This is a genomic window from Paenibacillus sp. NRS-1782 (assembly GCF_050467685.1).
GTDB classification, from domain to species: Bacteria; Bacillota; Bacilli; order Paenibacillales; family Paenibacillaceae; genus Paenibacillus; species Paenibacillus terrae_A.
In genome coordinates this window covers 173,015-225,228 of the sequence record NZ_JBITPH010000051.1, presented here as the reverse complement: position 1 = coordinate 225,228, position 52,214 = coordinate 173,015, and the positions used below count along the sequence as shown (strand labels likewise).

Here is a 52,214-nt window from a genome sequence, read left to right as displayed (position 1 = left end):
GGGTAGCCTCCTACTCGATTAAAAACTAATTATTAGATCCGGCAAATCTCACGCGGGCACAGCTCACAATGACATATACCTTGCAGCATTTCCAAATCCTTTACGACGATCATGCCATTATCATATTCAACTGCATTTTTTTTACGCAAATCACTCAGCATCCGGTTTACACTTTCGCGGGTGGCACCGATCATATTGGAGAGGTCAGTATGAGTGATTTTTTTATGAATAAGGATATGTTCCCCATGAGGCTCTCCATAAGTGTTACACAGACGGATTAGCGTGGAGCATAGAGCACCGGGCTTGCCGTACATCATCAGATCGCGGAATTTGGTCTGAGTTATACGGTGGTGGGACCCCATCCATTTCATAAAGTCAATGGCAAAATCACAGTGCTGGCAAATAAGCAGCTCCAAATCCGTATGATCGACAACACCGATATCACTGTCCTCCAGAACTTCGGCAGAAAAGGAGTGCTTGGTACCGAAAAATGGATCAGCTTGACCAATCAGATCGCCGCTTTGGTACATATATAGTATAAGTTCCTTACCCTCATCCGTTGTTTTCGTTACTTTCACGCGTCCGCGCTTGATATAAAACAGCTTATCCGCTGTATCTCCTTCCCAGAACAGATGTGAGCTTTCTGGCATGACCCGATCCTTCATCATCACTTGCAGTCGGTTGAAGCTGGCCTCCGAGAAGCAACAGGTGTTGCCGCGGGCTTCCATTACGTTTGTAGGGTTTCTCATCGTCCATTTCCCCTTTGTTTCCTTTGTTTTTTTATCTGCAACTTGATCAATTCAAATTCATTATATACCTGTGCTATGCGTTTTTGGGGCAAGAAGAGGGGGTAAAAGTGGCAGAATTCCAAACTTTGTGATTTAATTCACTTCATAAAATAAAATTTTAAATAGATTGTGAAAAAAATCACAATATCTCTTAAAAAGCTGTGTTACGATCAGTGTGTGAACAAGAGATAGTACACGAGATAACAGGAGGATGAGGGAAATGGCTGTAAAAAACGAGGTAATCCAAAAAGAGCAAAGCGCTGAGCAGTATATTCAAACACTGATTGACCGGGGGAACCGGGCACAACAGGCTTTCATGAGTATGAATCAGGAGCAGATTGACGAAATCGTACAAGCTATGGCACTCGCAGGGATGGATAAGCACATGCATCTGGCGAAGCTGGCTGTTGAAGAAACAGGACGCGGTGTGTACGAGGACAAAATCACCAAAAACATGTTTGCTACAGAATATGTCTATCATAGTATCAAAAATGAAAAAACCGTCGGTGTCATTGAAGATAATGACTTTGACAGTTTTCAAAAAATAGCAGAACCCGTCGGCATCATTATGGGGATCACTCCAGTGACTAATCCGACTTCAACTACAATGTTCAAAGCGTTGATTGCTATTAAAACACGTAATCCGATCATTTTCGGTTTCCATCCATCTGCTCAATCGTGTAGTGCGGAAGCAGCTCGCGTCTTGCTTGAAGCAGCCGTCAAACATGGTGCTCCAGCCGATTGTATTCAATGGATTGAAGCTCCATCGATGGATAAGACAAATTCACTCATGAATCACCCGGATGTGGCGCTGATTCTGGCAACTGGTGGATCAGGCATGGTTAAGGCGGCATATAGCTGCGGTAAACCTGCTCTGGGCGTAGGTCCTGGTAACGTGCCTTGCTTCATTGAAAAGACAGCGGACATTAAGCAAGCTGTGACCGATCTCATCCTCTCCAAATCTTTTGATAACGGTATGATCTGTGCTTCCGAGCAAGCGGTTATTATCGAAGAGCCAATCTTCGAACAAGTCAAAAAATTGATGATCGCTAACGGTTGCTACTTTGTAAATAAAGAAGAAGCAGCTAAGCTCACTCAAGGAGCTATGAATGTCGAGAAATGTGCAGTGAACCCAGCTATCGTCGGGCAGTCTGCTGTAAAAATTGCTGAAATGAGTGGTATCACAGTACCAGCAGGAACTAAAATTTTGGTCGCTGAGATTGAAGGGGTAGGAACAAAATTCCCATTGTCTGCGGAAAAATTGAGTCCTGTGTTGGCTTGCTATAAAGTGAAAAATGCGGAACAAGGTATTCAACGCGCGGCTGAAGTCGTGGAATTCGGGGGCATGGGCCACTCGTCCGCTATTCATTCGAACGATGAGGACGTTATCGCTCGGTTCGCAAATCGTTTGCAAACAGGCCGTATTATTGTAAATGCACCTTCCACACATGGTGCGATCGGTGACATCTACAACACCAACCTTCCATCGCTGACACTCGGTTGTGGTTCGTACGGACGTAACTCGACTTCGTCGAACGTATCGGCAGTCAACTTGATTAATGTGAAAAGGGTGGCGAAACGTACGGTGAATATGCAATGGTTCAAAGTACCTTCCAAAATTTATTTTGAAAAAAATTCGACTCAATATCTTGCTAAAATGCCTGATATCACACGTGTAGCCATTATCACAGACCCTATGATGGTGAAACTCGGATATGTGGATCGTGTCATCCATTATTTACACCAACGCCAAACACCAGTAGCTATCGAAGTGTTCTCGGAAGTAGAGCCAGATCCATCGACAGTTACGGTAGAACGTGGTACTGAAATGATGAGACGTTTCCAACCGGATTGTATTATTGCATTGGGCGGCGGTTCGCCGATGGATGCGGCTAAAGGCATGTGGATGTTCTATGAATACCCAGATACTGATTTCAACAACTTGAAACAAAAATTCATGGATATCCGCAAACGGATCTACAAGTACCCGCGTCTTGGTCAGAAAGCACAATTTGTAGCCATTCCTACAACCTCGGGTACAGGTTCGGAAGTTACGTCGTTCGCAGTTATTACAGACAAAAATCAGGGCAACACGAAGTATCCGCTGGCTGACTATGAGCTGACTCCTGATGTGGCCATTATTGACCCTGAGTTTGTATACTCGCTGCCTAAAACAGCTGTAGCGGATACAGGTATGGACGTACTGACACATGCCATCGAGGCCTACGTGTCTGTAATGGCTAGTGACTACACAGATGGTCTGGCAATTAAAGCCATTCAGCTGGTATTCCAATATCTGGAGCAATCGGCTCTGAGTGGCGACAAACTGGCTCGTGAAAAAATGCATAATGCTTCCACGCTGGCAGGAATGGCGTTTGCCAATGCATTCCTGGGTATTAACCACAGTCTTGCGCACAAATGGGGCGGACAATACCATACAGCGCATGGTCGCACGAATGCCATTTTGTTACCACACGTCATTCGTTATAATGCGAAAAAACCGACGAAGTTTGCTTCGTTCCCTAAATATTCGCACTTTGTTGCGGATGAGCGTTATGCAGAAATTGCACGCATACTGGGACTGCCTGCCCGTACAACGGAAGAAGGGGTTAACAGTCTGATCGAAGCGATCCGCAAACTGAACAAAACACTCGGTATCGAGGAATCGTTCCAGCAAATCGGCTTCGATGCGAAGGATTTTGAATCGCGTGTAGATTATCTGGCTGACCGTGCTTTTGAGGATCAATGTACAACTGCGAATCCGAAGCTGCCGCTGGTTACCGAATTGGCTGATGTATACCGCAATGCCTTCTACGGACGTTTTGACCAATAATATATAGGTACGAAGAGGCTTGTGACTAAGCATTTTCCCGTTAATACCAACGCAGGCTCTCTATAATAGAGGGCCTGTTGGTTTGGGAAGGGAGGTGAACGGCAAGGATAAAAGTACGGGCGTGAAGCTAAAGAAAATAAAGTGATAAATGTCACCTATATTGTGATTTTTGTCACATACTACACTCTATCATTATTCTACAATAAGGGTGTAAGAAAGGTCCCGACACTGAGCGTAAGGCATCGGTGAAAAGGCCGGGCTCGAGACACAATTTTAATGTGAAAAAAATCACAAGTCCGGAAGACCAAACAATTTGGAGGGATTTACATGTCGGTGATTGAGAGAGAATTACAAGAGCAACAATCTGGCTGGAGAGGTTTCAAAAAAGGTAAATGGACTAAAGAAGTCAACGTCAACGATTTTATTGAAACCAACATCTTACCTTATGTCGGTAACGAAGAATTTCTAGTTGGCCCTACCGCCAACACAACTGCACTGTGGGATATTGTATCCGATCTTACCAAAAAAGAGTTGGCAAACGGCGGCGTGCTTGATGTAGACGTGAATACGCCATCCACCATTATTTCACATAAGCCGGGCTATCTAGACCGGGATAAAGAACAAGTTGTCGGTGTACAAACAGACGCTCCATTCAAACGCTCTTTGCAGCCGTTTGGTGGAATTCGGATGATGATCGACGCTTGCAAAGCCTATGGCTTTGAAGTACCGCAAAGCATTGTTGATATCTTCACTCATATTCGCAAAACGCATAATCAGGGTGTATTCGACGCTTATACCGATGATATGAGAGCAGCTCGTAAAGCGGGTATTATCACTGGTTTGCCAGATGCATATGGTCGTGGTCGCATTATCGGTGATTACCGTCGTGTAGCACTGTACGGCGCAGACTTCCTGATTAAAGACAAAAAGGCTCAACTGAAAAGCCTTGAAGTGGACTCCATGGAAGAAGATGTAATTCGTCTGCGTGAAGAAATTTCCGAGCAAATTCGCGCTTTGAACGAGCTGAAACAAATGGCTGCTGAGCATGGTTTTGACATCTCAAAGCCTGCTAACAACGCGAAAGAAGCTTTCCAATGGGTGTATTTTGGCTATCTGGCAGCGATCAAAGAACAAAATGGTGCAGCAATGTCCTTGGGACGTGTATCTTCCTTCCTTGATATCTATACTCAACGGGATCTGGAAGAAGGGGCAATGACAGAAGAGCAAGCACAAGAATTGGTCGATCATTTCGTTATGAAACTGCGTATTGTTAAATTCCTGCGCACACCTGATTATAACGAACTGTTCAGCGGAGACCCAACATGGGTAACTGAATCCATTGGCGGAATGTCCATTACTGGAGAAACCCGGGTTACTAAAAACAGCTTCCGTTTCTTGCACACCCTGTACAATCTGGGTCCTGCACCGGAACCAAACCTGACTGTACTATGGTCAGAAAAATTGCCTGAAGGCTTCAAAAAATATTGTGCCAAAGTATCCATTGAAACCAGCTCCATTCAGTATGAAAATGATGATTTGATGCGTCCGATTTATGGCGATGATTATGGTATTGCTTGTTGTGTGTCGGCAATGAAAATTGGTAAACAAATGCAATTCTTTGGTGCCCGTGCCAACTTGGCTAAAGCTCTGCTATATGCAATTAACGGCGGTGTGGATGAAAAATCAGGTGCTCAAGTGGGTCCTGAATATCCTGCAATTACAGGTGAAGTGCTGGATTACGAGGAAGTGCTGAGCCGCTTCAAGCCCATGATGGAATGGTTGGCAAAACTGTACATGAACACTTTGAACGTTATTCACTTCATGCATGACAAGTACAGCTACGAACGGATTGAAATGGCGCTGCATGACCGTGATATTGTCCGTACGATGGCTTGTGGTATTGCTGGTCTGTCCGTTGCAGCCGATTCCCTGAGCGCTATTAAACATACGAAGGTGAAACCGATCCGTAACGAAAAAGGCATCGCCATTGACTTTGAAATTGAAGGGGAATACCCTTGTTACGGTAATAACGATGATCGTGTTGATAACATCGCAGTAGAACTGGTAGAGTCCTTCATGGGCATGATCCGCAAGCACAAAGCTTACCGGAATGCGATTCCTACTCAATCTGTATTGACCATTACTTCCAACGTGGTGTACGGTAAGAAGACAGGTACAACACCGGATGGACGTAAAGCTGGCGAACCGTTTGCACCGGGTGCGAACCCAATGCACGGTCGCGACAAAAAAGGTGCCTTGGCTTCCCTTAGCTCCGTAGCTAAATTGCCTTACGAGCACAGTCTGGATGGTATCTCGAATACCTTCTCCATCGTGCCTAAAGCACTGGGTAAAGAAGAAGAAACACGCAAAACGAATCTCGTTTCCATGATGGACGGCTACTTTGGAAGCCATGCGCATCATCTGAACGTCAACGTGTTTGCTCGTGAACAATTGCTGGATGCGATGGATCACCCAGAAAACTATCCACAGCTTACAATTCGTGTGTCGGGTTATGCCGTTAACTTTATCAAGCTGACTCGTGAACAACAGCTGGATGTTATTAACCGTACCTTCCACGGTACAATGTAACAAAGCTTTACGTATTATATATTACAATGACGCACGCATAGCGGATGCGGGAAGGAAGATGCAACATGCTGAAAGGTCACATACACTCATTGGAAACCTTCGGGACCGTCGATGGTCCCGGCATCCGCTTCGTGCTTTTTATGCAAGGATGCTTGTTAAAATGTCAATATTGCCATAACCCGGATACTTGGGCTTTAAATGAAGGCAATCCAATGACACTGAAGGAGGTATTGGCTGAAATTGAGCCATATTTAGCCTACTACCGTTCTTCGGGAGGCGGATTGACCGTATCCGGTGGAGAACCGACACTGCAAGCTCATTTTGTAGCAGAGCTGTTCAAAGAAGTGAAGCAACGCTGGAATTTGCACACGACGCTGGACAGTAACGGTTTTAATGACGCAGGCCGTATCCAAGAACTGCTGGACGTAACGGACTTGGTGTTGCTGGATATTAAGCATATTGACAACGACAAGCATATTAAGCTTACAGGCAAGTCCAATGACCGTATGTTAAGTACGGCACGCTGGTTGTCTGAACAAGGACGCAAGATGTGGATTAGACACGTGTTTGTACCGGGTATTCATGATGATGAGCAGGATCTGCTGAATTTGGGACGGTTTATCGGAACGTTGAACGGAGTCGAAAAGTTCGAAATTTTACCCTACCATCAAATGGGTGTATACAAGTGGGAAATGCTCGGCAAGGTGTATCCGCTGGAAGGGGTTCCGTCCCCTACAGATGAAGAGGTTCAACGGGCTTATCGTCTCATTGAAGAGGGCCGGTTGGAGACTGCAGGGATACATGTCGCCGTCCGTCTGCAATAATGTTGAATGACTGTTAAAATACTTTCTGTTTATGAAGCCGCCGCCCCATCAGGTCAGATGGGGCGGCGTTTTTTTTATTGTAGTATTTCTTGCAGCCACAGGAGAAAGATCCCTTTTTTTTATGTTCAGCAAAATTCCCAGCAACTTTTGGGCAACATCCGCGTCTAATAGTATGACTTTTTACGGGGATGATAATAATTTGGTAATAGAAGGAGACAGACAATGAATTTCAAGAAATGGACCATGCTCACCGCGCTTGCGGTAGCTCAGGTGGCTGCAGTAGCCCCTGTAGGAGCAGAAGCAGTATCCACTGTTCAATCCACCGATTCGGTTAGCGGACAGCAGGCTCAGGCCAATGTCACAAATTCCGGCGTTGATAATAGCATCGGGGGACAAGATAGCACTGGAACACAAAATGACATGGTGACACCTGTTAACACAGGCGTATCCAATGATCCATTGTCCGGTTTGCCGACGGATACAACCAACGGATCGAACGTATCCAATGATGTATACGGTGGGGACGGAACGCTCACCAACCCTGGTGGTTCTCCAACATCCATGAGTGCAAATCAACTGATTTTGTATTTGAACAGCGCAAAAATGGAACAAAACGGACAGGTGTACACGGCGACTCAGCCGATGACAGTCAAGGACGGTGTTTCTTATGTAGCAATCCGTTCGCTTGTCAGCCGCGTCGGATTACAGTTTAGTTATGACACTGCTACCAAGGAAACCGTTATCACCCAAGGTACAGACGTGCTACGCTTCAAGACTGACAGCAAAATTTATACGGTTAACGGTGAGGCTCGACAAATGAAGGGACCGGCATTCCAGCAAAAGAACGTATTTATGGTGCCGTTGACTTCTATTACACAGGCCTTGAATATTCCTTATACTGTAAATAATACAACAAAACAGGTTATTATGGATTTGAATCAAAAGCCAAAAGCTTCCTTCACGGTTCAGCAAAAAGAAATCTATGCGGGCGAAACCCAAGTTACGTATTTGACGAAGGAATCTTCTCCTACAGGTCTTCCTATTGTGAATCAACGTTGGGAAGGCAAGCAGGACGTATTTCAAGAGCCAGGTACATATGCAGTTACCTATTCTGTTCTTGACTCCGCAGGGAACTGGAGTGATCCATACTCCGTGACCATCACAGTAAGACCGCCCAACCAACCGCCGGTCGCTCTGTTTACGACTGATAAAAAAGAATACAAAATGGGTGAAAAAATTACCATTACCGACTTGAGTACGGACGATGAAAATGCCATCACCAAGCGTGACTGGGTGAATAAGAAGCTGGCGTTTTTCGAGCCGGGTGATGTGACCATAACGCTGACCGTGACTGACAAGCATGGTGCAACAGGTACTGTAAGTCAAACGATTAAGATTACGAATGAGCTGCTATACAACGAAGATGATTTCAACAAAATCTTTACACCTTTTGGTGATAAATACAGTGTAGACGGTAGTCAGGTGCCTACCATGGCTACCATTCCGGTAACCAGTACATCTGCACCACGCCTTCTGATCCGTGCTAACAGCCCAGAACGTGTATTCCAGGATGGAATTGTGTATCAGGAAATGGGATCAGGCAGCACACGTATACTCGTCCATCATGTGAATGAAACGGGCAGAGATGTAAAAATGTACGTTATCGCAACCAACAATAATATTACTGCTGCCAATCTGAACGTCGAAAATTCCGGTTTCGCCGGCCCATCTGAGTTTGCGACAGCTGCGGGTAAGATTTCGATTCAGCGGTACTTTCAATCCATGCAGGATGGAAGCAAACGTTCCAGCACAGTTCTGAATCCAGGCGAAAGCCGCATTATTTTACAGGATTTAAATGCACAAAAAATTAAGCAAAAACAGGTCATTTCTCTCTTATCTGACTTGTATACGGATCAACCTATTCAATACACAGTTGTTGTGTTAGATGCAAATGCAGATCCATTGATTGCAATGCCTACTCTGGCAAAACTGCCTAAGGACGGAATTCATAACCGTGGAACGTATGCGAATTCGGATATTACGCTTGAATATACGGAGGAGGTTGGTAAAACAACTCAGCGTATCGTTCTTGGCGACAATAAAGTAGACCCGAACCTGCTTGGTTCAGACGGTCTGGACGGTTCTTCTTCCTCCAATGCGGGTAATTTTGGTGTTGTGTATAAGGTTAAACTGGATCGCGTAGCGCCGTATTCCCTGATTACATTTAACCCGCGTGGTGGTGAATACTCTGGCTATGCTATGGTAAATAATCAGGTCGTGGGTATCCCGACGAACGGCTCCGTGTGGGCTCCGAATGAGATGAGTGTACTGTATCGTACAGGTCATATCGAGGAGAGTGTAGAGATGTATTTCACTGCGGCTGCGGGCAGTAACTTGCCAGTTTCCGTGGTAGTTATGCCATTACCAGCTATTAAAAATTAATATGAACATCCGGTTTTGTTTATCGGTTTAGACCGAAGGGTCTCATCATTCACCGTTTAAAGTCAGATCACTTACAGAATAAAGACGTTCTCCTGCTGTGGATTCGGTTTCAGCACAGGAGAACGTCTTTTTCTTTATCAAGAGTGCGAATATCTCTTATAACTTTGGCTTTAATCGTGGTATAATAAGTAGATGCAAGCCTAAGCCTGCATCAGATAACCTGAAACTACAGACAGGGGAGGGTGAAACGCATGCTGACAAAGGATGAGATTATCGCAACAATGTCCGCTCAGGGGCTGCGTATTACGGATCAGCGCAAGACGCTGGCCACGTTATTTTCCGAGAATGAAGGGTATCTGTCCCCAAAAGACGTTTATGAATATATGGGTAAAAAATACAGCGGACTCAGCTTTGACACCGTTTACCGTAATTTGCGTGTGATGCAGGAATTGGGTGTGCTGGAGCAGGTATCTTTTGAGGATGGGATGAAGTTCAAGGTGAGCTGCAATGAGCATCACCACCACCATCATATGATTTGCCTGAGCTGTCAGAAAACTTTACCGATCTCTTTCTGCCCGATGCAGATGACAGATACGACAGATCAGTTCCAAATCGTTGAACACAAGTTTGAGATTTTCGGTTATTGCAAGGAATGCCAGAAGAAGAACGGGCAAGCAGAGGCTAATTCTAATGGGGGATACAAACAGGCGAGCGGTCACACTCACAGCCACGGAGGCTACTGAAATGAAGATTACCACACGTAGAGTGGTTCAAGCTCCGATTAAGTTATACCGATCCTATATTTCACCATTAAAGCCACCGACCTGCCGCTTCTATCCGACGTGTTCCCAGTACGCGTTGGAGGCGGTGGAGGTGCATGGTGCGTTCAAGGGCTCCTGGCTGGCCGCCAAACGTATAGCAAAGTGCCATCCCTTTCATCCAGGCGGTGTAGATCTGGTGCCTCCTGCTAAAAAGAGGGCGAATAGATCCGATAAAGATCGTTTTGCTGACCGTACCGGGAAGGGATTGACTTGACATAGCTATGCGGGTTTGGTTATATTTTGGATTATAATGTTTTCCTGCGAAGGGATGAGTAGGGTCTGACGTCCAGTACAGAGAGCCGGGGTTAGCTGCAAACCGGTCTGGAACGAAGCCTGAATATGGTCCTGGAGGAACCTTTTTCGAGCGAGTTTGTCACCAGTTCAATGGTTTATAGGGGGCGACCGTAAGGGAAAGGCGTGATCCAGCGTTAATGGGCGGTCGAAGTGACTGGTGAAGCCTGTAGTCTGCGAGGATACGGGAAATTTGGGTGGTAACGCGTGAGGTGACTCTCGTCCCATAGGGGCGGGGGTCTTTTTTGTGCCCAATTGGTGTGAAAAACATGAATTGGAGTACCAAATTCAAGGGAGCATGCCTTATTTTGCTGCCGTGAACAAAACAGGAGGCAATACACATGTCCAATGAGAAAACATTTTACATTACGACACCGATTTATTATCCAAGCGACAAGCTACATATCGGTCATGCTTACACTACGGTAGCCGGAGATGCAATGGCTCGCTACAAGCGGTTACGTGGCTACGATGTGCGCTATTTGACAGGAACGGATGAGCATGGTCAGAAGATTGAGCAGAAGGCGAGTGCGGCTGGCAAAACACCACAACATTTCGTTGATGATATTGTGGCAGGGATTCAGGATTTATGGCGGAAGCTCGACATATCCAATGACGATTTTATTCGCACAACGGAAGAACGTCACAAGAACGTTGTGCAGGAAATTTTTGATCGTTTGCTTAAGCAAGGAGACATTTACAAGGGCGAATACGAAGGCTGGTACAGCATTCCTGACGAAACTTATTACACGGAAACTCAATTGGTTGACGTGGTGAAGGATGCAGGAGGCAATGTGGCTGGAGGTAAAAGCCCGGACAGTGGGCATCCTGTAGAATTGGTCAAGGAAGAGTGTTACTTTTTCCGTATGAGCAAGTATGCTGATCGTTTGCTGAAATTTTATGAGGAGAACCCGCAGTTTATCCAGCCGGAGTCCCGTAAAAAAGAGATGATTAACAATTTTATCAAGCCGGGTTTGGAGGATTTGGCAGTATCCCGTACAACCTTTGACTGGGGAGTTAAGGTGAAGGGAGATCCGAAGCATGTCGTATACGTGTGGATTGATGCGCTCTCCAACTATATTACATCCCTGGGCTATGGTTCCTCCAATACCGAGCTGTACGATAAATTTTGGCCTGCCAATGTGCATATCGTTGGAAAGGAAATTGTACGGTTCCATACGATATATTGGCCGATCATGCTGATGGCGCTGGATCTCCCGTTGCCTAAGAAAGTATTTGCACACGGCTGGCTGCTCATGAAGGACGGTAAAATGTCCAAGTCCAAAGGTAACGTCGTTGACCCTGTAACGCTGATTGACCGCTATGGTCTGGATCAACTTCGGTATTACTTGCTGCGCGAGGTGCCTTTCGGCGCGGATGGAACCTTTACCCCGGAAAGCTTCGTTGATCGGGTCAATTCTGATTTGGCGAATGATCTCGGCAATTTGTTGAACCGTACCGTAGCGATGGTAGACAAATATTTTGAAGGCAAGGTTCCGGCTTATGAAGCGAATGTAACAGCATTCGACGGGGCTTTGGAGGAAATGGCAACAGCGACTTACAGTAAAGTAGAAGAAGCGATGGAAAACATGGAGTTTTCCGTGGCTCTAACGGCGATCAGTCAATTTATTAGCCGCAGCAACAAGTATATTGACGAAACACAACCATGGAACCTGGCCAAGGATGAGGACAAACGTCGTGAGCTGGCATCTGTTATGGTGCATTTGGTAGAAAGCTTGCGCATCGCGTCCATTTTGCTCCAACCGTTCTTGACCCGCGCTCCGTATAAAATTTGGGAACAGCTGGGTATCAAGGAAGGCGAATTGACGACATGGGATAGCGGTAAGCAATTTGGTCGTATTCCAGAAGGAACGCAACTGATCAAAGGCAATCCTATCTTCCCACGTCTGGATTCAGAGCCGGAGGTTGCTTTCATCGTGGAAGCGATGACGGGGGGCAAGAAGCCAGAGGAAGCTACTGCGCAGCCTCAACCGCAGAATGCGACTGAGGCGGGCCAGGAAGCCCCAGAGGCGAAGGAAGAGATTGGTATTGAGGACTTTACCAAGGTAGAACTGCGCGTCGCTCAGGTTATCTCCTGTGAGCCTGTGAAGAAGGCCGATAAGCTGTTGAAGCTCCAACTTGATCTTGGTTATGAGCAGCGACAGGTCGTATCGGGCATTGCCAAGTTTTATACGCCCGAGGATATGGTTGGACGCAAGGTGATTTGTGTGACGAATCTTAAGCCTGTGAAACTGCGAGGGGAGCTATCACAAGGGATGATTTTGGCAGCATCACACGGAGATCAGCTTACGCTGGCTACAGTACCGGAAAGCATGCCTAACGGCGCGATTGTAAAATAAATAAAGGTTGTAATAAAACGTATGTCCTTCGGCTTTCATGCCAGGGCATACGCTTTTTGGGTTGCAACATATTTGGCTGCTTCCTCACGTATGTTTTAGTAATAGAGCTTGTTTTGCTCACGTTTACTTAAGACTGGCGGGAGGAAATGATGATGACGGATGTTAACGCCGGGTTGGCGATCATAGCAGGACTGGTTTCTTTTTTCTCACCTTGCTGTTTGCCACTGTACCCCTCTTATTTATCTTATATGACGGGTATGTCGGCACGTGAACTGGCCGAAGGAAGGCATAAGTCTGAGGTGCGTTACCGTACGATGGGACATACCCTTGCTTTTGTACTGGGCTTTTCCGTTGTGTTTTATTCCTTGGGTGCAAGCGTAGGGTTGCTGGGAGAATGGTTTGGCAATTATGGGGATACGCTAAGAGTGGTTGCGGGGATACTGATCTTGATGATGGGGCTGTTATCTCTTGGTGTGATACGGCCTTTGATTTTAATGCGGGAGCATAAGCTTCGCTGGACATGGAAGCCTGCCGGTTACGCCGGTTCCTTTGTGATCGGAATCGGATTTGCGGCAGGCTGGTCTCCCTGTATCGGTCCCATGCTGACAGCTATTATCGCTTTAGCGGCAGTAGAGCATCATACCTGGTTCAAGCTGGTCACAGGCTACGCGCTTGGCTTTGCGATTCCATTTTTTGCATTGGCTTTACTGACTGGCTCTGTTCGTCTATCCTCGCGTTATACGTCAATTATCGTCAAAACAGGCGGTATACTGCTTGTTATTACTGGTATTTTGCTGGTAACCGATCATATGACAGATGTAACATTGTTTTTACAACGGATTACCCCGGATTGGATGCTGGTTATGTGAAATACTCAATACGACTTAATGGAAAATGTTCAAAAATGCGCTCGGTGATAAATTCTCGCAGGGCGTTTTGCTGTTCATCAGGGTAAACGTATTTATTTTGTCCCCAGCGGCCCCATTTTTTCTTGCGTTTCTCCATGTCCATTTCCAGCTTGGTTTTGGGATAACGCTTCTCGATTACAGCCTTGGACGTTTTGGTAAAACGGTGCTGAATCAATTCGAACGTCAGATCTTTTGTGGCATCATGAGGCAAGGTTTCCCCCAGTTTGCGCAGCAGCTCGCCATATCCTTCTTCCCAGCCGTCATACCAGATGATCGGGGCGATAATAAAGCCTAGCGGATAACCGGCTCGGGCGATTTTACCTGCTGCTTCAATACGTTCCTCGAAGCGTGAAGTCGCAGGCTCGAACTGTTTAATCACATAATCGGAATTAATGCTAAAACGAATGCGTGTATGGCCATTATGCTGAATATCCAGCAGTGGATCGACATGATGATATTTGGTAACAAAACGCAGGCGACCAAATTCTTCATCTGCCATAAAACGAATCAATTCTCCGAGCGATTCGGTGATATGCTCCAAACCAACAGGGTCTGAGGTACAGGCTGCTTCAAAACGAGTAATTTCGGGCGCACGTTCCTCGATGTAGCCTTTAGCTGCCGATAAGATATCATCGGTATTGACATAGACGCGTATATACGGCTTTGCCCCTAATGTCGTTTGCAAATAACAATAGTGGCAGTGTCCCATACATCCGGTCGAAATGGGAATGGCATATTCAGCAGAGGGCTTGGACTGGTCGAAGGTTAGCGTTTTGCGAATACCGACGACCAGCGTTTTTTTCGCCATTCTATACTTTTCAACTTCGGTTTCGCCCGGTAAATTGGTAATTCGGTTATGAGATGTGGTCATACGATACGGAATGTCTTTGACTTTGACCCAATCCATAATACGCTGACCCTTGGGAAAATTCAGTGCGTCCGGCTCGAAAAATACCAGATCAGGCACGAATGGTTTGGTTCCTTTGGTTTTGACAAGAGTACGCTCAAGCGTGGACATGGGTAACGCTCCTTTCAGGAATAAATATCCAGTAGTAGCTCGGGTGTCCAACTCTAACTCATGCCATAGGAGAATGATACAGGGACGCTATTAGTGTGCCCTGCTTAAATTGAACAAATCGTGGCAATAGCTGTGAGCAGATGGATGAGACTTGCCAATAGGCAATGATAACATGTATCATTATATATGTAGGTTCAACGCAGGAAATGAAGGCGGTAAGCGCCCGTTCAATAATAGAAAAGAGGGAAACAAGTGCCAACGCCAAGCATGGAAGATTATTTGGAGCGCATTTACCAGCTGATTGATGAGAAGGGATACGCCCGTGTCTCGGATATCGCAGAGGGTCTGGAGGTCCATCCTTCGTCCGTTACCAAGATGATCCAGAAGCTGGATAAGGACGACTATCTCGTATATGAGAAATATCGGGGATTAATTTTAACACCCAAAGGGAAAAAGGTCGGCAAACGGCTGGTTGATCGCCACCAGTTACTAGAGCAATTTCTGGATATGATTGGGGTCGACAAGGACCTGATCTATAAAGATGTGGAAGGTATTGAGCACCATTTAAGCTGGGATTCCATCACCCGCATTGAGACATTGGTCGAATATTTCCGCCGGGATGAAGATCGTTTGCGCCAGCTTCACGATATACACAAGGAATTGAGTGGTGATTCCTGACAGACATCGTCCGTAAGGACAGATGCTTTTTTTATTTGTCCCTACCGCAACAAATACCCGGGTATTAGCGTCTATCCATTATATAGCAGGACAAGACAGGGGTTAAAAATTAACGGGTTAGCGGAGGATTGTAATCATATGAATTGGAAGAAAACATGGGCACTGGCTGCGGGTTTACTGTTGGCGGTGCAGACGGTAGTTGTGCAAGGAGCGCAAGCGGCTCCAAACGTAGAGATTGAAATTATATTGGATGGGCAACCACTGCAAAGTGATGCGTCGCCGTACATTGTACAGGGAGCCAACGTAACGATGGTACCCTTGCGGGTGATCAGTGAGGGATTAGGCGCTCAGGTCAACTGGTCAGCATCGTCCGGTACGGTAACCATTACAGCACAAGACAAGAACATTTCTATGGAAAACGGCGGACAGAGTGCTATGGTGAATGGCAAGTCAGTTCGATTGGACGCATCTGCGCGTATGACGAGCGGAAGAGTCATGGTGCCGCTGCGTTTTGTTGGGGAAGAGTTGGGATTAAAAGTGGACTGGCAGGCTTCAGAGCGAGTCATTACGTTAAGTAGTGGTAAAGAGAGTGCCGCCACTGGCGGAACAACATCCTCCGTTGGCGGCTCCAGCTCCAATACGACCACATCTGACAATCCGGGAACTGTAGATACGAAACAGGGAATCAATGATGATGAGCAAGCGAGTGTTACTTCTCCGTCAACATCAACCAATGAGGGAAGCTCCAATTCTTCGCAGGGAAATGTCGTGCAAGTGAAAGCTTCGACTTCTATGCGCGGGGCTTGGATTTCTACGATTAACGGGGATTGGCCTTCTTCTGCCGCCCGAAGCAGCACCGAGAAGCAAAAGCAGGAATTCACTAAAATGCTTGATGATTTGCAGGGTATGGGTATTAATGCGGTTTTTGTTCAGGTCCGGGCCAGCGGGGATGCGCTGTATCCGTCCAATCTCGTGCCATGGAGCAAATACCTGACGAACACCCAGGGGAAAAATCCAGGCTATGATCCTTTAAAATTTATGATTAGCGAATCGCACAAGCGGGGGATGGAGTTCCATGCCTGGTTTAACCCTTTCCGCGCCAATTCTACAGGAACGACCAGTAGTTTAGCTGCAAACCATGTCGCTAACCAACATCCGGATTGGATCGTTAAGAATGGCAGCCAGCTATACATTAATCCGGGTATTCCCGCCGCTCGCCAGCATGTCATTGCTGCGATTATGGAGGTTGTGGATGGATATGATATTGACGGTGTTCATTTAGACGACTATTTTTATCCATACAGCGGTACTTTTGATGATGATGCGACCTTTAAAGCGTATAACGCCAACAATATTTCTAACAAGGGCGACTGGCGGAGAGATAATGTGAACAGCTTTGTCCGTGATCTGGGCAAAAGCATCCATGCAAGCAAGTCCAAAGTGCAGTTTGGTATTAGTCCTTTTGGAGTGTGGCGCAACAAGTCTCAAGACTTAACCGGATCAGATACGAAGGCAGGCGTTACAGCGTATGATACGACATTTGCCGATGTACGTACCTGGATTAACAAAGGCTGGATTGATTATGTAGCTCCACAGATATATTGGAGTATCGGTTTCCCGGCCGCTGGCTATGACAAGCTTGTGGCATGGTGGTCCAATGAGGTCAAAAATTCAGATGTTAAGCTGTACATCGGACATTCTCCTTATAAAATCGGCACTCCTGAAAAGGGCTGGCAATCTGCCGAAGAGCTGATTAAGCAGCTCAAGCTGAACGAAAATTATAATCAGGTTAAAGGGGATATTTATTTTAGTGCCCAGCATTTACGGAAAAATCCGTACGGACTCATTCAGCTTCTTCAAAATTATTATCAATAATGATGTAAAATGGATCATATAGGTTCTAAATAAGCCTCCGTTCTCATACATAAGCAGTAGTACTGCTTACTCCCAAGAGAACGGAGGTTTTTTGATCTATGCTGATCAATGCTGTGTTCCAGGGTGGAGGGGTTAAGGGTATATCGCTGGCGGGTGCAGTCAAGGCTGCGGAGGAGCATGAAATTGTATTCAACCGCGTAGCGGGTACATCATCAGGTGCTATTGTAGCTGCTTTGTTGGCGGCAGGATATTCAGCAGATGAAATGAAAGCCGTGATCGAGAAAACCCCCTTGGTCAGCTTGTTACGGCGTTCTCCGGTGTTTAACATCAAATGGGTTGGACCGGCAGCTCGTATTTTTCTTAAAAAAGGGCTGTACTCCGGAGAAGCGTTGGAGCATTGGGTGCGGGAGTTGTTGCTTGCCAAGGGAGTGCGTACGTTCGCGGATCTGCCTCCAGGCAAGCTGCGCATTATTGCTTCAGACATAACGAACGGACGCATTCTGGTGCTTCCTGAGGATATCAAACGTTTTGGAATGAACGCCTCTTCACTGGAGGTGGCAAAAGCCATTCGGATGAGCACAAGCATCCCATATTTTTTCGATCCCGTTATGCTGAGACTTGATCCTTTGCACACGAAAGGGAAAAAATTTTCACAGCAATTTGTGTTTGTTGTCGATGGGGCATTGTTAAGTAATCTGCCTTTATGGCTTTTTGATGAGCCTGTAAATGAACGAAAGGCCAAAACCATTCCAACAGTAGGCTTTCAGATGGTGGGCAAAACGGGAACTGAAATGAAGGTTTCATATATAAGAGGTCCATTGACGATGCTGCAAGCCATTTTTGATACGATGCTATCAGCGCATGATGAGCGTTATATTGAGCAGGAGAACCGATATCGGACGATTAAAATCCCGACGCTGGGCATTCGCACAGCACAGTTCAACATTTCTCCTGAGCAAAGCAATTTGCTTTATGATTCTGGTGTGCAGGCAGGAGACGCTTTTTTCCACAAGTGGAGCATTGCTTCTTACCAACAGCAGTATAACAAGTATCAATTACTGAAGGATACGATGTATGCCATGAAATAATTACTTGTTAGTTGGAGCTGGAATCAAGAGGTTAAAAAGGAGCCATTTCCCGGTCATTTTTCATTACGCGGGTGATGGCTCCTTTGTGTATCATGTTAGAGTGTGATCGACTAATGATACTTAGGTTGTTCTTCATCGTTTTTGCCCTTAGAGCCTTCAATAACATGAAAAGGGTACGCTTTACGCTTGCCTGTAGTCTGCTGCTTGTGTGTATTGGCTGTTTTGGCCATCGTGCGTGCAGAGGGTTTAATCTTGGGGGTACGGGGGCGTCGTCCTGGCAGGTATTTGTACAGCAGAAATATAACTGCAAAAACAAGGACGGGAATCAATAAACTCATAAGAAAGCCCCAGCTTCCTCTCCATACCATATCCACAATCCCATATGCGCACAAGGCAAGGGTAAGCCAGAAAATAACCGCATGTCTGTTCATCTTTCACTCATCCTTTCACAGGATCAAGGACCGAGCTGTTGAAGGTCTCCTTTACAGGTACATTTTCCAACTCGGCATCCAATTCCAGCATACGCTTGAATGAAGCAATGGATACCTCTACTTGATCATCGGTCGGTTCTTTGGTGGTAAGTAGTTGCAGCCACAGGCCGGGGTATCCCAAATAACGGAGTACCGGAATCTCCCGCAGGGCATTGGTTAGCTTGAGAAATTCAAAAGAAAGCCCCAGCACGATTGGAAGCAGCAAAAGTCGCTGTCCCATACGCTCCCACAGATTATCATACGTAAACAGGGAATATACAAGTACCCCTATGATCACCGTGAGCATGATGAAGCTGCTACCGCAACGGTAATGCAGACGACTGTATTTTTGCACATTAGCAGGAGTTAGTTCTTCACCCGCTTCATATGCGGTAATCACCTTATGTTCCGCTCCGTGATACTGGAACAGTCGTTTAATCAACGGAGTTTGGGAAATGCCCCATAAATAACCTAATAGCAGAATGAGCTTAATGGCCCCTTCCGCAAGGTTATGCAGAATCTGGTTGTGAAATAAATTCCCGAACAGGAAGTTTTCCACGATAACCGGAACGAGGGTCAACACAATTTTGCCAAACAGGAAGGATAAAATGCCGACCGCAGCTACGCCGATCATCATACTTAGGCTCCAGCGGGATTCTTCTTTTTTCTTTTGTTCAGCGCGTTCTTCCGGGTCCACTTCATCATCAGCATACGCATCGGCTGAATAGTTCAAATGCTTTGTACCCTTGGCACTGGAGTCGATGATGCTTACAATTCCCCGCAACAATGGGATTCTGCGAAATTTGGACACCCAGGATTGCTCCTTGCGCGGTACTTCCAAATATGTGATTTCGCCAGTCTTGCGGCGAACTGCCGTGACATTGACACGCTTGCCGCCGAACATGACACCTTCAATGACTGCCTGACCACCGTAGCTTACAGGCTTGGATGCTTGTGACAACCGTCTCACCTCTCTTTACACGTGCTTTTTGTATATTGTATCGAATTTGGAAGGGAATATCTAGTTGAGTGTTAAACTCATCCCCATCGGAGCATACTACCTAGCAAAATGGATATGCACGAATCCATCGGAAATGCATTCTTCTTTATGCGCCAATAAAAGTCATCCTTTTCGCATGGAAAAAGTTTGGCATCTTGAAAGGGGATCAATCAACATGAGTGAAGCCTACTCCATACCCAAGGCAGGCCATGATCAGGAACAGACTCGCGAATCTCAGGATCAACGCGACCATAACAATAATAACAGCCGTAGAGGCAGGCAGCAGTCGGGCAAAATACATACGCCACTTATTCCTTTTGCACTCGAACTGGGCTTTTTTGCGGGCTTGCTCTGGGGCTTGCTGCGCTGGTTGTTTTATACATTGCATTTTACGGTAGTCGCACCGGGATTTTTGGCAGAGCCTTTTTTCAAGCATTCGTTCATGAAAACGACGGCGGGGCATCTGGTGGGTCTACTGTTTTTTATGGCATTATCAGTTGTAGTATCGCTGGTGTACACATTGATGTTTCGTAGATATAAGGGGCCTTTGCCTGGCATCGTGTACGGTCTGGTCTGGTGGGTTATTTTATTCGTGTTGACAGGTCCGAAGCTCGGGATGATGAATCCGCTTCATCGTTTGACCTGGGATTCCATATATACGGAAATTTGTGTGTTTATACTGTGGGGGCTATTTATCGGATACACCGTTGCTGTTGAGTATACGGACGAGAGAAAGCGCGAGCCTGAGAAAGCTGGGGACTGAGCACAACAAAAACTTCTCAAGCGGCTATCGCCTGTGTTAAAATAGCATTTGGTTATTTGACAGAGGGGAGCGGGATGAAAGATGAAGAATGACCGGGTGTTAAAGCTGCGGCAGGCGCTGGGCGAGCATGATCTGCGGGCTATATTGATTACAAGCCCTGTCAACCGCCGATATTTGACAGGATTCACAGGTTCGTCGGGTTATGTGCTGATTACGGAATCTCACAGCTACCTGCTGACCGACTTTCGTTATATGACACAGGCTGCCGAACAAGCGGCAGGTTTTACGGTGGTGCAGCACGCTGCACAAGTCATGGAAACGGTGAAAGAGCTGTTGTCCTCCCATCAGATCGGCGAAACAGGCTTCGAGCAGGATCATGTATCTGTTGCGACGCATAAAGCTTACAGTGAAGATTTGTCCCCTGTTACATTGATTCCAGTATCGGGAATTGTAGAAAAGCTACGGGTGTACAAGGATGCGGAAGAACTGGAAGTGATGCAGCGGGCGGCGGATTTGGCAGATGCTACATTTGCACACATTTTGCCTTACATCAAACCGGGTGTCAGCGAGCGTGAGCTGGATCTGGAAATGGAATTCTTCATGCGTAAGCAGGGAGCTACGTCTTCCTCCTTTGACACGATTGTGGCATCCGGGGTTCGTTCGGCACTGCCTCACGGTGTTGCCAGCTCCAAGTTGGTACAAGCGGGCGAACTGATTACGTTTGATTTCGGTGCTTTGCTGGATGGCTACTGCTCCGATGTGACACGTACAGTAGCTACACAAGGGGATTTGTCGCCGCAGCTACGTGAGATCTATGATATTGTGCTCAAGGCGCAGCTTCACGTATTGGAACATATTAAGCCGGGGATGACGGGCCGAGAAGCGGATGCGCTGACACGGGATATTATTGCAAGCCATGGCTATGGAGACAATTTCGGACACAGCACGGGTCATGGTTTGGGTCTGGAGGTTCATGAATCCACGCGTCTGTCGAAGGCAAGCGATGATATTTTGGAGCCTGGCATGGTTGTAACAGTTGAACCTGGTATTTATGTACCTGGATTGGGCGGCGTACGGATCGAGGATGATATCGTTATTACAGATAGCGGCATCAAGGTATTAACACATTCAAGCAAAGAATTTACAGTCGTTTAATAACGATAACAGTCCTGTAGGAGGGGTATTTTAGTGATTAACGTTAATGATTTCAAAACAGGCTTGACCGTCGAGGTAGACGGAGATATTTTTACAGTGCTGGACTTCCAGCACGTAAAACCAGGTAAAGGTGCGGCATTCGTGCGCTCCAAGCTGAAAAACCTGCGTAACGGCAACACGGTTGAACGTACATTCCGTGCGGGTGAAACGATTGGCCGCGCGCAAATTGAAAACCGTGGTGTGTCATACCTCTATGCGAGCGCAGACGAGCATACATTCATGGACAACGAAACATACGATCAATTCAACCTTTCCAGTGATCAACTGAAATGGGAACTTAACTTCCTGCAAGAAAACATGAATGTAAACATCATTAGCTATAATGGTGAAATTCTCGGGATTAACCTGCCTAACAGCGTAGAACTGAAGGTTATTGACACGGAGCCGGGTATTAAAGGCAACACGGCTACAGGTGCTACCAAAAATGCTAAAGTTGAAACAGGACTGAACGTTCAGGTTCCTTTGTTCATTAACCAGGATGATGTACTGCTGATTGATACACGCGATGGTAAATATATTTCACGCGCATAAAATGTTTTGGCTTCTTCATATCCTCTGTCCTTGTCAAGGACAGAGGATTATTTGTTATGAATAACTGTTATTAAAAAACATTGGCTCCGCATAGCACTTTCGTATTATACTGTACTAAAGTTATGCCGTAGGATGTCACGTTCAAAGTCGGTTGTGCCATCTCAAGGTTACATACTGTTGAGTCTGAGGGAGTGAATATCGTTGTCTTTGTATGTCATGAAATTCGGAGGCAGTTCCGTCGGTGATACGGAGCGCATGAAACGCGTGGCAAAACGCGTTGTTGAGAAACAGAGTGAAGGGCATCAATGTGTAGTTGTTGTTTCTGCGATGGGGGACACAACAGACGAACTGATCGACCAGGCCAAATTGCTGAATGAGCAGTTGCCTGCACGTGAGTTGGATATGCTGATGACGACTGGCGAGCAAATTTCGATTGCATTGTTGTCGATGGCTATTCAGCAGTTGGGACATGAGGCGGTATCGTTTACGGGATGGCAGGCTGGTTTCCGTACCGAATCCGAGCATGGTCGGGCGAGAATTACCGACATCCAGCCTCAGCGGGTACTGGATGCACTAAGCAGCAATAAAATTGTCGTGGTTGCGGGTTTCCAGGGGATGTCTGCTGAAGGAGATATTACGACGCTGGGACGTGGTGGTTCTGACACAACGGCAGTTGCGCTGGCGGCGGCGATCCAGGCAGATGCTTGCGAAATTTACACAGATGTGGATGGCATATATTCTACAGATCCACGGATCGTGAAGGTTGCCCGCAAGCTGAAAGAAATTTCCTATGATGAAATGCTGGAATTAGCCAATCTGGGTGCGGCAGTGTTGCATCCACGTGCGGTAGAATATGCGAAACATAACCGGGTACCGCTGATTGTGCGGTCCAGTTTTAACCATAATGAAGGAACGGTCGTAAAGGAGGATGCAGTAATGGAGCAGGGCGTAGTAGTCAGTGGGATTGCATATGATAAAAATGTAGCAAGAATCAGTATTTTGGGCGTAGTCGATACTCCTGGTGTACTGGCGAAAGTATTCGGAACGCTGGCGGGAGCCAAAATTGATGTAGACATTATTGTGCAAAGCGGTGTTGAGGCTGGCAAAGCAGACTTTTCCTTTACAGTGGCTCTAACGGATCGCGAAGCAGCCTTGAAGACGTTGGAAGGCATTCGCACAGAGCTTCCATACCGTGAAGTGACGTCTGAAGAAAACCTCGTCAAAGTATCCATCGTAGGTGCAGGCATGGTCAGCCATCCAGGCGTTGCAGCGCAAATGTTTGCTGTGTTGGCAAAACAAGGCGTGAGCATTAAAATGGTAAGCACATCTGAAATCAAGGTATCGTGTGTGATCGAGGCAGGCAAACTCCATGAGGTCATTCAGGCGCTGCATACAGCGTACAATCTGGATACTGAGGAGCAAGCATTTGTAGGAGGACCGCAGGACCGTCGGTAATTGAATGGATTATTGCGCCTCCTAAATTCATAGTTTTATAATCATAGAATATAGCGGTAGGTTAAGAGGTTGTTTTTCAGCGAGTGATGGGCTGAAGGGCAGCCTCTTTTATTGTGAATCTATTGTTTTTGTTTCAGGGTATCCCTTAGCCGTCAAGGCTTCGGGGTGCCTTTTTTAATTTTTGCAGATTCCATGAAGGAGCTTTAGGTGGTGTGAAATATGTTTGTTAAAGGCGGATAGGAGCTTTGAAATCAACGACTAGGTTTTCGATATATTTTCGGCATAAAAAGCGAGAGTCGGCCATAGACTTGTCTTAAAGAAAGAGGACAACTGTGAGGGGGCGGCATCGGTATGGAATGGCTGGAGTTATTTCCCGAACCGTTGCACGGTATACTCGGAAAGCTTCCGGAAACGGTATTCAAGCAACTGGAGGAAATTCGGGTCCGGGAAGGAAGGCCGCTGGAAATTAATACAAATGGTGAACATCATTTTGTAACGTCCGCCGGTCGGCTGACTGTGAACCATATGGAAGCCTATAAGCCGGACCGGGAGGATGCCCACCGTTTGCTGGATTTTATCAGCAATCATTCCCTGTACACCATGGAGGAGGAGCTTCGCAAAGGGTTTATTACCATTCCCGGGGGTCACCGGATCGGGTTGGCGGGGAGAACGGTGCTGAGCAGAGGGCGAGTGGAGCATTTGAGGGATATAAGCAGCTTTAATGTAAGAATTGCCCGAGCGATTCCCGGTATAGCTGATCGCATATTGCCTTATGTAGCGGATCGAAAATCCGGTAAAATCCTTCATACCCTCATCTTGTCCCCGCCTCAGCATGGTAAAACAACACTGCTTAGGGACTTGGCCCGGCAACTAAGCTACGGGGGGATGGAAAGCAAAGGGGGGCGTCGAAGCGGGCTCAAGGTAGGCATTATAGATGAACGTTCGGAGATTGCCGGCAGTCACAAGGGCATTCCCGGTTTTGATGTTGGACCTCGAACCGACGTATTGGATGGATGTCCGAAAGCAGAAGGCATGATGATGATGATTCGTTCCATGTCGCCAGATGTGCTGATCGTCGATGAAATCGGCCGACCTGAGGATGCCGAAGCGGTGCGTGAAGCGCTTCATGCGGGGATCGCAGTCATTGCTTCCGCGCATGGACGTGATGTGGCTGAAATGGCGACCCGGCCTGCTTTTGCCGGATTGACTACAGGACAGGAGCTGTTTCAGCTCTACGTCATGCTGGAGCGGACGAGCCGGGGCGTCTCCTTCCGGCTGGCAGATGCCAAACAGCGCAGGCTGACACTGTCTGCGGAAGGGCAGAACGGAGGCATATTCTATGCTTAAGCTGCTGGGTGCCACGTTGGTTATACTCGCCGCTACGCTGGCTGGCTGGCAGCGGGCAAGGCAGTTTGCGCTGAGGCCGAGGCAGATCAGAGAGCTGATTCTCGCGCTGCAAAGGCTGACCACCGAGGTTTCCTACGGGGTATCGCCGCTACCGGATGCTTTTGCCAAGACGGGAGAGCCGTTGCGGGAACCGCTGCGAACCTTGTTCAAGCAAGCCTCACACTGGATGCACCCCTCCTTTGCGCTGACCGCCAGAGAAAGCCTGCATAAAGCGATTGAAGCCTCGTGGAGCCGCTCCAGTATGCAGCAGGCCGAGAAAGAAGCGATGCGGCAGCTAGCTTACAGTCTCGGAACCAGCGACCGTGAAGACCAGATCAAGCACATTGCGCTAACCATCCAGCAGCTATCCCATGAGGAAGCGCAGGCGCAGGCGGATCAGGTGAGATACGAGCGCATGAGCAGAAGCCTGGGACTGCTGATCGGAGCATTGATCGTCATTTTGATCTATTAGCGGGGTGCTCGAATGAATTTAGAAGTGAACGCTATTTTTCAGATTGCCGGAATTGGCATTATTATCGCCATGATTCATACCGTACTCAAGCAAATGGGCAAAGAAGACATGGCCCACTGGGTAACGGTCATTGGCTTTGTTGTGGTGCTATTCATGGTGGTACGAATGCTGGATGACCTTCTGCAAGAGATCAAATCTATCTTTCTTTTTCAGTAGGTGGACACATGGAAATCATTCAGGTGGTCGGCTTCGCCCTGATTGCCACAGTTCTTATTTTGGTCATTAAGGAACAGAAGCCGATGTTTGCTTTTCTGATTGCGACAGCCGCGGGAATCGTCATTTTTTTACTGTTGATTGGCAAGATTGGGTCCGTGGTTGCTGTGCTGGAGCGTCTGGCAAGGTCTTCGGGCATGGATATGATTTATTTTAAAACCGTGCTGAAAATTATCGGTATCGCTTATATTGCCGAATTTGGAGCGCAGGTGGTTCGGGATGCTGGACAAGACGGGATTGCTTCCAAAATTGAGCTTACAGGAAAGGTGCTCATCATGGTGCTGGCCATCCCGATTATCAGCATAATTATTGACACGATTCTGAAGCTGATGCCCGCCTGAGGGGGTGATGCCATGAAAAGGCTGGAGGGCATGCCGAATCTCAAAGTGGTTGCCATTTTGCTGCTATGCCTCTGGTGTGCCTCGGCTGTGGTCATGTTTGCAGATACACCTGCGAATGAATGGATCAGACAACAGGCGGAGCAGATGCCCAAAGATGAGGTAGAGCATTATTGGGACGGGCTGATGCAGCAATATGGCGGATTTTTCCCTGATCAAAAAACGCCCTCCTTCATGGATATGCTGCTTCCGGGCGGTGAAGGGTTCAGCATTAAAGGTGTATGGAGCGCCATAGCCGACTTTTTCATCCACGAAATTCGGGTGAATGCCAAGCTGCTCGTCACCATTGTCATGCTCAGCATTATGAGTATGGTGCTGGAAACGCTGCAAAGTGCATTTGAAAGTAATCAGGTCAGCAAAGTCGCCTATGCCATTGTCTACATGGTCATTATCATCCTGGCGATTAACAGCTTTAGTGTAGCGATTGGTTATGCAAAGGAAGCCATTGACAGCATGATTCAGTTTATGATGGCGATGCTGCCCCTGCTGTTTACCATGCTGGCTTCGATGGGCAACGTCGTAACGGTTTCGGTCACCCACCCGCTCATTATATTTATGATCAACACGGTTGGGGCGGTCATTCATACGCTGGTGTTTCCGCTACTGTTCTTCTCGGCGGTGTTGTATCTGGTCAACTCACTAACAGGCAAATACAAGCTGACCCAGTTAGCCGATCTGCTGCGTAACGCCGGAGTGGGGGTGCTGGGAGTGCTGCTGACCATTTTTCTGGGTGTCATTTCCGTACAGGGCTTGACGTCGTCTGTAACGGACGGATTAACGATCCGCACGGCCAAGTATATTACAGGCAGTTTTGTTCCGGTGGTTGGCAAGGCGCTGGCAGATGCGACAGATACGGTCATTTCGGCTTCGTTGCTCGTGAAAAATGCCATTGGTCTGGTGGGAGTCATCATTATCCTGTTCCTCTGCGCCTTTCCTGCCCTCAAGATTCTAACGCTGGCCCTGATCTATAAAGTCACAGCAGCGATTATGCAGCCTTTGGGAGATACGCCTATTGTGGAATGCCTGGACGCAATCGGTAAAAGCATGATATATGTCTTCGCAGCGCTGGCGGCAGTGGGTTTAATGTCCTTCCTTGCGATTACGATCATGCTCGCGGCAGGCAATATGACAGTCATGATGAGGTGAGTGAAGGATCGGAAATCAAACGGGGGGAGGGGAGTGACGTGACCTGGCTGGGAGGCTGGCTTAAGGAACTGGTACTGATTGTGCTGCTGGCTTCTTTTATAGATATGATCTTGCCAAGCCGTTCCATGGAAAGGTATGTCAAGCTCGTACTCAGCCTGCTTATTCTGCTGACGCTGCTTTCTCCAGTCGTGCGTTTGCTGAGTACCAGTCCCTCTGAGCTTCTGGGGCGCGCGTTTGATCTTCAACGTCAGGCAGAGACGGGCAAGGGCGAACCGACATTGGAGGAAATATTGGCAAAAGGCAACAAGCTGAAGCAGCAGCAGGAGCAAAGCTCCATGCAATGGGCTGGTCAAGAGGTAGCCAAGGAAATCAAGGGACAGCTGGAGCAGAGTACCGGGTTAGCGATTCAATCGGTTCAGGTTACGCTTGCTCAGATGAAGCAGGGAGCGTCCGATCTGGAGGCTGGAACGGGGATTCAGTCGGTCGTGGTTAAGCTGGCGGAGCAGCAGTCTGGGCGTAAGGAGAAAAACGCGAATGTCCCGCCAGATTCGGACTCCAAGCCGATTATGGTAGAGCCTGTCGCTGAAAAAGCAGTAAATATCCGTATAGAGCCAACTCCAGTAAAAGCATCGGACCAAGAGAAGAGAACGTTAGAGGGTACCAACAACCGTGTAGAAGGCTCTGATGGTGAAAAGACAGCAGATACGCAAGCTTTCGGTTTAATTACAGGACTGTTGCACGAAAAATGGGGTGTCGACAGCAAAAATGTGCAGGTGCTTTCTTCGCAGGACAGTACACATGAATGGTAACAGGAGGTGAGCAGACATGGGCAAATGGATGAAAAAGCTGGAGCAATGGATGGGCAGGGGGGCAGACGGGCCCAAAAGGTTTAATTCATTTCGCTGGCTGCTTATTCTTGGTCTTATCGGGGTCGCGATCATGCTTTTTAACTCGTTTGTCAATGTGAAAAAGGTGGACCCGGAAAATGTGGGGCGGGAGCCGCCTGGCGTGATGAAAAATGAACCCGCACTTCAGACAACGGGGGGTGAGGAAAGTTCCTTTGCCGGAATTGAGAAGGTGTTCGAAGATAATATGAAGCAGATGCTGGAGCAGATCGTTGGTGTAGGAACCGTCGATGTCATGGTTACAGTTGACTCCACCGAGGAAGTCATCGTTCAACGTAATGTGAAGGATATGCAGGAAGAAAATAATGAGACGGATGCCAATGGCGGTCAGCGACATACCACTCAATATACACGCGATGGAGAGATTGTCACCTATGAATCGTCAGGAGGTCAGCACACCCCGATTGTTACAAAAAAAGTAAAGCCGCAGGTGAGGGGCGTGCTGGTGGTGGCAATGGGAGCAGAAAATCCCACCGTGAAGCAGTTGATTGTGGATGCCGTACAGAAGGGACTTAATGTGCCTTCCTATAAAATTTCAGTTGTCCCGCGCAAGCAGGGATAGATTGAAATCATAATCAAGGATAAATGAAATCCTAATTTAATGATATTGGAGGACGGAACATGAATAACAAAAGACAAACCGTTTGGCTGGTGTCCATGCTGAGTTTAATGGTCGTGCTGTCTGCGTACTATCTGTTTACGGAGGATTCCAGCCCGGCTAACCCGCCTGTGGCGGACAGTGAGCAAGTGAGTAAGGTTAAGCAGGATACCGCCCAGGAAGCGACAGGCAAGGCAGAAGAGCAACTGAACGAGCTGAAAGTGAATGAAGTGGTGACCAATGGAGAAGTAACCGGTGAAGGGACTGCCTCTACCGCGAAGACGGACACGGCTGCGGCAACGGATCCTGCTACTGAATCTACTACAGGCGAAAATAAAGATACGGCATCTGCCCAAGCTGCTGAGTCTGCTAAATCGGATCAAAATACTACTGCTAACGCGCCGGATCCTGCGGCAAAAAGTGACGACAAAGCAGCATCCACCGCGAAAACGGACCAGCAGGTACTCGATCAGGTGGCAACCGAACAAGCCGCGAAGCCAACGGCCGCTGCGGTTATCGACAACTACTTGCTGGAGCGGGATGTGGAGAATCAAAAGAAAAACGATGAGCTGACGACTGCAATGAACGATAGCACTGCTAAGAAAGCCGCAGAAGCACAAAAAGAATTGCATGTGCTGGAAGACAAACAGGCGAAAATCACCGGAATTGAGGAAGAGCTTCAGCAGCAGTTCGCCAATGCGGTGGTTCGTGAGGAAGATGCTGATAAATACAAGGTAGTGGTTCTGAGTGAAAAACTGGATGCCAAACAAGCGGTAACGATCGTCGATAGGGTCATGAAAGAACTGAACGTAACGCAGGACAAGATCAGCGTCCAGTATGTTACACAATAAGACAAAACTCGAGAAAAAGCCCGGATTTCTGCACATTTCCGGGCTCTTTCTATTTTTAATGATTGTGATATAATACATAAAGCTGTTTCAACAATGTTATCAGCAACCGGCAAAATGCTGAAGGAGTGATTAATTGAGATGTTCAAATTAAGCGAGATTAAGGAATTGATCAAGCTGGTGGATGAAACGTCTGTGCATGAGCTTGAAATTGAAAATGAAGGAACTCGCCTGTTGATCCGTAAACCGGGTAAAAGCGAGATCGTTACGGTACATGCACCTGTGGCAGCACCTACTTATACGATGGCACCACAAGCTGCTATTCCGAATCCACAAGCACAGTCCGATGCAGGACATGCATCTGTTGGGGAGACTAAGGAATATGCAAGCAATCTACATAAAATCGTATCTCCGATGGTGGGCACTTTCTATAGTTCTTCATCCCCGGATACGTCTCCGTATGTGAGTATCGGCAGTAAAGTAGGCGAGAAAACAACGGTGTGTATTATTGAGGCGATGAAGCTGATGAACGAGCTGGAAGCTGAAGTGAAGGGCGAAATTGTGGAAATTTTGGCCGAAAACGGACAGTTGGTCGAGTATGGACAGCCATTGTTCCTTGTGAAACCGGAGTAAGACGCTCGCTTGAACCCTCTGTTTTGAGGGTTCAGCCAGGCTGCTCCCAGGGAGGATAAAGTCATGACATTTCAAAAAGTATTGATTGCGAATCGTGGGGAAATTGCGGTTCGTATCATTCGCGCTTGCCGCGAAATGAATATTTCGACGGTTGCCGTATATTCGGAAGCCGACAAGGACTCGTTACATGTGCGTCTCGCAGATGAGGCTTACTGTATCGGACCGACGCTGTCGAAGGACAGCTACCTGAATTTCACGAATCTGATGAGCGTTGCGACATTGACTGAATGTGATGCGATTCATCCAGGTTACGGATTTTTGGCTGAAAACGCCGACTTCGCTGAAATTTGCGAATCTTGCAATATTACGTTTATTGGTCCTTCTCCAGAAGCGATTAACAAAATGGGGGATAAGGCTGTCGCCAAGCAGACGATGAAGGATGCCGGGGTTCCGGTCATTCCGGGTTCGGACGGGCTGGTGGAGGATTTGCAGGATGCCATTACCATTGCTCGTGATATTGGCTATCCGGTAATCATCAAAGCCACAGCAGGTGGCGGTGGTAAAGGTATCCGTATCGCCGAGGATGAGGATAATCTTATTCAACAAATTACTACCGCTCAGCAGGAAGCGCAAAAAGCGTTCGGTAACGCAGGTGTGTATCTGGAAAAATATTTGACTGGTATGAAGCACGTGGAGATTCAGATCATAGCGGACAAGCACGGCAATGTTGCGCATCTGGGCGAACGGGACTGCTCTGTGCAGCGCCGTCGTCAGAAGCTGCTGGAGGAAGCGCCGTGTCCTGTACTTTCACAGGATGTGCGTGAAGAAATGGGTCAGGCAGCCGTTCGTGCGGCTTTGGCTGTACAATATTCCGGTGCGGGAACGCTGGAATTTTTGCTTGGACCGGATAATCAATTTTATTTTATGGAAATGAACACACGTATTCAGGTAGAGCATCCCGTAACGGAGATGATTACCGGTGTGGATTTGATTAAGGAAATGATTTTGGTCGCTGAGGGGCATCCGCTTTCCTTTACACAGGAAGAAGTCACCATCAATGGATGGGCGATGGAGTGCCGTATTAACGCCGAGGACCCTGATCGCAATTTTATGCCTGCACCGGGTAAAATCGGATTTTATCTACCTCCAGGCGGCCCTGGGGTACGGGTAGACAGCGCAGCATATCCAGGCTACAGCATTCCTCCTTATTATGACTCCATGATCGCCAAATTGATTGTGTGGGCGCCTACACGTCAGGAAGCGATTGCCAAAATGAAGCGGGCTCTGTCCGAATTTGCTATTGAAGGCATACCGACAACCATTTCTTTTCATCAACGTTTGTTGGAGCATCCGACCTTCATCAAGGGCGATTTTGATATTAAATTTTTGGAGGATAACGAAGTTTAATCGGTATATTTCCTTAGTTTGTCATAATGAACGCCAAATGATATAGTATGGATAATAAGTGAGCATGTCTGCTTTGAAATCCAAAGCTGAAGTGAAACTTATTTTGACCGAAAGGTGTTGAAGGTATGAGCACAGTGCCAACCGAATTCGAGCGTACAGAAATTGGGGAGATTCAGATTGCCCCGGAGGTTATTGAAGTCATTGCCGGACTGGCAACCGTTGAGGTGCCGGGTGTAGCGGGAATGAGTGGCGGATTTGCAGGTGGGTTTGCCGAACTGCTGGGCCGTAAAAATTTGTCCAAAGGTGTAAAAGTGGAAGTCGGACAGCGTGAAGCAGCTGTAGACGTCTCCGTCATCATCGAGTATGGTAACCGTCTGCCTGAGGTGGCTGCTGCTATTCAGCAGAACGTTAAGCGTTCCATCGAAACCATGACAGGTCTTAACGTTGTTGAAGTGAATGTGCAAATTCATGATGTTCAATTCAAAAGTGCCGAAAAAGTAGAAGAGCCGGAAGTTCTGGGCGCCGGACGGGTTAAATAGAGCGATACTTTGTACAAACCCCCGACCCGTAAGGGTCGAGGGTTTACTCTAATTTAAGGAGGCTGTGCGTTTCGTGGCTAAAGTTATGGACAGACTTCTGCTGTTCTTGTACAGCTTAAGTATCGGAATTATTTCCATTCTCGCCATCCTCCTCCTGAGCGGGGCCATTCCGTATGCCTTAAGCATTCAGGATGAGCGGATTGTGTGGTTTACCAGCCTGATTATTGCAGGAGTGCTGCTGCTTTTGAGTCTCCGGATTTTCTATATCTCCATTCGCCGAAACCAAACGGTACAGCATTCTATAGATCAACGAACGGAGTACGGCGACATTCAGATTTCAGTGGATACCATCGAAAATCTGTGTCTCAAAGCGGCCTCCAGATTTCGTGGGATACAGGATTTGAAAGCACGTATTCGCGTGCTGGAATCGGGACTTGATATTACGATTCGGGCGGTTGTGGACGGGGAAAGTTCTATTCCGGTGTTAACCTCCGAGGTACAAAAGGGGGTACACGACCATGTGGAAGAAATTACGGGAATTCCTGTGTCCAATGTGTCTGTGTACATCGCCAATGTTTCTCAGTCACCAAGCTTTAAGAGTCGTGTGGAATAGAGGTGATTTTCCCTGATGCCCTGGAAAGAAATATGGGGAAGTTACAAGGGCCGGATCACAGGGATTACGGCTGGCATTTTTTTCGGGTTTATTTATTTGTGGGCGGGCTTTTGGAATATGTTGTTCTTTGCATTGATGGTGTTCATCGGATATACGCTAGGAAGACGTAGCGACGCAGCGCTTGGTTCCCTCCTCCCTTGGAAGGAATGGAGCGACTGGCTGTCGCAACGTTGGCGTCCTTTTAAATGAACCCTGTGATACGCTTTCTCCAAAATAGAGCTGTAGCTTCTTTGCGCCCAACGTTTTGGAGGATGCGTTCACAGGTTTTTTTGTGGAATTGGTTAAAATGAAAAAAGATACAGGCAAGCGTAGGAGGCAGGGCATGAAAAGACGTCTGGCGAGGGAAATAGCGGTACAAAGCATGTACCAAATGGAAATGAACGAAGTGGATGCAGCAGCAGCAATAGATATGTTGCTCCAGGAAGCAGCAGAGGATAACGAAGCGGAAGTAGTCATCAAAAATGCAGCAGTGTTAAGGGCTTACGTATTGGAGCATGTGAGGGGTACCTGGGAACACAAGGAAGCGATTGACAAACTTCTCGTGGATTATCTTAAAGGCTGGCAGATCAGCAGACTTTCACGCGTGGATCGCCAAATTTTGAGACTGGCAGCATATGAAATGATTTTCCGTGAGGATGTTCCAGCTAAAGTTGCAGTTAATGAAGCGATTGAATTGTCCAAGCATTTTGGCACCGAGGAGTCAGGTAAATTTGTCAACGGTGTTCTGGGACGGATTATACAAGAGTTGGAGCAACTAAAAGCACAGTTTTAAGTTGAGATTATTTTACTCAGGTTGGAGAGTGGTTAATATGTCAGCACCGATCATTGATGGCAAACAAATCTCTAAGGATATTCGCGCAAGCATTCAGCAGGAGGTCGTCCGTCTGAAGGAGCACAACTTTCAGCCTGGACTGGCTGTCGTACTGGTAGGTGAAGATCCTGCTTCTCAGGTGTATGTTAGAAACAAGGAAAAGGCATGTCATGATCTCGGTTATTATTCCGAGGTACATCGGCTGGCAGTGGATACTTCACAGGAAGCATTGCTGGAGCTGATGGACAAGCTGAATCTCCAAAGTAATATTCATGGGATTCTGGTACAGCTTCCGTTGCCAAAGCACATTCATGAAAAAGCAGTCATTGACGCCATTGCAGTCGAGAAGGATGTGGATGGATTCCATCCGGTGAACGTGGGGAATCTGGTCATCGGTGATGATAGTCTCCTGCCTTGTACTCCTGCTGGTGTCATTGAGCTGATCAAGCGTGCGGGGGTAGAAATTGCGGGTAAGCATGCGGTGGTTATTGGTCGCAGTAATATCGTGGGCAAGCCGGTATCGCTGCTGTTGCAGCGCGAAAATGCTACGGTGACCATGTGTCACTCTCGTACGGCGAATATCGCCGAGCTGAGTCGGCAAGCGGATATTTTGGTGGTTGCCATCGGAAAAGCCAACTTTATTGATGCTTCGTTCGTGAAGCCTGGAGCGGTAGTCATTGATGTAGGCATGAATCGTCTGGAGAGCGGAAAACTGGCGGGTGACGTTGATTTTGAGAGCGTGAAGCAAGTATGTGGTCCGATTACCCCTGTTCCCGGCGGTGTAGGTCCAATGACGATTACCATGCTGATGCAAAATACGCTCGTAGCGGCCAAGCGGTCGCACGGTCTGGCATAAGGGCGGTTGCCTGTGGCTGAACAGCGTATTTACTCCATTAAGGACCTGAATCGCTATATCCGGATGAAGCTGGAATCGGATCAGGTGCTGTCCGACGTATGGATACGCGGGGAAATTTCTAATTTTACGCATCATTCGAGTGGTCACATGTACTTTACACTCAAGGATGAGGGCAGCCGCATCCGTTCGATTATGTTTGCAACTCATAATCAGCGGCTTCCCTTCGTGCCAAAGGAAGGTACGTGTGTTATTGCCCGGGGAAACGTATCTGTGTACGAACGGGATGGACAATATCAATTTTATGCAATCCAGATGCAGCCTGATGGTGTCGGAAGTCTCTACCTTGCATATGAGCAGCTCAAGCAAAAGCTGGATGTTGAAGGGCTGTTCGACAGCGCTCGCAAGCGCAATCTGCCTGCTCACCCTACGACAATCGGTGTCATTACTTCGCCAACCGGAGCTGCCGTACGCGATATCATCACGACGCTTCAACGGAGATATCCGCAGGCAGGAATTGTGTTATATCCTGTGCTTGTGCAGGGAAAAGGCGCTGCTCCCTCTATTGTTAAGGCTATTGAAGCCATGAACCTTATGCAGGAGGTTCAGGTGATGATCGTCGGGCGGGGAGGTGGCTCTTTGGAGGAGCTATGGGCGTTTAACGAGGAATCGGTTGCGCGTGCCATTTTTGCATCGGGGATTCCGGTCATTTCGGCCGTCGGTCATGAAACGGATTTTACGATTGCCGATTTTGTGGCCGATTTGCGTGCGGCTACGCCGACCGCAGCCGCCGAGCTGGCTGTGCCTCATCAGCAGGAGTTGCGGGATCAGCTGCTCCAGAGGGAACAGCGATTACGTAACGCACTCCGACAGCGGCTGGAAACCAGCCGTGAACGGTTGACCCGGCTTCGGCGCTCCCCGGTGCTGTTGCACCCGCGCCGCTATATGCTACAGCATGCAGAGCGGATGGATATGCTGCATCAGCGGCTCATCCGTGCAGCAGGTAACCGTTCGCGTTTGAACGCTGAGAAAAACGCGCGTATGCGTCAGGTGCTGGAGCGGTTTAACCCGCGCGAACAAATCTGGTCGGCCCGCAAGCAGACAGATGCGGCACAGCGTCAGCTGGAGTCTGCAATGCGTGCTATTACCAAGACGGGACGGCAGCAGCTGCACGCGGGTATTCGTCAGCTGGATGCGCTTAGCCCGCTCAAGGTCATGTCGCGAGGCTACAGCCTTGTGTATGATGAGCAGGAGAAACGATTGATCAAGTCGCTAAAAGACGTACAGCCGGGAGATTCTATTAAAATTAAAGTGAGTGACGGGCAGTTGGACTGCCAAGTATGGGGATTGAAGGAGGACGCGAAGCATGGTGGCGAATGAAACGGAATTGAATTTTGAAGCGGCCATGGCCGCTCTTGAAGAAATTGTCGGACAACTGGAGCACGGGGACGTTCCTCTGGAGCAAGCCATTGATCTGTTCCAGCGTGGTATGAAGCTGTCTCAGCTTTGCAGTCAGAAGCTGGAGCAAGTTGAACGTAAAATTGAAATGATTGTGGAAGAGGATGGAGATTTGCGCAAGAAGCCTTTTGGCGGCGGGTTAGATGAAAACGGTGGTGAAGGCGTTGAATAGATCGTCGTTCAAGGAATATTTGACCGCGACGGTGGACGCGGTTTCGTCTGCATTGACCGAGCAATTCCCAGCTCATTGGAGTATCCCCACCGTTCTCCGTGAATCCATGAATTATTCACTCACCGCAGGTGGAAAACGCCTGCGGCCTCTGCTTGTGATCGCATCTGCCGAAGCATTCGGCGGAAGCCGGGAGGCCGCGTTACCCGTAGCATGTGCGGTAGAAATGGTACATACGTACTCCCTGATTCACGACGATTTACCAGCCATGGATGATGATGATTATCGCCGGGGCAAACTGACGAATCATAAGGTATATGGAGAAGCGGTTGCTATCCTAGCGGGAGATGCATTGCTGACCCATGCCTTTCATAGCGTCGTACAAGCAGGTCGGCGTCACGGGGTTTCCTCCGATGCGCTATTGTCCATCGTGGAGGAACTGTCCGAAATGAGCGGGGCACGGGGTATGGTAGGTGGTCAGATCGCGGATATGTCCGGCGAGCAGGGGATGACAGGTATCGAGGAACTGGAATACATCCATCTCCACAAAACCGCAGATTTGATCATTTTCTCCCTCTTGGCAGGTGGACGGATCGGCGGAGCGGACAAGAATCAATTAGAAGCGCTACGCCAATTTGGACGAGACCTGGGTCTGGCTTTTCAAATTCAGGACGATATACTGGATCTTATAGGCGATGAGAGCAAAATGGGTAAAAAAACGCAAAGTGATGTTGCACAGGAAAAGGTAACTTATCCGTTTTTTATCGGTATGGAGGCATCACAGCTACAAGTAGAGAAACTCACGGCATCTGCCAAAAAAGCGTTAAAAGAAGGCGGTATACCGGATTCGTCGCGTTTGCTGGAGATTGCGGACTACCTGATGAAGCGTGATCATTAGTACGGTTAATCATCATTGGCTTGTCTAGTGTTTAAGCAAGGTCACAAAGTGTGATATAATATTTGTTAACTTTACACACAAACTTGAAGGAAAGCGGGGAGATATGCGTGCTGCTTCCACACATAAAGCAACCAGGCGATCTGAAATCACTGTCGGTTGAGGAGTTGGCTTCTCTAGCCGAGGAAATCAGGAGCTTTTTGATTGAGAAGCTGTCCGTGACTGGGGGGCATCTGGCATCGAATCTGGGAGTGGTTGAGCTCACAATCGCCCTGCATTACTGCTATAACAGCCCGAAGGACAAGATGATTTATGACGTTGGGCATCAGGCCTACGTACACAAAATATTGACAGGGCGAATGGATCGGTTTGATACTCTTCGTCAGCGTGATGGACTTTGTGGATTTGTAAAAAGAAGTGAAAGCGAGCATGATGTCTGGGAAGCTGGTCATAGCAGCACATCTCTGTCAGCCGCGATGGGGATGGTTTTGGCACGAGATTTGAAGGGCGAGGACAATAAAGTTATTGCGTTGATCGGAGATGGAGCATTAACTGGTGGCATGGCTTTTGAAGCGTTGAACCATATTGGTCATGAACGTAAAAATTTGATGGTCATTCTGAATGACAACGAAATGTCGATAGCGCCGAATGTTGGGGCCATGCATAATTATTTGAGCAAAATCCGCTCGGACCGTCATTATTTGCGAGCAAAGGATGAGCTGGAAGTTTTGCTGAAAAAAATACCTGCTATCGGCGGTAAACTTGCCAAATCGGCTGGCCGTGTTAAGGACAGTCTTAAATATATGATGGTTCCGGGTGTGCTGTTTGAGGAACTGGGGCTTACGTATCTCGGTCCGGTCGACGGACATGATTTGCCGAAGCTGATCGAAACCTTCAAGCAGGCTGATAACGTCAACGGCCCTGTGTTGGTGCATGTCGTAACCACTAAGGGCAAGGGTTACAAGCCTGCGGAGGCAGATTCACACAAATGGCACGGAATCAGTCCGTACAAAATGGAATCCGGTCAGGTACTCAAGGCTGTGGGCAACCCCATGTATACGGAAATTTTCGGACGGACGCTGATTGAGCTGGCTGAACAGGACGAACGTATTATAGCGGTTACGCCTGCTATGCCTGGTGGTTCGGGACTGGTGCCGTTTAGCAAGGAATTCCCTACACGGATGATTGATGTGGGCATTGCAGAGCAGCATGCGGCTACTATGTGTGCTGCGTTGGCAATGGAGGGGATGAAGCCGGTATTTGCGGTATACTCCACTTTTATGCAGCGTGCTTATGATCAAATTGTACATGACATTTGCCGTCATAATGCGAATGTGATGTTTGCGATTGACCGTGCCGGTTTTGTCGGGGCTGACGGAGAAACACACCATGGCGTGTTCGACGTAGCATTTTTACGTCATATCCCCAATCTGGTGCTTATGATGCCTAAGGATGAAAACGAGCTGCGCCATATGATGAAAACAGCGCTTGATTACGACGATGGTCCGATTGCTTATCGTTATCCTCGTGTTAATGGGGTTGGTGTGCCGTTGGACACAGAACTGAAAGCTATACCCATCGGCAGTTGGGAGTTTCTCCGCAAGGGTGAGGGCTACGCTGTAATCGCTTCAGGCCCGATGCTCCAGGTGGCGACAGAGGCTGCGGAGGCAATGAAACGCGAAGGCTTGCAGGTGGGCGTCGTCAATGCGCGTTTCCTTAAGCCTGTGGATGAGGATATGCTTCGTGAGCTGGCCCGCCAGCATACGAAGCTGATCGTTTTGGAAGAAGCTTCTGAAGCGGGAAGCTTGGGTAGCGCTGTGCTGGAATTTTACGCCAAAGAAGAAATGCAAAATGCACAGGTGCGTTTGATGGGGATTCCCGACATGTTTGTGGAGCATGGCTCGATCAAGGAGCAACGCGCAGAAGCGGGCCTTACCGTTGAAGCTGTGTGCCTTAAGCTTCGCAAATGGGCTTCCGAGCCAGTGTATGGCATGGGACAATCGGTATAGGGGAGCTTGCGACAACGGTGAAATTTATAAAAAAGTATGACAAGAGCAGCGTAGCTGCCTTAAAGGGAGATTAACATGTCTGTTCCGAAGGAACGCATTGATGTATTACTTGTAGAACAAGGCTTTTTTGAAAGCCGTGAAAAAGCCAAAGCCGCAATTATGGCAGGTCTGGTACTGGCCGACAGTGAACGAATTGAGAAGGCGGGTATGAAGATACCACGCGACAGCGAGCTTAAAGTAAAGGGTGCAGTGCATCCATATGTAAGCCGTGGAGGGTTGAAGCTGGAAAAGGCTATCCGTCAATTCGAGCTGGATATGAAGGGGAGGACGATGCTGGATATCGGCTCATCCACCGGAGGCTTTACGGATTGTGCCCTCCAGCATGGAGCGGAGTATGTATATGCCATTGACGTGGGATATAACCAGCTGGACTGGTCCCTTCGTAATGACGAACGGGTATGCGTAATGGAGAAAACGAATTTCAGGTATATGACACCTGCAGATTTGAAGGGTCCAGTACCGAATTTTGCAAGCATTGATGTTTCATTTATTTCGCTGCGCATTATTTTGCCACCATTGCTTGCGTTGCTGCATCAACCTGCTGACATTGTGGCTTTGATTAAGCCACAATTTGAAGCCGGACGTGAAAAGGTGGGGAAACTCGGCGTCGTCCGCGATCCTGCAACGCACAAAGAAGTGTTGCAGACCATCCTGACGTTCTCGCACGAGCTTGGACTTTCGCTGCAAGGATTGGCTTATTCTCCTATTACTGGTGGAGAAGGTAATATTGAATTTTTGGCGCATTGGCGTTTGGATAAGCCTGCTGCTGACCCGCAACAGGAAAGCGTTGATTTCCGTCCGATAATTGACCTTACTGTTCAGGAAGCAGGGCAGACCTTCAATAATGGTTCGTCGCGCAAATAACATTCAGGGGTTCTCAAGAGTTCTGTGAACTTAAGGGAACCTCTTTTTGGTGTGAGGGATTGATTAACGAACTCATGTTCGCTTATAATTGAGATATACAAAAGAAAAGGGATTCCACCTCCTGTCCTAGAATATGTCCATGAGGTGATCGAATTCATGGACACGCGATATGATACGGTTATCATTGTCGTGATCGGTGTAATATTAGCGGTATGGGCTTTTTACAGTCTACGTACCTGGTTAAAGGAGCCGGGACCGCTTGTATTAAAGACTATACCGATTAACGAGGAGCTGGACGAAGGGCCTGCTGTGGACTTGCTGGAAGACGCGGGTTATGAGCTGGTGGGCGGAAAAATGAAAATACCGCTTGCTTTTAAAGTGAATGGACATACCGTGTATAGCCGTTTGTTTATAGACTATGTGGCTGTGCGAAATGGTTCAACATATATGGTCAAAACGTCACGCCGCAAGAGACCGATGGAGTGGAATGGTCCTGATTTGCGGGACAGGCTTATGCCTTATCTGCTGCTTTATCCGGGCTGTGCGGGCATATTGTACGTTGATACGGACGAACGGAGTATCCGCCTTATTACATTGGCGGAAGACATTGAAGAAGAGGAATATGAGGATTAATCCATAGGAGGATTTTATGAAGGGTCAACGACATATTAAAATCAGGGAAATTATTTCACAACGGGAAATTGAAACACAGGACGATCTGGTCGGAGCTTTACGCAAGGCTGGTTTTCAGGTTACTCAAGCCACTGTATCTAGGGACATCAAGGAACTGCTGCTTATTAAAGTTCCAATGGATGATGGAAGGTACAAATATTCGATGCCTTCAGATCAGCGATATAACCCGGCGCAGAAACTGAAACGTACATTGGTTGACAATTTTTTGCATATTGACTACACGACCAATCTGATCGTGATGAAGTGTCTTCCGGGAACGGCGAACTCGATTGCTGCCTTATTGGACAACATTGAATGGCCTGAAATTATGGGTACCATTAGCGGGGATGACACCATTTTGATTATTTGCCGATCAGAAGAGAACAGCGAGGCCATTGTGAATCGTCTTATGGGCTATATTTCCTGAACATGATTTGTAAGGCCTATTTGGACGTTTGAATTTGTACATCATAGAGGTGAAAGAACGATGCTGGTCACTTTATCTATACGAAATTTGGCAGTTGTAGAGGCTGTCGATGTTCATTTTTATAAAGGGTTCCACGTATTGACCGGGGAAACAGGCGCAGGTAAATCCATCATTATTGATGCCCTCGGTCTGATTGCTGGAGGCAGAGGTTCCGCCGATCTGGTCCGTTATGGGTGTGATAAAGCAGAGATGGAGGCGCTTTTTGAACTGCCGGTTAAGCATCCGGTCTGGGCAACGTTAGAAGAGCAAGGAATCAAGGCGAATGCGGAAGAACATCTATTGATTCGGCGGGAATTGACCGTTCAAGGCAAAAGTTCATCGCGGATTAACGGTCAAATGGTCAATTTAACGATGCTGCGTGAGGTGGGTGAGCAGCTCGTCAATATTCACGGTCAGCATGAGCATCAAAGTTTGTTACGTGCAGACCGCCATCTGACGCTGCTGGATACGTTCGGTGATTCGGTCATCGGTCCGGTCAAAACGCTTTACAGAGAGCGCTACAATGCTTTTGTTAAAGCGGAAAAAGAAGTACGGGAGCTGCAAAGTTCCAGTCAAAAGGCCTATCAGTTATTGGACATGTATCGGTTTCAGTTGGAGGAAATTTCCACTGCCGAGCTTAAATTGGGAGAGGATGAATTATTGGCAGAAGAACGGGTCAAGCTATCCCATAGTGAGAAAATGATGGATGGGATATCAGGAGCCTACGATCTGCTAAGCGGCAGAGGTGGACTGGATATGATCAATAACGTGTTGTCCAGACTGAATGATGTCCAAAGCTACGACAGCAAAAGCCTTCAGCCTATTGCGGAGCAGATTCAATCTGCTTTTTACCAGCTGGAGGATGCGGCGTTCCAATTACGTTCATACCGTGAGGATATTGAATTTAATCCGGGCAAGCTGCACGAAGTGGAGCAACGTCTGAATCAAATTACCGGGTTACAGCGAAAATATGGTGATAGTATAGAGCAGATTTTGGAATACTATAGCCGTATTGAGCAGGAAACCGATATGCTGGAGAATAAGGATGAACGGCTGGAGCAATTGATTGCAAAGCGGGATGAGTTGCTTTCGGATTTGCTTCAGATTGCAGAAGAGCTTACAGAAGCGCGTGAAATTTGTGCTGAAGAGCTGGCCGAGCAGGTAGAGCAGGAGCTAAAGGATCTGCAAATGGAAAGAACGTCACTCAAGGTACGTATTGAACCGATTGAAGATCCGCGCGGATATGAATATAAAGGTCGGCGGGTACGACCAACCAAGCAGGGCATTGATAATGCGGAATTTCTGATTTCCCCGAATCCGGGGGAGCCGCTTCGTCCGATGGGTAAAATTGCTTCTGGTGGTGAACTGTCCCGTATCATGTTGGCGATGAAAAGTATTTTTGCACGTCATGATCAAATTCCCGTACTCATTTTTGACGAGGTGGATACCGGGGTAAGTGGTCGCGCGGCTCAATCCATTGCCGAAAAACTATATCGTTTGTCCTCTGTCTGCCAGGTATTCTCGATTACTCATTTGCCGCAGGTGGCATGTATGGCGGATCACCAGTATCTTATCGAGAAAAATGTTCATGACGAACGTACAATGACGCAAATTGAGGCGTTAAATGAGGACGGACGTGTAAAGGAATTGGCACGTATGCTGGGCGGCGTGGAAATTACCGAAAAAACTTTGCATCACGCACAGGAAATGTTGAATTTGGCGGAAGGAAAGAAAGCCTGAAATGAGCGGCTGGCGTAATGATTAACAGTTATAAAAGCCTGGGGGCAAGGTTACCTTATAGGTACGCAATTGGCGACCACCTTTACTCGTCAAGCGAAAGAAGCAAAGGGAGCGTGACAGCCATTGAATTTTTACTCCAGGATCAAATTGCTCGGTCTTTTGCTTGTTTTTCTTATTTGTTGTATCGGTAACGCCAAGCATGTGCATGCAGCGCTGCCTTCACAAGCTTCTCTGGAATTATTCGGTTCCCATGCAGTGAAGAAGCCTCAAGAAAACATGATCCCCGACTTGAAGGTGTATCCAGGGGGTCAGACGATCGGGGTCAAAGTAAAATCTTCAGGAGTGCTTGTCGTTGGTCATCATGTCATTCAGGAAAGTATGGACCGCAAGGTGTCACCTGGGGAGACTGCTGGGATTCGTCTCGGTGACCGGATCACACATATGAATGGCAAACCGCTGGATAGTCTGACCAGGGTAGCGGAGGCTGTAGAGGAAGCAGGCAGGAACAAAAAGCCGCTCGACATCACGCTTTGCCGAGGGGAGCAGACGATTTCCACCAAGCTAACACCAGCTTATGATCGTGATGACAAAGCATGGCGGCTTGGACTGTATATTAGGGACTCGGCTGCGGGTGTCGGCACCTTGACCTTTTACGCACCGGATCAGGGGGTATACGGGGCCTTGGGGCACGTGATTACCGACATGAATACCCAGACCCCCATTGTTGTGGGGAGCGGGGAAATAGTGCAATCCAATGTGACGTCAATTGCGAAAAGTCAAAGTGGTGAACCTGGGGAAAAACGCGCACATTTTCTCAAGGATCATCGGGTATTAGGTAATATTGAACGAAACACGAACTTCGGGATTTTTGGGAAGATGTCAGATGAGCCGCAATATGGTTTGTATTCAAAGCCGATTCCTGTGGCACTTGCGAATGAAGTAAAGGAAGGACCCGCAGAAATTTTAACTGTATTGGAAGGTCAGCAGATTCAGCGGTTTCAGGCAGAGGTCGTACACATTTCTCAACAGGATAAACCGGCAACCAAAGGGCTTGTTATTCGTATCGTAGATCCAAAGCTGTTGGATAAGACCGGGGGAATTGTACAAGGGATGAGCGGAAGCCCAATTATTCAGAATGGCAAGCTCATCGGGGCTGTGACGCATGTATTTGTTAACGATCCGAAATCAGGCTATGGCTGCTTTATTGAATGGATGCTGCGCGATGCAGGAATCATGCAGAATAACGTAAGCTTGAAATCATCCTCTAATCTTAAGGCGAGCTAGTGGCCTTAAGATTTTTTTGTCGAAATGACAAGAATAAGCTCAGAATAGCAAGTTAAAGAATTAATTATAATGGAAACCATAAAAAAAATAAATAAAAATAATTTTCGACAGAAGGAATTCATAATTCGATGTCGAAATCATATACTCCGACAAGAAATATTTATTTGCTGTAAGCTGATGTCCCAACTGAATAACACTCAATAAGGAGGAAGTACATTGCAAAAAATTGAGGTATTGTTGGCCGATGACAACCGGGAATTTACGAATCTGCTTGCCGAATATATTTCCGATCAGGAGGATATGGAAGTTACAGGAATTGCCTATAATGGTGAAGAAGTGCTCCAACACATCGCAGAATCCCGCAACGTACCTGATGTACTTATTTTAGATATTATCATGCCTCATCTGGATGGTCTCGGCGTATTAGAGCGCTTGAGAGAAATGAACCTGTCTCCTCAGCCGAAAATCATTATGCTGACTGCATTCGGTCAAGAAAATATTACGCAAAGGGCCGTACAACTCGGGGCATCTTATTATATTTTGAAGCCGTTTGACATGGAAGTGCTTGCCAACCGTGTTCGTCAATTGGTGGGACCACAATTAGTCAGCAGCAGTCCGGTGACCGTTTCTTCCATGCGATCTAATGTGGTGCCAATGGGTAAAACGAAAAACCTGGATGCCAGTATTACGGCCATTATCCATGAAATCGGCGTGCCAGCTCACATTAAGGGCTATCAATATTTACGCGAAGCCATCACCATGGTGTACAATAATATCGAAATTTTGGGTGCCATCACCAAAACATTATATCCCGCAATCGCCGAAAAATTTAAAACGACGGCATCCCGCGTGGAACGCGCCATTCGTCATGCCATCGAGGTAGCATGGACACGTGGCAACATCGACAGTATCTCTCACCTGTTCGGCTACACTATCAATATCTCCAAATCCAAGCCGACCAACTCAGAGTTTATTGCGATGGTAGCTGACAAGCTTCGGATTGAGAATAAGGTGTCCTGAACGTTGGTGTAACGCGGAAAATCGGACGTGAGTAGAACGGTTGTTCACGATAATTTATCGGTCGTTCCACCGAAGATTCCGATAAACTTTCGCTCGTTATTCCGATAAACCTGTCCGCAATTGGATTAAACTTACGCGCATATTTACAGGAAATTTTGCTGAAACTAATACTAACTTAATGAAATACAAATGTTTGAACAACGCTCACTCTTTTGAGGTGGGCGTTTTTGTACTCGCAGTGTGAATAGATTAAGCTTCTACTGGAGATGGATGAAGCTCTACGCAGAGATGTACCAGCCGGATATCTCCGTGCAACATACAAAATATTCACCGGTAAATTCGATTCTTAACGATTAGTAGGAGGAATAACGCATGAAAAACCGCTACATATAGCTGGCCATATTCGCTTATGCCGATGAAGGCATCTCGGTCAGCTTCCCGGCTTGCCTGGCGCATTCACCTGAGGGGATACCGATGAAGAAGCGCTGTATATGGCGAAGGATTGCCTCGCATTGCACCTCTACGGAATGGAAGCGGATGGTGACGATATTCCGGAAGTATCACGACTGGTAAGCATCAAAACAGAGGCGAATCAATCCGTTGTGTTGATTGACGTATGGATGCCGTAGGAACGGAGAGGTAGATCGGACTCACTCGCGCGATAATGCGTAGGTGGGTCCGGTTTTCTTTTAAAACATAGGAAAAATATACTAGATTATGGGCTGGTTACATAGTAAAATATGTCTATATTAATCGAGAGGATGTATTTAATGGAGGAATTAAGTAGTTATGAAGTTGTAGAGACAAAGCAGACCGCGCCACTAAATAAGCTTGCATTAATAGCGACGATACTGGCAGGCGTAGCGGTTGTTGCAGCGATCATGCTGTTTGTTGTAAATAACAGTCTAAAGGCGCAGATAGCTTCGTTGAAAACGGAAAATACAGCACTAGCGAAATCGGTGGATGACGTTAAAGCAGCGCAGGAAGCAAACGCGCAGGAAATTGCAACGTATAAGTCTGTCGCTTACATGACAGAAGCGGCCCACGTTATCGAGGGTTCCGTAGTAACCGACGATTTCGTGGTAGATCGGATATACTTCAACCAAACAGGCCGCGACGAACTTGATAGTGTAACTATGGACGTTACTAATCAACCATCGATGGCGTTGGCGTATAAAGGAAAAGGTGCGTACACTGTTGGAGATCGAGAGTTAAGAGCAAAGGCTGACAGTCTTATTGCGGCGGCCAAAAAGTATTACGGTGACGCGCCAGGTTTGCCGAAATGGATGGATTCTACAGTCATTAACCTATCCGTTCAAAACTACGATATTGGCAACTTCGCTGACGGTGAGTTTAAGCTGGTAGGGGAGCAGTAATAACGATCAGGACGTATCTATGGGATAAGACTAGAAAAAGTGGAAAAAAAGAACCCATAACCGTAGTGACATGTCTACACACTTGGTCCACTTAACTAAGGCGGCAAATGGGTTGAACAAGGTTGAGGTTTTACTGAAGATACTAGGTGATAAGAAAATTAAGGGGAGCGTGCTTTCTAGATACACCTTTATATGGAGTCAGCCAATTTTCCTTTTGGAAACAGTTCTGAAAAATATCTTTAAGTTGATATAAACAATGTGTCGATTCATGTCGATATAATATTTACTATAAAGAGTTTGAGGAGCGAATGTATGAAATTTAACATCCGAGCAAAATTGTTATTGGGTTTTCTTGCAGTAATTGCTTTATTGATCATAATTAGTTTGGTATCCATCTCAAAAATGAAAAACTTGGGTGACACTTCGATGGAAATTGATAGCCACTGGATGCCCAGTGTGACTATCCTGGGAACGATAAACGGTGATATATCTGATGTAGAACGGCTTTCCCTGAATATTATTGTAGAACGCGATCCGGCAGAGGTGGAGAAGGTTCAGGAGGAATACGATAAGGTTTTGAAAAAAATCGAGAGCAGCCGGAAAACATATGAAAAATTAATTGCTACTCCTAAAGAACGTGAAATGTATGATGATTTCTCCAAAAAATATGCAGATTATCTGAATATGTTGCCAGAGGTTATTGAAGCAGGGAAAGCTAACGATTATGTTCAATCCAGCATTCTTCATAAAGATTCCTATGCACTATGGGATAGCGCGAACAATATGATCTTTCAGCTCATCAAGCTGAACTCAGATGGCTCAAAACAGATTACACAAGAAGGCGTTGACAATTTTATCTCAGGCAGACAAATAGTCATCGTTTTGAGTATTGCGGCCATTGTATTGGCATTCATCATGGCACTCATCATCGCCCAAATTATTTCTAAACCCATTTTGCGGATCAGCCGCGCTGCTGAAAGCATTGCATCGGGTGATCTTACAGGTGAAGCTATCGTCGTGAAGGGTAAGGATGAGATTAGCACGTTGGCACATTCCTTTAATACGATGGTTGAAAACCTTCGCCAATTAATCCAATCGGTTAGTAAGACGACTGAAATGGTAACCACATCCTCAGAGGAATTGACGGCCAGCGCAGAGCAAAATAGCCAAGCTTCTGCACAAATAACCGAAACGGTACAAGAAGTAGCTACAGGAACGGGCGAACAGGTGGATATGGTGACCAAGTCGTCCCAAGCTATTGAGGAAATGTCTATCGGAGTTGAACAAATTGCCATCCGTGCGCAAAATGTATTTGCATCTGCTCAGGATGCGGCACACAAATCAGCCGAAGGTAACCAATTGATTCAACAGGCTGTTACGCAGATGAACGCTGTAAATCACTCTATGGAGGGATTGGCTGGTCTGATGGCTGGTTTGGGAGAGCGTTCAGATGAAATTGGCAAGATCATTGATGTAATCACCAATATTTCAAGTCAGACCAACCTTCTTGCTCTGAACGCTGCGATTGAAGCGGCCCGCGCAGGAGAACACGGTCGCGGATTTGCTGTAGTTGCGGGTGAAGTGCGCAAGTTGGCAGAACAATCGGCTCATTCTGCTCAACAAATTACGGAACTTGTTGGTTTGATTCAAAAAGATACTGCCCATGCGATCGAGGCTGTAGCGTCCAATGGAAAAGATGTCATGACAGGTCGGGAAGTCGTGCAGAATGCAGGGGCTTCTTTTGAACTGATTCAGGAAACCGTTAATAAAGTAGCGAGTGAGATTGAAGAGGTATCCGCTGGATCAGAGCAAATGTCTGCAAGTACGGATGAAGTTGTTGGCTTTGTCAAACAGATTTCAGCCATTGCCGAGGAAGCCGCAGCAGGAACACAACATGTGTCTGCTGCAACACAAGAGCAACTGGCATCCATGGAGGAAATTGCTTCAGCTGCAAGAAACTTATCTACCATGGCAGAGGACCTGCAAGGACAAATCGGCAAATTCAAAGTGTAACTCAGATCAACATAGATCAAGCTGGGATTCAACTGAGACAGTGTGTGTAATAACACGCTGTTTCTTTTTATTTTGAGGCAATCCAATACGGAACCTTAAAAGTTTACATAACCTTGGAATCCAAAGAAATATTCTGTTTTAAGCGAAGTGCAGTATTTTAGCTTGCTCCATGATTGTTTATCTTGATGCTATCGTGGGAGATAACTGTAGTTGGCGAGATTGGTAGGATGGTACTAATTAACCCAAAAGCCAGAACGAGATGAACAATTAGAGAATTTTTCATCATTACCTTCCTCCTTAATAATACTTTCGTACTCGTTTTTTTGTTCTGCGGTAGCAAATTTTTTGTTTAATTCAAACATAGTAACACATTGCTTGAAGTCACTGTCATTATTCATGATAATGGCTAATCTTAGGGAATGCAAAGTGCAATTAAGTCCTTGATGCATTCTTTCATTTTTAAAATTATAGATGGCAAGCTCATGTAGGAATGAAAAATAATAAGTTCTGTGTGTCTTGTCACTAAGTTTATTGAATTTAGAAATTTGTTCTCTAAATTCCTCCAATAATTCGTCCACAAAAAAATCATAATTATTCGCTGATTCTAAAATCGTAAGTAGCCCCGCTAGTATTTCATCAGGATGTTCTTTTAAATATTGTATGTAACGGGGAATTACAGATCTTTTGTTCGTAAGTATATCAAGTGTATACATATTACCTTCTGCCCAAAGCTTAAACTGTTCAACTTGTTTCTGATTTTTTTTATCCATACCTTTCATCCAACTAAGATCGTTATACTTATAGATGTAAGCTTTAGCTTCTTTGTACTTTTTTTGCTTTTGTAAGGCAAGAGATTTCATCAGATAACTATATCCGTAATAAAAAACAAAAGGATGATCCGTTACAAGTGGTTCAGCCTTCTTCTTGATTTCTAGTCTACGTATTTTATCATTGTATGCAGCTTTTACAACGATTTGGAATTCATCAGCGTATACCTCGACTTCATCCCATTTATGCTGATTAAACGATGTACCTGTCAGTTTATAATAACCATCTAATTGATAGTTTACAGGTAAACGGTTACGAAAAGGCGCAAACCGTATCGCTGCTTCACGGTTCTTTTCCAAATTCTGACCAAGTGCAGCACGAAAAAGCCTATAGTGACTAATGGCTAAACGCTCTGAATGCTGATATTTCTCATTTTCCACTATGCATTCATAGAAAGGAACAGCTTCCTTCGGTTTATCTGCATTATGTAATTCCTCCGCGATTTCAAATACCAGCTCAAGCTGGTTTAAATCTTCCAGCATACGGGATAGAACGACGATTATGCAGTCCGTAAGGCCAATCTCTACGCAACGCAATAAAAAGGGTTTAATTCGACTACGATGTGGGCTTCCCGTAACAAAGCATTCTTCCACATACAACTCATATAGCCAGCCTTCTGGTTGTCCTAATGCGCTTGCAATGACATCTATATATCTTACCGATATGGGTTTAATTTTATCCACATTCAGTAACGTGCTGAGATAACTTACCGTTACTCCAGACAGATCAGCAAAGCTTCTCAGGGTGTATCCTTTTTGCTGCAAGCAGGTGCGTATTTCCGAACGAATCGCGATAGCTCCTTCCATGGATAGAGACTCCCTTCTTCCAACTTCAGAATGCAACTGAAACAATATCCTCCTGATTTTCATATGTGCAAAGTGATTATATATGCCGAATTGAACATCTGTAAATTATGTCCAAAAATTGAAGGGTGTTAACCAGTATCCTATCATTCCAAATTTTAGTATAAGCATGATAGTGTAAAGCTATGTTAAGCATTATAAGTATAAGTACAACAATACATAAACAGAAAAGGTGAGTCTTTTGAATAACAATAAACATCCTGTAACTGATTTTGGATGGGCGATTAAGCAGAAGTTGGTTGAAAGGCATATGGATCAACAAGCCTTTTGCGAGACTTACCAAATTCCCACGTCCCGTATATCGAATCTAATCCATGGAACCCGCAAAGCTAAGCGATATAGGCGATTAGTTTCTGAATTGCTCGGTATTGATGATACATTTACGAAATAGGCGTTCAAGTATGATTCATGTTATATATGAAGGAGGAATGCTGAATGACAGGGAAATTACACAAGCTTAAAGTACGTTCCCATTCTCATCATTGCATATTCTGTAATAGTAGAGAGTCAATCGTTCTGTATAGAGGAATTGTGATTTGTGCCGAATGCTATCTGAAAGTCACTAAAAAACCTCCTGTAGTGCAAACTCCAAAGAAAATTGGGAAGGATTAAAAGGTAGACCAATAACCGAATATATGCTAATATATTGATAATTATGGTAAATGATACTTTTTGAATAGGTCATCCTCTCGGGGGTGACTGTTTTTGTTTGTATTTTTCAAATTTTTGACAAGTATTGGGAGACAGTATGATGAATTGGAATGTTGGCTGCTGTATTAGCACTAGGTATGATCAATGTAAGTGATGATATAAAGTCATACTCAAAGGAGAACGATTTTCGTAGAGGGGGATATTATCGTTTTTCAGAAGGATGATGTACAATTTGTATAAAGGCGACTTACCTAGCTTGCTTAATTTCCCGTTAAGAGGTGAGTCGGATGTTGTACCGGAGGGTATGATTTTTGTGTTGGGAGACAATCGGATGAACAGCACAGACAGTCGTTTTCTGGGATTTATTTCAACAAATAAGGTGATAGGCAAGGTTATTGCACTGTACGGGATTCCGTTAGACGAAACAGAATAAAGCCTGTACTTGTACGAGGAAGTGGAAGCAAACCTAACGATTATAAAACAAAGGCGGGGATGAAGGCATGTGGAATAGTCTAACTTGGGTGATCGTCGGCGTGTTGTTGGTGGCGTTGGGTTGGATTGTTATGGCATGGCGTGGTCGCAGCAGCAAAAAACAAGTGAATGGACAGCGGAACAGCAATGTCGTTGAATTTCGTCCTCGTAAGCCTGCCCGACAATTCCGGACCGGAAGCGTGTCCAAATCTAAGGTATCTTCGGATTCCCGCGCGAATACAAATGCAGCTAGTATTCAAGTCCAATCTGGATATGGACTGTCTGACTCTATCCAGGGCACGGGCAAGCAAAAATGCTCCTTTTGTAAAAAAGAAGACAAATTAACCTTTTACGCAGATGACAATGGTTCGCTGTACGGGGTATGCAAGGATTGCAAGCACAAGGCGGAACGACAGGACATGCTGCCACTGTAGCCGATGCAGATGATACGGAAACGGCAGAGTATTTTGAACAGCATAATAAT

Annotated in this window: 51 protein-coding genes; 46 read left to right on the top strand and 5 right to left on the bottom strand. The window is 46.7% G+C overall.

Annotated elements, in window-relative coordinates; translation table 11 throughout:
- Positions 1–32: 32 nt before the first annotated feature.
- Positions 33–749 carry a Crp/Fnr family transcriptional regulator gene (locus ACIFQM_RS20695; RefSeq protein ID WP_430042566.1) on the bottom strand — a complete coding sequence of 239 codons (717 nt, stop codon included), beginning with the start codon at positions 747–749 and terminating at the stop codon, positions 33–35.
- Positions 750–1,008: 259 nt separating this feature from the next.
- Between ACIFQM_RS20695 and adhE the strand changes: the two genes are divergently transcribed.
- The 8 genes from adhE to ACIFQM_RS20655 all read left to right on the top strand — a co-directional run bounded on the left by adhE (position 1,009) and on the right by ACIFQM_RS20655 (position 13,817).
- A complete protein-coding gene (gene adhE / locus ACIFQM_RS20690; RefSeq protein WP_137063582.1) occupies positions 1,009–3,621 on the top strand; it encodes a bifunctional acetaldehyde-CoA/alcohol dehydrogenase in 2,613 nt (870 codons plus the stop codon).
- A gap of 327 nt (positions 3,622–3,948) precedes the next feature.
- Positions 3,949–6,210 (top strand): formate C-acetyltransferase, encoded by a 2,262-nt coding sequence (gene pflB / locus ACIFQM_RS20685; RefSeq protein WP_430042568.1) that lies wholly within the window; start codon positions 3,949–3,951, stop codon positions 6,208–6,210.
- A gap of 65 nt (positions 6,211–6,275) precedes the next feature.
- Positions 6,276–7,034: a pyruvate formate-lyase-activating protein gene (gene pflA / locus ACIFQM_RS20680; RefSeq protein WP_430042570.1), complete on the top strand. Its 759-nt coding sequence runs from the start codon at positions 6,276–6,278 to the stop codon at positions 7,032–7,034.
- A 222-nt stretch (positions 7,035–7,256) separates the two neighbouring features.
- Positions 7,257–9,476 carry a stalk domain-containing protein gene (locus tag ACIFQM_RS20675; protein ID WP_430042572.1) on the top strand — a complete coding sequence of 740 codons (2,220 nt, stop codon included), beginning with the start codon at positions 7,257–7,259 and terminating at the stop codon, positions 9,474–9,476.
- A 251-nt stretch (positions 9,477–9,727) separates the two neighbouring features.
- Positions 9,728–10,219, top strand: a complete 492-nt coding sequence (locus tag ACIFQM_RS20670) for a Fur family transcriptional regulator (RefSeq protein WP_430066027.1) — start codon at positions 9,728–9,730, stop codon at positions 10,217–10,219.
- 1 nt (position 10,220) lies between these two features.
- On the top strand, positions 10,221–10,511 hold the full coding sequence (gene yidD, locus ACIFQM_RS20665; RefSeq protein ID WP_430042577.1) for a membrane protein insertion efficiency factor YidD: 291 nt from the start codon (positions 10,221–10,223) through the stop codon (positions 10,509–10,511).
- A 418-nt stretch (positions 10,512–10,929) separates the two neighbouring features.
- Positions 10,930–12,948: a methionine--tRNA ligase gene (gene metG / locus ACIFQM_RS20660; protein ID WP_430042580.1), complete on the top strand. Its 2,019-nt coding sequence runs from the start codon at positions 10,930–10,932 to the stop codon at positions 12,946–12,948.
- Positions 12,949–13,100: 152 nt separating this feature from the next.
- A complete protein-coding gene (locus ACIFQM_RS20655) occupies positions 13,101–13,817 on the top strand; it encodes a cytochrome c biogenesis CcdA family protein (protein ID WP_430042582.1) in 717 nt (238 codons plus the stop codon).
- Here the strand turns inward: ACIFQM_RS20655 and splB are convergent.
- Positions 13,810–14,874, bottom strand: coding sequence for a spore photoproduct lyase (gene splB, locus ACIFQM_RS20650; protein WP_430042585.1), 1,065 nt, complete (start codon positions 14,872–14,874; stop codon positions 13,810–13,812). The genes ACIFQM_RS20655 and splB overlap by 8 nt on opposite strands.
- A 252-nt stretch (positions 14,875–15,126) precedes the next feature.
- On the opposite strand from splB, the gene mntR reads away from it, so the two are divergent.
- The 3 genes from mntR to ACIFQM_RS20635 all read left to right on the top strand — a co-directional run bounded on the left by mntR (position 15,127) and on the right by ACIFQM_RS20635 (position 18,515).
- On the top strand, positions 15,127–15,552 hold the full coding sequence (mntR, locus tag ACIFQM_RS20645) for a transcriptional regulator MntR (RefSeq protein ID WP_007430946.1): 426 nt from the start codon (positions 15,127–15,129) through the stop codon (positions 15,550–15,552).
- 138 nt (positions 15,553–15,690) lie between these two features.
- A complete protein-coding gene (locus ACIFQM_RS20640; protein WP_430066025.1) occupies positions 15,691–17,427 on the top strand; it encodes a family 10 glycosylhydrolase in 1,737 nt (578 codons plus the stop codon).
- A gap of 98 nt (positions 17,428–17,525) precedes the next feature.
- Positions 17,526–18,515 carry a patatin-like phospholipase family protein gene (locus ACIFQM_RS20635; RefSeq protein WP_430066023.1) on the top strand — a complete coding sequence of 330 codons (990 nt, stop codon included), beginning with the start codon at positions 17,526–17,528 and terminating at the stop codon, positions 18,513–18,515.
- A gap of 110 nt (positions 18,516–18,625) precedes the next feature.
- Here the strand turns inward: ACIFQM_RS20635 and ACIFQM_RS20630 are convergent, their stop codons facing one another.
- Positions 18,626–18,946, bottom strand: coding sequence for a hypothetical protein (locus tag ACIFQM_RS20630; protein ID WP_430066021.1), 321 nt, complete (start codon positions 18,944–18,946; stop codon positions 18,626–18,628).
- 7 nt (positions 18,947–18,953) lie between these two features.
- Positions 18,954–19,946, bottom strand: coding sequence for a DUF1385 domain-containing protein (locus ACIFQM_RS20625; protein ID WP_430066019.1), 993 nt, complete (start codon positions 19,944–19,946; stop codon positions 18,954–18,956).
- 214 nt (positions 19,947–20,160) lie between these two features.
- On the opposite strand from ACIFQM_RS20625, the gene ACIFQM_RS20620 reads away from it, so the two are divergent.
- From ACIFQM_RS20620 to ACIFQM_RS20465, 32 genes are all read left to right on the top strand, one after another.
- Positions 20,161–20,748, top strand: coding sequence for a YqhR family membrane protein (locus ACIFQM_RS20620; RefSeq protein ID WP_430042594.1), 588 nt, complete (start codon positions 20,161–20,163; stop codon positions 20,746–20,748).
- Positions 20,749–20,829: 81 nt separating this feature from the next.
- On the top strand, positions 20,830–21,903 hold the full coding sequence (locus ACIFQM_RS20615) for a M24 family metallopeptidase (RefSeq protein WP_430066017.1): 1,074 nt from the start codon (positions 20,830–20,832) through the stop codon (positions 21,901–21,903).
- 33 nt (positions 21,904–21,936) lie between these two features.
- Positions 21,937–22,494 (top strand): elongation factor P, encoded by a 558-nt coding sequence (gene efp / locus ACIFQM_RS20610; RefSeq protein ID WP_044647663.1) that lies wholly within the window; start codon positions 21,937–21,939, stop codon positions 22,492–22,494.
- Between the two features lie 201 nt (positions 22,495–22,695).
- Complete coding sequence (locus tag ACIFQM_RS20605; protein ID WP_430042597.1) at positions 22,696–23,949, top strand: aspartate kinase; 1,254 nt, start codon at positions 22,696–22,698, stop codon at positions 23,947–23,949.
- Positions 23,950–24,300: 351 nt separating this feature from the next.
- Positions 24,301–25,296, top strand: coding sequence for a stage III sporulation protein AA (spoIIIAA, locus tag ACIFQM_RS20600; protein WP_430042599.1), 996 nt, complete (start codon positions 24,301–24,303; stop codon positions 25,294–25,296).
- A complete protein-coding gene (spoIIIAB, locus tag ACIFQM_RS20595; protein WP_430042601.1) occupies positions 25,289–25,807 on the top strand; it encodes a stage III sporulation protein SpoIIIAB in 519 nt (172 codons plus the stop codon). The genes spoIIIAA and spoIIIAB overlap by 8 nt, the downstream gene beginning before the upstream one ends.
- A 12-nt stretch (positions 25,808–25,819) precedes the next feature.
- Positions 25,820–26,023: a stage III sporulation protein AC gene (spoIIIAC, locus tag ACIFQM_RS20590; protein ID WP_137063563.1), complete on the top strand. Its 204-nt coding sequence runs from the start codon at positions 25,820–25,822 to the stop codon at positions 26,021–26,023.
- An 8-nt stretch (positions 26,024–26,031) separates the two neighbouring features.
- A complete protein-coding gene (spoIIIAD, locus tag ACIFQM_RS20585) occupies positions 26,032–26,421 on the top strand; it encodes a stage III sporulation protein AD (protein ID WP_025683336.1) in 390 nt (129 codons plus the stop codon).
- Between the two features lie 12 nt (positions 26,422–26,433).
- Positions 26,434–27,624: a stage III sporulation protein AE gene (gene spoIIIAE, locus ACIFQM_RS20580; protein ID WP_430042604.1), complete on the top strand. Its 1,191-nt coding sequence runs from the start codon at positions 26,434–26,436 to the stop codon at positions 27,622–27,624.
- 38 nt (positions 27,625–27,662) lie between these two features.
- Positions 27,663–28,433 (top strand): stage III sporulation protein AF, encoded by a 771-nt coding sequence (gene spoIIIAF, locus ACIFQM_RS20575; protein ID WP_430042606.1) that lies wholly within the window; start codon positions 27,663–27,665, stop codon positions 28,431–28,433.
- A gap of 16 nt (positions 28,434–28,449) precedes the next feature.
- Positions 28,450–29,091, top strand: a complete 642-nt coding sequence (gene spoIIIAG / locus ACIFQM_RS20570) for a stage III sporulation protein AG (RefSeq protein ID WP_430042608.1) — start codon at positions 28,450–28,452, stop codon at positions 29,089–29,091.
- Between the two features lie 59 nt (positions 29,092–29,150).
- Positions 29,151–29,978, top strand: coding sequence for a SpoIIIAH-like family protein (locus ACIFQM_RS20565; protein ID WP_430042610.1), 828 nt, complete (start codon positions 29,151–29,153; stop codon positions 29,976–29,978).
- Between the two features lie 138 nt (positions 29,979–30,116).
- On the top strand, positions 30,117–30,608 hold the full coding sequence (gene accB, locus ACIFQM_RS20560; protein ID WP_430042611.1) for an acetyl-CoA carboxylase biotin carboxyl carrier protein: 492 nt from the start codon (positions 30,117–30,119) through the stop codon (positions 30,606–30,608).
- A gap of 63 nt (positions 30,609–30,671) precedes the next feature.
- The gene (gene accC / locus ACIFQM_RS20555) at positions 30,672–32,015 is read left to right on the top strand and encodes an acetyl-CoA carboxylase biotin carboxylase subunit (protein WP_430042613.1); all 1,344 of its coding nucleotides are present in this window, start codon (positions 30,672–30,674) and stop codon (positions 32,013–32,015) included.
- Between the two features lie 125 nt (positions 32,016–32,140).
- Positions 32,141–32,554 (top strand): Asp23/Gls24 family envelope stress response protein, encoded by a 414-nt coding sequence (locus tag ACIFQM_RS20550; protein ID WP_014282228.1) that lies wholly within the window; start codon positions 32,141–32,143, stop codon positions 32,552–32,554.
- 73 nt (positions 32,555–32,627) lie between these two features.
- Complete coding sequence (amaP, locus tag ACIFQM_RS20545) at positions 32,628–33,167, top strand: alkaline shock response membrane anchor protein AmaP (protein ID WP_283657139.1); 540 nt, start codon at positions 32,628–32,630, stop codon at positions 33,165–33,167.
- A gap of 15 nt (positions 33,168–33,182) precedes the next feature.
- A complete protein-coding gene (locus tag ACIFQM_RS20540; protein ID WP_014282226.1) occupies positions 33,183–33,416 on the top strand; it encodes a DUF2273 domain-containing protein in 234 nt (77 codons plus the stop codon).
- Positions 33,417–33,549: 133 nt separating this feature from the next.
- A complete protein-coding gene (nusB, locus tag ACIFQM_RS20535; protein WP_430042616.1) occupies positions 33,550–33,999 on the top strand; it encodes a transcription antitermination factor NusB in 450 nt (149 codons plus the stop codon).
- A gap of 37 nt (positions 34,000–34,036) precedes the next feature.
- Positions 34,037–34,894, top strand: coding sequence for a bifunctional methylenetetrahydrofolate dehydrogenase/methenyltetrahydrofolate cyclohydrolase FolD (folD, locus tag ACIFQM_RS20530; RefSeq protein ID WP_430042618.1), 858 nt, complete (start codon positions 34,037–34,039; stop codon positions 34,892–34,894).
- A gap of 12 nt (positions 34,895–34,906) precedes the next feature.
- Complete coding sequence (xseA, locus tag ACIFQM_RS20525; RefSeq protein WP_430042620.1) at positions 34,907–36,271, top strand: exodeoxyribonuclease VII large subunit; 1,365 nt, start codon at positions 34,907–34,909, stop codon at positions 36,269–36,271.
- The gene (gene xseB / locus ACIFQM_RS20520) at positions 36,261–36,521 is read left to right on the top strand and encodes an exodeoxyribonuclease VII small subunit (RefSeq protein ID WP_007430920.1); all 261 of its coding nucleotides are present in this window, start codon (positions 36,261–36,263) and stop codon (positions 36,519–36,521) included. Before xseA ends, xseB begins: the two co-directional genes overlap by 11 nt.
- Positions 36,493–37,416 (top strand): polyprenyl synthetase family protein, encoded by a 924-nt coding sequence (locus ACIFQM_RS20515; RefSeq protein ID WP_430042622.1) that lies wholly within the window; start codon positions 36,493–36,495, stop codon positions 37,414–37,416. Before xseB ends, ACIFQM_RS20515 begins: the two co-directional genes overlap by 29 nt.
- Positions 37,417–37,523: 107 nt before the next feature.
- A complete protein-coding gene (gene dxs, locus ACIFQM_RS20510; RefSeq protein WP_430042912.1) occupies positions 37,524–39,422 on the top strand; it encodes a 1-deoxy-D-xylulose-5-phosphate synthase in 1,899 nt (632 codons plus the stop codon).
- A gap of 75 nt (positions 39,423–39,497) precedes the next feature.
- A complete protein-coding gene (locus ACIFQM_RS20505) occupies positions 39,498–40,346 on the top strand; it encodes a TlyA family RNA methyltransferase (protein ID WP_430042624.1) in 849 nt (282 codons plus the stop codon).
- Positions 40,347–40,502: 156 nt separating this feature from the next.
- Positions 40,503–40,979: a hypothetical protein gene (locus tag ACIFQM_RS20500; protein ID WP_430042626.1), complete on the top strand. Its 477-nt coding sequence runs from the start codon at positions 40,503–40,505 to the stop codon at positions 40,977–40,979.
- Between the two features lie 16 nt (positions 40,980–40,995).
- Positions 40,996–41,445 carry a transcriptional regulator AhrC/ArgR gene (ahrC, locus tag ACIFQM_RS20495; RefSeq protein ID WP_430042628.1) on the top strand — a complete coding sequence of 150 codons (450 nt, stop codon included), beginning with the start codon at positions 40,996–40,998 and terminating at the stop codon, positions 41,443–41,445.
- A gap of 60 nt (positions 41,446–41,505) precedes the next feature.
- Positions 41,506–43,224 (top strand): DNA repair protein RecN, encoded by a 1,719-nt coding sequence (gene recN, locus ACIFQM_RS20490; protein WP_430042631.1) that lies wholly within the window; start codon positions 41,506–41,508, stop codon positions 43,222–43,224.
- A 123-nt stretch (positions 43,225–43,347) separates the two neighbouring features.
- Positions 43,348–44,508: a SpoIVB peptidase gene (gene spoIVB, locus ACIFQM_RS20485; protein ID WP_430042635.1), complete on the top strand. Its 1,161-nt coding sequence runs from the start codon at positions 43,348–43,350 to the stop codon at positions 44,506–44,508.
- A 216-nt stretch (positions 44,509–44,724) separates the two neighbouring features.
- Positions 44,725–45,528, top strand: a complete 804-nt coding sequence (gene spo0A, locus ACIFQM_RS20480) for a sporulation transcription factor Spo0A (protein ID WP_283652305.1) — start codon at positions 44,725–44,727, stop codon at positions 45,526–45,528.
- Positions 45,529–46,019: 491 nt separating this feature from the next.
- Positions 46,020–46,157 (top strand): type II toxin-antitoxin system HicB family antitoxin, encoded by a 138-nt coding sequence (locus tag ACIFQM_RS20475; protein WP_430042636.1) that lies wholly within the window; start codon positions 46,020–46,022, stop codon positions 46,155–46,157.
- A gap of 111 nt (positions 46,158–46,268) precedes the next feature.
- Positions 46,269–46,904: a hypothetical protein gene (locus ACIFQM_RS20470; protein ID WP_430042638.1), complete on the top strand. Its 636-nt coding sequence runs from the start codon at positions 46,269–46,271 to the stop codon at positions 46,902–46,904.
- A 312-nt stretch (positions 46,905–47,216) separates the two neighbouring features.
- Complete coding sequence (locus tag ACIFQM_RS20465; protein ID WP_430042640.1) at positions 47,217–48,917, top strand: methyl-accepting chemotaxis protein; 1,701 nt, start codon at positions 47,217–47,219, stop codon at positions 48,915–48,917.
- 233 nt (positions 48,918–49,150) lie between these two features.
- Here ACIFQM_RS20465 and ACIFQM_RS20460 read toward each other — a convergent pair whose 3' ends face one another.
- Entirely contained in the window at positions 49,151–50,551 is a 1,401-nt protein-coding gene (locus ACIFQM_RS20460; protein WP_430042642.1) for a helix-turn-helix domain-containing protein, read from the bottom strand.
- 238 nt (positions 50,552–50,789) lie between these two features.
- Between ACIFQM_RS20460 and ACIFQM_RS20455 the strand changes: the two genes are divergently transcribed.
- From ACIFQM_RS20455 to ACIFQM_RS20445, 3 genes are all read left to right on the top strand, one after another.
- On the top strand, positions 50,790–50,999 hold the full coding sequence (locus tag ACIFQM_RS20455; protein ID WP_430042644.1) for an XRE family transcriptional regulator: 210 nt from the start codon (positions 50,790–50,792) through the stop codon (positions 50,997–50,999).
- Between the two features lie 492 nt (positions 51,000–51,491).
- Entirely contained in the window at positions 51,492–51,692 is a 201-nt protein-coding gene (gene lepB, locus ACIFQM_RS20450) for a signal peptidase I (RefSeq protein ID WP_430046398.1), read from the top strand.
- 67 nt (positions 51,693–51,759) lie between these two features.
- Positions 51,760–52,164, top strand: coding sequence for a hypothetical protein (locus ACIFQM_RS20445; RefSeq protein ID WP_430042648.1), 405 nt, complete (start codon positions 51,760–51,762; stop codon positions 52,162–52,164).
- The last annotated feature ends 50 nt before the right edge of the window (positions 52,165–52,214 follow it).

Bases quoted from the DNA above. Each gene is read 5' to 3' on its own strand.
- ACIFQM_RS20695 (WP_430042566.1), bottom strand. From the start codon at position 749: ATGAGAAACCCTACAAACGTAATGGAAGCCCGCGGCAACACCTGTTGC.
- adhE (WP_137063582.1), top strand. From the start codon at position 1,009: ATGGCTGTAAAAAACGAGGTAATCCAAAAAGAGCAAAGCGCTGAGCAG.
- pflB (WP_430042568.1), top strand. From the start codon at position 3,949: ATGTCGGTGATTGAGAGAGAATTACAAGAGCAACAATCTGGCTGGAGA.
- pflA (WP_430042570.1), top strand. From the start codon at position 6,276: ATGCTGAAAGGTCACATACACTCATTGGAAACCTTCGGGACCGTCGAT.
- ACIFQM_RS20675 (WP_430042572.1), top strand. From the start codon at position 7,257: ATGAATTTCAAGAAATGGACCATGCTCACCGCGCTTGCGGTAGCTCAG.
- ACIFQM_RS20670 (WP_430066027.1), top strand. From the start codon at position 9,728: ATGCTGACAAAGGATGAGATTATCGCAACAATGTCCGCTCAGGGGCTG.
- yidD (WP_430042577.1), top strand. From the start codon at position 10,221: ATGAAGATTACCACACGTAGAGTGGTTCAAGCTCCGATTAAGTTATAC.
- metG (WP_430042580.1), top strand. From the start codon at position 10,930: ATGTCCAATGAGAAAACATTTTACATTACGACACCGATTTATTATCCA.
- ACIFQM_RS20655 (WP_430042582.1), top strand. From the start codon at position 13,101: ATGACGGATGTTAACGCCGGGTTGGCGATCATAGCAGGACTGGTTTCT.
- splB (WP_430042585.1), bottom strand. From the start codon at position 14,874: ATGTCCACGCTTGAGCGTACTCTTGTCAAAACCAAAGGAACCAAACCA.
- ACIFQM_RS20640 (WP_430066025.1), top strand. From the start codon at position 15,691: ATGAATTGGAAGAAAACATGGGCACTGGCTGCGGGTTTACTGTTGGCG.
- ACIFQM_RS20635 (WP_430066023.1), top strand. From the start codon at position 17,526: ATGCTGATCAATGCTGTGTTCCAGGGTGGAGGGGTTAAGGGTATATCG.
- ACIFQM_RS20630 (WP_430066021.1), bottom strand. From the start codon at position 18,946: ATGAACAGACATGCGGTTATTTTCTGGCTTACCCTTGCCTTGTGCGCA.
- ACIFQM_RS20620 (WP_430042594.1), top strand. From the start codon at position 20,161: ATGAGTGAAGCCTACTCCATACCCAAGGCAGGCCATGATCAGGAACAG.
- ACIFQM_RS20615 (WP_430066017.1), top strand. From the start codon at position 20,830: ATGAAGAATGACCGGGTGTTAAAGCTGCGGCAGGCGCTGGGCGAGCAT.
- spoIIIAA (WP_430042599.1), top strand. From the start codon at position 24,301: ATGGAATGGCTGGAGTTATTTCCCGAACCGTTGCACGGTATACTCGGA.
- spoIIIAB (WP_430042601.1), top strand. From the start codon at position 25,289: ATGCTTAAGCTGCTGGGTGCCACGTTGGTTATACTCGCCGCTACGCTG.
- spoIIIAC (WP_137063563.1), top strand. From the start codon at position 25,820: ATGAATTTAGAAGTGAACGCTATTTTTCAGATTGCCGGAATTGGCATT.
- spoIIIAD (WP_025683336.1), top strand. From the start codon at position 26,032: ATGGAAATCATTCAGGTGGTCGGCTTCGCCCTGATTGCCACAGTTCTT.
- spoIIIAE (WP_430042604.1), top strand. From the start codon at position 26,434: ATGAAAAGGCTGGAGGGCATGCCGAATCTCAAAGTGGTTGCCATTTTG.
- spoIIIAG (WP_430042608.1), top strand. From the start codon at position 28,450: ATGGGCAAATGGATGAAAAAGCTGGAGCAATGGATGGGCAGGGGGGCA.
- ACIFQM_RS20565 (WP_430042610.1), top strand. From the start codon at position 29,151: ATGAATAACAAAAGACAAACCGTTTGGCTGGTGTCCATGCTGAGTTTA.
- accB (WP_430042611.1), top strand. From the start codon at position 30,117: ATGTTCAAATTAAGCGAGATTAAGGAATTGATCAAGCTGGTGGATGAA.
- accC (WP_430042613.1), top strand. From the start codon at position 30,672: ATGACATTTCAAAAAGTATTGATTGCGAATCGTGGGGAAATTGCGGTT.
- ACIFQM_RS20550 (WP_014282228.1), top strand. From the start codon at position 32,141: ATGAGCACAGTGCCAACCGAATTCGAGCGTACAGAAATTGGGGAGATT.
- ACIFQM_RS20540 (WP_014282226.1), top strand. From the start codon at position 33,183: ATGCCCTGGAAAGAAATATGGGGAAGTTACAAGGGCCGGATCACAGGG.
- nusB (WP_430042616.1), top strand. From the start codon at position 33,550: ATGAAAAGACGTCTGGCGAGGGAAATAGCGGTACAAAGCATGTACCAA.
- folD (WP_430042618.1), top strand. From the start codon at position 34,037: ATGTCAGCACCGATCATTGATGGCAAACAAATCTCTAAGGATATTCGC.
- ACIFQM_RS20515 (WP_430042622.1), top strand. From the start codon at position 36,493: ATGAAAACGGTGGTGAAGGCGTTGAATAGATCGTCGTTCAAGGAATAT.
- ACIFQM_RS20505 (WP_430042624.1), top strand. From the start codon at position 39,498: ATGTCTGTTCCGAAGGAACGCATTGATGTATTACTTGTAGAACAAGGC.
- ACIFQM_RS20500 (WP_430042626.1), top strand. From the start codon at position 40,503: ATGGACACGCGATATGATACGGTTATCATTGTCGTGATCGGTGTAATA.
- ahrC (WP_430042628.1), top strand. From the start codon at position 40,996: ATGAAGGGTCAACGACATATTAAAATCAGGGAAATTATTTCACAACGG.
- recN (WP_430042631.1), top strand. From the start codon at position 41,506: ATGCTGGTCACTTTATCTATACGAAATTTGGCAGTTGTAGAGGCTGTC.
- ACIFQM_RS20475 (WP_430042636.1), top strand. From the start codon at position 46,020: ATGGCGAAGGATTGCCTCGCATTGCACCTCTACGGAATGGAAGCGGAT.
- ACIFQM_RS20470 (WP_430042638.1), top strand. From the start codon at position 46,269: ATGTCTATATTAATCGAGAGGATGTATTTAATGGAGGAATTAAGTAGT.
- ACIFQM_RS20465 (WP_430042640.1), top strand. From the start codon at position 47,217: ATGAAATTTAACATCCGAGCAAAATTGTTATTGGGTTTTCTTGCAGTA.
- ACIFQM_RS20460 (WP_430042642.1), bottom strand. From the start codon at position 50,551: ATGGAAGGAGCTATCGCGATTCGTTCGGAAATACGCACCTGCTTGCAG.
- ACIFQM_RS20445 (WP_430042648.1), top strand. From the start codon at position 51,760: ATGTGGAATAGTCTAACTTGGGTGATCGTCGGCGTGTTGTTGGTGGCG.